Source organism: Plantibacter sp. RU18 (assembly GCF_050613355.1).
GTDB lineage: Bacteria > Actinomycetota > Actinomycetes > Actinomycetales > Microbacteriaceae > Plantibacter.
In genome coordinates, this window is the sequence record NZ_CP159618.1 from 2,605,382 (window position 1) to 2,662,716 (window position 57,335).

Annotated in this window: 52 protein-coding genes; 14 read left to right on the plus strand and 38 right to left on the minus strand. The window is 67.6% G+C overall.

Annotation, left to right across the window (positions count from 1 at the left end; all coding sequences use genetic code 11):
* Positions 1-78 precede the first annotated feature (78 nt).
* The 3 genes from dnaG to dusB all read right to left on the minus strand — a co-directional run bounded on the left by dnaG (position 79) and on the right by dusB (position 4,498).
* A complete protein-coding gene (gene dnaG, locus ABMA10_RS12515; protein ID WP_347869150.1) occupies positions 79-1,947 on the minus strand; it encodes a DNA primase in 1,869 nt (622 codons plus the stop codon).
* A gap of 108 nt (positions 1,948-2,055) precedes the next feature.
* Positions 2,056-3,303 (minus strand): deoxyguanosinetriphosphate triphosphohydrolase, encoded by a 1,248-nt coding sequence (locus ABMA10_RS12520; RefSeq protein ID WP_347869149.1) that lies wholly within the window; start codon positions 3,301-3,303, stop codon positions 2,056-2,058.
* Between the two features lie 34 nt (positions 3,304-3,337).
* Positions 3,338-4,498: a tRNA dihydrouridine synthase DusB gene (dusB, locus tag ABMA10_RS12525; protein ID WP_347869148.1), complete on the minus strand. Its 1,161-nt coding sequence runs from the start codon at positions 4,496-4,498 to the stop codon at positions 3,338-3,340.
* Between the two features lie 64 nt (positions 4,499-4,562).
* Between dusB and ABMA10_RS12530 the strand changes: the two genes are divergently transcribed.
* Positions 4,563-5,081: an aminoacyl-tRNA deacylase gene (locus tag ABMA10_RS12530; RefSeq protein WP_347869147.1), complete on the plus strand. Its 519-nt coding sequence runs from the start codon at positions 4,563-4,565 to the stop codon at positions 5,079-5,081.
* Between the two features lie 121 nt (positions 5,082-5,202).
* Here ABMA10_RS12530 and ABMA10_RS12535 read toward each other — a convergent pair whose 3' ends face one another.
* Genes ABMA10_RS12535 through recO form a run of 3 tightly spaced genes read right to left on the minus strand, consistent with a single transcriptional unit; the run spans position 5,203 to position 7,470 of the window.
* On the minus strand, positions 5,203-5,883 hold the full coding sequence (locus tag ABMA10_RS12535; RefSeq protein WP_347869146.1) for a DsbA family oxidoreductase: 681 nt from the start codon (positions 5,881-5,883) through the stop codon (positions 5,203-5,205).
* A 28-nt stretch (positions 5,884-5,911) separates the two neighbouring features.
* Entirely contained in the window at positions 5,912-6,736 is an 825-nt protein-coding gene (locus ABMA10_RS12540; protein ID WP_347869145.1) for an isoprenyl transferase, read from the minus strand.
* Positions 6,733-7,470, minus strand: a complete 738-nt coding sequence (gene recO, locus ABMA10_RS12545) for a DNA repair protein RecO (RefSeq protein WP_347869144.1) — start codon at positions 7,468-7,470, stop codon at positions 6,733-6,735. The genes ABMA10_RS12540 and recO overlap by 4 nt, the downstream gene beginning before the upstream one ends.
* A gap of 83 nt (positions 7,471-7,553) precedes the next feature.
* On the opposite strand from recO, the gene ABMA10_RS12550 reads away from it, so the two are divergent.
* On the plus strand, positions 7,554-8,222 hold the full coding sequence (locus tag ABMA10_RS12550) for a trimeric intracellular cation channel family protein (protein WP_347869143.1): 669 nt from the start codon (positions 7,554-7,556) through the stop codon (positions 8,220-8,222).
* Between the two features lie 30 nt (positions 8,223-8,252).
* On the opposite strand, the gene ABMA10_RS12555 is transcribed toward ABMA10_RS12550, so the two are convergent.
* The 15 genes from ABMA10_RS12555 to hrcA form a co-directional block, all read right to left on the minus strand.
* Positions 8,253-9,665: an ABC transporter permease gene (locus ABMA10_RS12555; protein ID WP_347869142.1), complete on the minus strand. Its 1,413-nt coding sequence runs from the start codon at positions 9,663-9,665 to the stop codon at positions 8,253-8,255.
* Positions 9,662-10,420, minus strand: a complete 759-nt coding sequence (locus tag ABMA10_RS12560) for an ABC transporter ATP-binding protein (RefSeq protein ID WP_347869141.1) — start codon at positions 10,418-10,420, stop codon at positions 9,662-9,664. Before ABMA10_RS12560 ends, ABMA10_RS12555 begins: the two co-directional genes overlap by 4 nt.
* A gap of 103 nt (positions 10,421-10,523) precedes the next feature.
* Complete coding sequence (locus tag ABMA10_RS12565; RefSeq protein ID WP_347869140.1) at positions 10,524-11,213, minus strand: response regulator transcription factor; 690 nt, start codon at positions 11,211-11,213, stop codon at positions 10,524-10,526.
* A complete protein-coding gene (locus ABMA10_RS12570; RefSeq protein WP_347869139.1) occupies positions 11,210-12,394 on the minus strand; it encodes a sensor histidine kinase in 1,185 nt (394 codons plus the stop codon). Before ABMA10_RS12570 ends, ABMA10_RS12565 begins: the two co-directional genes overlap by 4 nt.
* A 135-nt stretch (positions 12,395-12,529) precedes the next feature.
* The gene (gene leuA / locus ABMA10_RS12575; RefSeq protein ID WP_347869138.1) at positions 12,530-14,290 is read right to left on the minus strand and encodes a 2-isopropylmalate synthase; all 1,761 of its coding nucleotides are present in this window, start codon (positions 14,288-14,290) and stop codon (positions 12,530-12,532) included.
* 142 nt (positions 14,291-14,432) lie between these two features.
* The gene (locus tag ABMA10_RS12580; RefSeq protein ID WP_431030599.1) at positions 14,433-16,961 is read right to left on the minus strand and encodes a bifunctional lysylphosphatidylglycerol flippase/synthetase MprF; all 2,529 of its coding nucleotides are present in this window, start codon (positions 16,959-16,961) and stop codon (positions 14,433-14,435) included.
* Positions 16,961-18,232 (minus strand): alpha/beta hydrolase, encoded by a 1,272-nt coding sequence (locus tag ABMA10_RS12585; RefSeq protein ID WP_347869136.1) that lies wholly within the window; start codon positions 18,230-18,232, stop codon positions 16,961-16,963. Before ABMA10_RS12585 ends, ABMA10_RS12580 begins: the two co-directional genes overlap by 1 nt.
* 123 nt (positions 18,233-18,355) lie before the next feature.
* Positions 18,356-19,264, minus strand: coding sequence for a GTPase Era (gene era / locus ABMA10_RS12590; protein ID WP_347869135.1), 909 nt, complete (start codon positions 19,262-19,264; stop codon positions 18,356-18,358).
* Positions 19,261-20,565 carry a hemolysin family protein gene (locus ABMA10_RS12595; RefSeq protein WP_347869134.1) on the minus strand — a complete coding sequence of 435 codons (1,305 nt, stop codon included), beginning with the start codon at positions 20,563-20,565 and terminating at the stop codon, positions 19,261-19,263. The genes era and ABMA10_RS12595 overlap by 4 nt, the downstream gene beginning before the upstream one ends.
* Positions 20,565-21,032, minus strand: a complete 468-nt coding sequence (gene ybeY, locus ABMA10_RS12600) for an rRNA maturation RNase YbeY (protein ID WP_347869133.1) — start codon at positions 21,030-21,032, stop codon at positions 20,565-20,567. The genes ABMA10_RS12595 and ybeY overlap by 1 nt, the downstream gene beginning before the upstream one ends.
* Positions 21,029-22,042 carry a PhoH family protein gene (locus ABMA10_RS12605; RefSeq protein ID WP_347869179.1) on the minus strand — a complete coding sequence of 338 codons (1,014 nt, stop codon included), beginning with the start codon at positions 22,040-22,042 and terminating at the stop codon, positions 21,029-21,031. Before ABMA10_RS12605 ends, ybeY begins: the two co-directional genes overlap by 4 nt.
* Before the next feature lie 67 nt (positions 22,043-22,109).
* Entirely contained in the window at positions 22,110-22,463 is a 354-nt protein-coding gene (locus ABMA10_RS12610) for an HIT domain-containing protein (protein ID WP_347869132.1), read from the minus strand.
* Positions 22,464-22,519: 56 nt separating this feature from the next.
* Positions 22,520-23,260: a 16S rRNA (uracil(1498)-N(3))-methyltransferase gene (locus tag ABMA10_RS12615; RefSeq protein ID WP_347869131.1), complete on the minus strand. Its 741-nt coding sequence runs from the start codon at positions 23,258-23,260 to the stop codon at positions 22,520-22,522.
* Position 23,261: 1 nt separating this feature from the next.
* On the minus strand, positions 23,262-24,377 hold the full coding sequence (dnaJ, locus tag ABMA10_RS12620; RefSeq protein WP_431030600.1) for a molecular chaperone DnaJ: 1,116 nt from the start codon (positions 24,375-24,377) through the stop codon (positions 23,262-23,264).
* A 54-nt stretch (positions 24,378-24,431) separates the two neighbouring features.
* Positions 24,432-25,454 (minus strand): heat-inducible transcriptional repressor HrcA, encoded by a 1,023-nt coding sequence (gene hrcA / locus ABMA10_RS12625; RefSeq protein WP_347869129.1) that lies wholly within the window; start codon positions 25,452-25,454, stop codon positions 24,432-24,434.
* Between the two features lie 461 nt (positions 25,455-25,915).
* Between hrcA and ABMA10_RS12630 the strand changes: the two genes are divergently transcribed.
* On the plus strand, positions 25,916-26,242 hold the full coding sequence (locus ABMA10_RS12630) for a DUF4870 domain-containing protein (RefSeq protein WP_431030601.1): 327 nt from the start codon (positions 25,916-25,918) through the stop codon (positions 26,240-26,242).
* A gap of 120 nt (positions 26,243-26,362) precedes the next feature.
* Here the strand turns inward: ABMA10_RS12630 and hemW are convergent, their stop codons facing one another.
* Genes hemW through lepA form a run of 3 tightly spaced genes read right to left on the minus strand, consistent with a single transcriptional unit; the run spans position 26,363 to position 30,091 of the window.
* Entirely contained in the window at positions 26,363-27,589 is a 1,227-nt protein-coding gene (hemW, locus tag ABMA10_RS12635) for a radical SAM family heme chaperone HemW (protein WP_347869127.1), read from the minus strand.
* A gap of 10 nt (positions 27,590-27,599) precedes the next feature.
* Positions 27,600-28,244 carry a DUF1990 family protein gene (locus ABMA10_RS12640; protein WP_347869126.1) on the minus strand — a complete coding sequence of 215 codons (645 nt, stop codon included), beginning with the start codon at positions 28,242-28,244 and terminating at the stop codon, positions 27,600-27,602.
* Complete coding sequence (gene lepA / locus ABMA10_RS12645) at positions 28,241-30,091, minus strand: translation elongation factor 4 (protein WP_347869125.1); 1,851 nt, start codon at positions 30,089-30,091, stop codon at positions 28,241-28,243. Before lepA ends, ABMA10_RS12640 begins: the two co-directional genes overlap by 4 nt.
* 218 nt (positions 30,092-30,309) lie before the next feature.
* Here lepA and rpsT point away from each other — a divergent pair, with 218 nt between their 5' ends.
* Entirely contained in the window at positions 30,310-30,570 is a 261-nt protein-coding gene (rpsT, locus tag ABMA10_RS12650; protein WP_347869124.1) for a 30S ribosomal protein S20, read from the plus strand.
* Between the two features lie 160 nt (positions 30,571-30,730).
* Here the strand turns inward: rpsT and holA are convergent, their stop codons facing one another.
* Entirely contained in the window at positions 30,731-31,786 is a 1,056-nt protein-coding gene (gene holA, locus ABMA10_RS12655) for a DNA polymerase III subunit delta (protein ID WP_347869123.1), read from the minus strand.
* A 101-nt stretch (positions 31,787-31,887) separates the two neighbouring features.
* On the opposite strand from holA, the gene ABMA10_RS12660 reads away from it, so the two are divergent.
* The 3 genes from ABMA10_RS12660 to ABMA10_RS12670 are packed head-to-tail and all read left to right on the plus strand — an operon-like array spanning position 31,888 to position 33,787.
* Positions 31,888-32,643 (plus strand): GntR family transcriptional regulator, encoded by a 756-nt coding sequence (locus tag ABMA10_RS12660; protein ID WP_347869122.1) that lies wholly within the window; start codon positions 31,888-31,890, stop codon positions 32,641-32,643.
* A complete protein-coding gene (locus ABMA10_RS12665) occupies positions 32,640-33,482 on the plus strand; it encodes a sulfite exporter TauE/SafE family protein (protein ID WP_347869121.1) in 843 nt (280 codons plus the stop codon). Before ABMA10_RS12660 ends, ABMA10_RS12665 begins: the two co-directional genes overlap by 4 nt.
* Positions 33,479-33,787, plus strand: a complete 309-nt coding sequence (locus tag ABMA10_RS12670; RefSeq protein WP_347869120.1) for a hypothetical protein — start codon at positions 33,479-33,481, stop codon at positions 33,785-33,787. The genes ABMA10_RS12665 and ABMA10_RS12670 overlap by 4 nt, the downstream gene beginning before the upstream one ends.
* A gap of 282 nt (positions 33,788-34,069) precedes the next feature.
* On the opposite strand, the gene ABMA10_RS12675 is transcribed toward ABMA10_RS12670, so the two are convergent.
* Together ABMA10_RS12675 and ABMA10_RS12680 are read right to left on the minus strand one after the other, a co-directional pair.
* Complete coding sequence (locus ABMA10_RS12675) at positions 34,070-35,128, minus strand: alpha/beta fold hydrolase (protein WP_347869119.1); 1,059 nt, start codon at positions 35,126-35,128, stop codon at positions 34,070-34,072.
* Between the two features lies 1 nt (position 35,129).
* Complete coding sequence (locus tag ABMA10_RS12680) at positions 35,130-36,350, minus strand: MFS transporter (RefSeq protein WP_347869118.1); 1,221 nt, start codon at positions 36,348-36,350, stop codon at positions 35,130-35,132.
* A gap of 92 nt (positions 36,351-36,442) precedes the next feature.
* Between ABMA10_RS12680 and ABMA10_RS12685 the strand changes: the two genes are divergently transcribed.
* Positions 36,443-37,009 (plus strand): TetR/AcrR family transcriptional regulator, encoded by a 567-nt coding sequence (locus tag ABMA10_RS12685; protein WP_347869117.1) that lies wholly within the window; start codon positions 36,443-36,445, stop codon positions 37,007-37,009.
* Positions 37,010-37,121: 112 nt separating this feature from the next.
* On the opposite strand, the gene ABMA10_RS12690 is transcribed toward ABMA10_RS12685, so the two are convergent.
* A complete protein-coding gene (locus ABMA10_RS12690) occupies positions 37,122-37,532 on the minus strand; it encodes a winged helix-turn-helix transcriptional regulator (RefSeq protein ID WP_347869116.1) in 411 nt (136 codons plus the stop codon).
* A gap of 106 nt (positions 37,533-37,638) precedes the next feature.
* On the opposite strand from ABMA10_RS12690, the gene ABMA10_RS12695 reads away from it, so the two are divergent.
* The gene (locus tag ABMA10_RS12695; protein WP_347869115.1) at positions 37,639-38,475 is read left to right on the plus strand and encodes an enoyl-CoA hydratase/isomerase family protein; all 837 of its coding nucleotides are present in this window, start codon (positions 37,639-37,641) and stop codon (positions 38,473-38,475) included.
* Between the two features lie 74 nt (positions 38,476-38,549).
* Here ABMA10_RS12695 and ABMA10_RS12700 read toward each other — a convergent pair whose 3' ends face one another.
* Positions 38,550-38,939 (minus strand): hypothetical protein, encoded by a 390-nt coding sequence (locus ABMA10_RS12700; protein WP_347869114.1) that lies wholly within the window; start codon positions 38,937-38,939, stop codon positions 38,550-38,552.
* Positions 38,940-39,018: 79 nt separating this feature from the next.
* Between ABMA10_RS12700 and ABMA10_RS12705 the strand changes: the two genes are divergently transcribed.
* Positions 39,019-39,465 (plus strand): MarR family winged helix-turn-helix transcriptional regulator, encoded by a 447-nt coding sequence (locus ABMA10_RS12705; protein WP_347869113.1) that lies wholly within the window; start codon positions 39,019-39,021, stop codon positions 39,463-39,465.
* A gap of 37 nt (positions 39,466-39,502) precedes the next feature.
* Here ABMA10_RS12705 and ABMA10_RS12710 read toward each other — a convergent pair whose 3' ends face one another.
* A complete protein-coding gene (locus tag ABMA10_RS12710; RefSeq protein WP_431030602.1) occupies positions 39,503-39,976 on the minus strand; it encodes a MarR family winged helix-turn-helix transcriptional regulator in 474 nt (157 codons plus the stop codon).
* Between the two features lie 55 nt (positions 39,977-40,031).
* Between ABMA10_RS12710 and ABMA10_RS12715 the strand changes: the two genes are divergently transcribed.
* Positions 40,032-40,574, plus strand: a complete 543-nt coding sequence (locus ABMA10_RS12715) for a DUF6790 family protein (protein ID WP_347869111.1) — start codon at positions 40,032-40,034, stop codon at positions 40,572-40,574.
* Between the two features lie 583 nt (positions 40,575-41,157).
* Here ABMA10_RS12715 and ABMA10_RS12720 read toward each other — a convergent pair.
* From ABMA10_RS12720 to ABMA10_RS12755, 8 genes are all read right to left on the minus strand, one after another.
* Positions 41,158-43,602, minus strand: coding sequence for a ComEC/Rec2 family competence protein (locus tag ABMA10_RS12720; protein ID WP_347869110.1), 2,445 nt, complete (start codon positions 43,600-43,602; stop codon positions 41,158-41,160).
* Positions 43,599-44,315, minus strand: coding sequence for a helix-hairpin-helix domain-containing protein (locus ABMA10_RS12725; protein ID WP_347869109.1), 717 nt, complete (start codon positions 44,313-44,315; stop codon positions 43,599-43,601). Before ABMA10_RS12725 ends, ABMA10_RS12720 begins: the two co-directional genes overlap by 4 nt.
* Before the next feature lie 122 nt (positions 44,316-44,437).
* Entirely contained in the window at positions 44,438-46,999 is a 2,562-nt protein-coding gene (leuS, locus tag ABMA10_RS12730) for a leucine--tRNA ligase (RefSeq protein ID WP_347869108.1), read from the minus strand.
* 115 nt (positions 47,000-47,114) lie between these two features.
* Positions 47,115-48,467, minus strand: a complete 1,353-nt coding sequence (locus tag ABMA10_RS12735; protein ID WP_347869107.1) for an anthranilate synthase component I family protein — start codon at positions 48,465-48,467, stop codon at positions 47,115-47,117.
* Complete coding sequence (cydC, locus tag ABMA10_RS12740; RefSeq protein WP_347869106.1) at positions 48,464-50,137, minus strand: thiol reductant ABC exporter subunit CydC; 1,674 nt, start codon at positions 50,135-50,137, stop codon at positions 48,464-48,466. Before cydC ends, ABMA10_RS12735 begins: the two co-directional genes overlap by 4 nt.
* Positions 50,130-51,839, minus strand: a complete 1,710-nt coding sequence (gene cydD, locus ABMA10_RS12745) for a thiol reductant ABC exporter subunit CydD (RefSeq protein WP_347869105.1) — start codon at positions 51,837-51,839, stop codon at positions 50,130-50,132. The genes cydC and cydD overlap by 8 nt, the downstream gene beginning before the upstream one ends.
* Positions 51,840-51,848: 9 nt before the next feature.
* A complete protein-coding gene (gene cydB, locus ABMA10_RS12750; RefSeq protein ID WP_347869104.1) occupies positions 51,849-52,853 on the minus strand; it encodes a cytochrome d ubiquinol oxidase subunit II in 1,005 nt (334 codons plus the stop codon).
* Positions 52,854-52,862: 9 nt separating this feature from the next.
* Positions 52,863-54,284 carry a cytochrome ubiquinol oxidase subunit I gene (locus ABMA10_RS12755; protein WP_347869103.1) on the minus strand — a complete coding sequence of 474 codons (1,422 nt, stop codon included), beginning with the start codon at positions 54,282-54,284 and terminating at the stop codon, positions 52,863-52,865.
* Positions 54,285-54,485: 201 nt separating this feature from the next.
* Here ABMA10_RS12755 and ABMA10_RS12760 point away from each other — a divergent pair, with 201 nt between their 5' ends.
* The 3 genes from ABMA10_RS12760 (at position 54,486) to ABMA10_RS12770 (ending at position 57,305) form a co-directional block, all read left to right on the plus strand.
* A complete protein-coding gene (locus ABMA10_RS12760) occupies positions 54,486-55,166 on the plus strand; it encodes a DedA family protein (RefSeq protein WP_347869102.1) in 681 nt (226 codons plus the stop codon).
* A 115-nt stretch (positions 55,167-55,281) separates the two neighbouring features.
* Entirely contained in the window at positions 55,282-56,253 is a 972-nt protein-coding gene (locus ABMA10_RS12765) for an App1 family protein (protein ID WP_347869178.1), read from the plus strand.
* Positions 56,254-56,264: 11 nt separating this feature from the next.
* Positions 56,265-57,305: an FUSC family protein gene (locus ABMA10_RS12770; RefSeq protein WP_347869101.1), complete on the plus strand. Its 1,041-nt coding sequence runs from the start codon at positions 56,265-56,267 to the stop codon at positions 57,303-57,305.
* Positions 57,306-57,335: the final 30 nt, after the last annotated feature.

Here is a 57,335-nt window from a genome sequence, read left to right on the forward strand (position 1 = left end):
GACGGCACCGGATCGCCTTCGAGTGTATCCGGCGGGTCTCCGTGCGAGTCAGCGACGCTCGGAGGCGATGCAAGCGCGTCAGTCCTCCGCTCGCAGTGCGCGCCGCTCCGCTTCGACGTCCGCCAATTGTCTGGTGATCTGTCGGTGCGCTTCGTCTCGCGGATCCGTGCGCCGGAGCGAGCCGAGCAGCGCGGCCTTCCGCCCGAGCAGGTCGCGGTCGATCAGCGCACGCGCGATGTCCTTGACGTAGCTCGGAAGTCTGTCCTCGTTGGTCTCGGGCAGTGGCGAGACACCGAGCTCACGGACCAGTCCGTCGAAGCCCGGAGGTACCTGCGCGATGACGGTCTCGAGCCACGCCGCCGTGCCGAGCTGGTCGAGGCTGACGCTCATGGCATCGCGGACGACGGCGAGTGAGCTGTTCGAGACCGAGCACTGCACAGCACGTTCCATGACCGACCGCTCGACATGCTGCGGCAGTTGGAGGAGCGCTCTGAGAGCGTCCTGCTCGAGGCGGGTGGATGGGTCCTTCGGCAGGTCCGACAACGACGCCTGCCGTTCACGCGGTGCGTCGGCGGGTGACGTCGGCCGGGCCTGCTGTCTCGGGTCTCGTGACGTCGTGCTGCCGCCTGTGCTCGCACCAGCGCTTCGTACGGCTCGCGCGACTTCGTCGAGCTCCATGCCCAACTGCTTCGCGAGGACGCGCGTGTACCCGGGACGAAGTGACGGGTCACGGATGTCGGCGACGACGGGCGCAGCGGCCCGCAGCGCACCGACGCGTCCTTCCACCGTCTCGAGGTCGAATCCGGCGAGCGTTCGACGGATGATGAACTCGTACATCGGTTCGCGTCCGTCGACGAGTTTGCGGATCGCGCTGTCGCCGCGGCTCAGCCTGAGATCGCAGGGGTCCAGACCGTCGGAGGACACCGCGACGTAGGTCTGGGCGGCGAACCGCTTCTCCTCGCCGAATGCGCGGATCGCGGCCTTCTGACCGGCTTCATCGGGGTCGAAGGTGAAGATGACCTCGCCTGTCGCCGAGTCGTCGCCCATGATGCGACGGATCATCTTGATGTGATCGACGCCGAACGAGGTTCCGCAGGTCGCGACGGCGGTCGTCTCCCCCGCCAGGTGGCACGCCATGACATCGGTGTAGCCCTCGACGACCACGACGCGCTTGCCTCGCGAGATGTCCCGCTTTGCAAGATCGAGACCGTAGAGGACCTGTGCCTTGTGGTAGATCGCCGTCTCAGGCGTGTTGAGGTACTTCGGGCCTTTGTCGTCGTCCCGGAGGCGCCTCGCGCCGAAGCCGAGGACCTGGCCGGTGGTGTCGCGGATGGGCCAGATGAGTCTGCCTCTGAAGCGGTCGTACGCACCGCGGTCGCCACTGGAGACCAGTCCGGCAGCGAGCATCTCCTCGTCGGAGAACCCACGGGAGCGCATCGCCTTCATGAGGTGGTCCCAGCCCGCAGGAGCGAATCCGATGCCGAAGTGGTCGGCTGCGGCGGCATCGAAGCCACGTTCGCCGAGGAACCGGCGCCCCAGGTCGGCGTCGCCGTCGTGGAGCTGCGACTGGAAGTATTCGGCAGCGGCCTGGTTCGCGGCGAAGAGACGCGCGCGGTTGCCGTGGTCGACCTGGCCGCCACCCTCTTCGTAGGTGAGCGGATACCCGATCCGCTGTGCCAGACGCTCCACCGATTCCGCGAAGGTGACATGGTCCATCTTCTGCAGGAAGCTGTAGACGTCGCCGCTCTCGCCGCACCCGAAGCAGTGGTACAGGCCGACCGTCGGGCGGACGTGGAAGCTCGGGCTGCGCTCGTCGTGGAACGGGCACAAGCCCTTCAGCGAGCCCACGCCGGCGGATTTCAGGGAGACGTAGTCGCCCACCACGTCGCCGATGTTGGTGCGAGCCTTGACCTCTTCAACATCGCTCTGTCGAATCCGTCCGGCCATGCTTCGATCCTAGTCTCGTGGCTGTGCGGTACCTCCCGGATGCCGTCCCGGAAGACGAGGATCATCGGGCCGCCGCTGTGGAGGAGGCTGGGATCCCTGGAGGGCCCTTCAGACCGTGGTGTGACGCTCGTGCCAGGCGAGTGCGCTCTGATCGGTGAGGCTCGCGATCTGGTCGACGACGACACGACGACGCTCATCGTCCGAACCTGCGGCGCGCCAGTCGGCGGCGAACCCGATGTCGAGCGCCGACTCCCCCGCCGCGAACACGGCGTCGGACAGCTCCATGAGGACCTCGCGCTGGCGCACATAGAGTGGCTGGCGGGAGTCGCTGTACATCACGAAGGCGGCGACGACGCCCTTCAGCAGGGCGATCTCCGCCTGGATGGCATGCGGGACCACGACGTCAGCACCGAACCGGACGAGGCTCGCCTGCGGGAAGGCCTCGCGCGTGGCGGCCGTCGCTGCTCCGGCGAAACGTCCGATCATCTGGCTCGTGAAGTTCTTCAGCCGACCGAGATCGCGGCGCGAACCGTCCCAAGCGGTGATCCAGGTGTGCGACGACTGCAGGCGATCGAACGCCGCTGCGAGGTCGTCATGGCTGAAGTCGTCACCGGCCCAGGACAGCGCGGTGTCGATGAGGCGGTCGTGCCCGGCGCGCGCGTTGAGGAACGCAGGATCGATGTATTCGCCGACCACGGCGTCCTCGAAGTCGTGCACCGAATAGGCGATGTCGTCGGCGAGGTCCATCACCTGGGCTTCGACACAGCGCGCGCGTTCAGGCGCTCCAGCGCGGAGCCAGCGGAATGCGGCGGAGTCCTCGTCGAAGAATCCGAACTTCGCCCGGCCCCCTGGGTCTGCGACGGACTGTGCCGCCGGCCATGGGTACTTGCAGCTGGCGTCGAGGCTCGCGCGCGTGAGGTTGAGACCGTAGGGCTCACCATCGGGCCCGAACACCTTGGACTCGAGCCTCGTGAGGATGCGGAGCGTCTGCGCATTCCCCTCGAAACCACCGATCCCGACCGACCACTCGTTGAGCGCTCGTTCACCGTTGTGTCCGAAGGGCGGGTGGCCGAGATCGTGCGCCAGGCAAGCCGTGTCGACGACGTCGGGAGCGAGGTCCAGGCTCGCCGCGAGCTCCCGACCGACCTGCGCCACTTCGAGCGAATGCGTGAGGCGGTTCCGTGCGAAGTCGACGCCACTCGTCGGGCTGAGCACCTGGGTCTTCGCGGCGAGTCGACGCAATGCGCTGGAATGCAGCAGGCGTGCACGGTCGCGGGCGAAGTCGGACCGTCTCGTCGAGTGGTGTTCGGGAAGCCAGCGCTCCTCGTCGTGCGGGGTGTATCCGCCGGTGTCCATGGACGCTCCCCCGTGTTCGCCGCGTTCGGCGATGCTATCCGCCACTGTGATCCAGTTCTGCTCCCGCGATCTCGCACTGCTCCGATGCTCCGAGAGACTGCGAATCCAGCCATCCGTAGGGCAATGCCGGCCGCTTCGGGGTCCCGGCGCGACCGCGCTGACCCTCGGCAGCCTCTCCCGGGTAGGGCTCGGTCCAGTCGAGGGTCGCGAGCAGTTCGTCCAGCTGTTCGAGCGACTGCACGGTCGCAAGGCTCGCTCGCAGGTCGCCACCGACCGGATAGCCCTTGAAGTACCACGCGACGTGCTTGCGAATGTCGCGGCAGCCGCGCTCCTCGCTCTCGAAGAACTCCGCCAAGAGTTCGGCATGACGGCGGAACGCCTTGGCGACGTCGCCGAGCGAGGGCGCGGCCTTGCCGACCCCACCCGCGAACGCCGAGCTGAGGTCGCCGAACAGCCAGGGGCGACCGAGACAGCCGCGACCGACGACGACGCCGTCGCAGCCGGTCTCCTCGACCATGCGCAGCGCGTCCTCGCCCGACCAGATGTCGCCGTTGCCGAGCACCGGCACCGAGGTGATCGTCTCCTTGAGCTTCGTGATGGCCGACCAGTCGGCGTGACCGGAGTAGAACTCCGCGGCCGTGCGGGCATGGAGGGCGATCGAGGCGACTCCGGCGCCCTCGGCGATCCGGCCCGCTTCGAGGTAGGTGAGGTGGTCGGAGTCGATGCCCTTGCGCATCTTGATCGTCAGCGGCACGTCTCCCGCAGCTCGGACAGCACCCTCGACGATGTCGCGGAACAGTCCGGTCTTCCACGGCAGAGCCGCGCCGCCGCCCTTGCGGGTCACTTTCGGCACCGGACATCCGAAGTTGAGGTCGATGTGGTCTGCTCGGTCCTCTGCGACCAGCATCGTGACTGCTTCAGACACCGTCTTCGGGTCGACACCGTAGAGCTGGATCGAGCGCAGGGTCTCGCTCTCGTGGTGCTGGATGAGACGCATGGTCTCCGGGGTGCGCTCGACGAGCGCCCGCGAGGTGATCATCTCGCTGACGTAGAGGCCGGCGCCGTACTCACGGCAGAGCCTGCGGAACGCCGTGTTCGTGATCCCGGCCATGGGGGCGAGCACGACCGGCGAATCGAGCACGATGGGCCCGATCGCGAGGCTCGGGCGCTGAGGGAGCGTGGTAGGAAGAGACATCACCATCGATTCTCCCAGATGATCACGGCCATCGCGCCCATCCGAGCCCAGTGAGGACCACCGCATGTCAGACACCGCCGATCAGGCCGCCGCCGAACCGACCGGTCATGCGAGAGTGGAGGCCGCCGCCGCGGCGCTCGGGCTCCCGATCGAACTCGTCCGGCGGCCCGCTGCGCGCAGCCTCCACGAGGCCGCAGCACTGCTCGGCATCCAGCCGCAGGAGATCATCAAGACGATCGTCGTGAAGCGGCGCAGTGGTGACTACCTCTTCGCGCTGGTACCTGGTGGACGCAAGATCTCCTGGCCTCCGTTCCGCACGCTGCTCGGGGTCAACAAACTCGCGATGCCCGACGCCGCGACCGCATTCCTGGCGACGGGCTATGCACGCGGCACGATCACGGTGCTCGGCGCGACGGCCCCGCTACCCGTGTACGCCGACGAGCGCATCCTGCAGAACGGTGGTCGGATCGCGATCGGCGCGGGCGAGCACGGCTGGAGCGCATTCGTCGACGCTGCCGACTACCTCACGGCGATCGAAGCGGTCGTCGCCGACCTCACCGAACCGGAGGAAGCTCAGGACTGAGCAGGCTCCTCCGGGAGGACCAGGCAGCTGTCACCCTCGCAGACGACCGCATCCCCGCCGAGCAGACGCAATGGACGCGGAGTGGACCTCGCCTCCGACCCGCTGGCCTGACCGACGTCGCTCATGCCTGCACCGCCTGGGCCGACACGCGCTCGGACCACACCTGCTCGAGCACCTGCGTGAACGAGGCGGCCTCCTGGGCACCCGAGACGCCGTAGGCGCCGTCGATGACGAAGAACGGGACGCCTTGGATGCCGTAGCCCTGTGCCGTCGACTGGTCGTCCCGGACCGCCTGCGTGAACGCACCGGACTCGAGCGACTCGACGACGGCATCGCGGTCGAGTCCCACCTCGGCAGCGAGGTCCGCGAGATCGGTGACACGTCCGACGTGACGCCCCTCGGTGAAGTAGGCGCGCAGGAGACGCTCGGTCATCTCCAGTTGCTTGCCCTCCCGCTTGGCGAAGTGCAGCAGCTCGTGCGCCTTCACCGTGTTGGTGTGCTGCAGGATGCTGAAGTCGTACTCGAGGCCGGCCTGGGCGGCGATTCCGACGACACGGTCGAGCATCTGCTGCACCTGATCGGCCGGCATCCCCTTGTGCTTCACGAGGAAGTCGATCTCGGAGCCGTCGAAGTCCACCGGGGTGTCCGGGGCGAGCTCGAAGGAGTGGTACTCCACCTCGACCCCGCGACCGTCACCCAGCTCTGCGAACTCGGCGGCACCGCGCTCGAACTTGCGCTTACCGATGTAGCACCACGGGCACGCGATGTCGGACCAGACGTCGATCTTGATGGGTTCGCTCATACCGGAGGCAACCGCGGAACCCACCGCGTCATTCCCCGGCGGACCAGGCCGGAGCGTCGGGACGGTCGAGTGCCCCTCCGAACCTGCGGTCGCGCCCGGCGTAGCGCTCGACTGCACGCCACAGTTCACGACGGCCGAAGTCCGGCCAGAGGGTGTCGAGAAAGACCATCTCGGCATACGCGGACTGCCAGAGCTGGAAATTGCTCGTGCGCTGCTCGCCGGAACTCCGCACGAACAGGTCGACGTCGGGGAGGTCGGGCAGGTACAGCCGGCTCTGGATGAGCCGTTCCGACACCGCGGACGGCTTGATCCGACCGGCCGCGATGTCGTCGGCGATCGTCCGGACCGCGTCGACGATCTCGTTGCGCCCGCCGTAGTTGACGCACATCGTCAAGGTCAGACGGTCGTTGTCGCGCGTCAGCTCCTCCGCGACCTGGAGTTCCTTGATGACCGACGCCCACAGCTTCGGACGGCGGCCGGACCATCGCACCCGGACGCCCCACTCGTTGAGCTGGTCGCGGCGACGGTGCAGCACCTCCCGGTTGAACCCCATGAGGAAACGGACCTCGTCTGGCGAGCGTTTCCAGTTCTCGGTGGAGAACGCATAGACGGACAGGTGTTTGATGCCCAGTTGGAGCGCCCCGGCCACGACGTCGAGCAACGCCGCCTCGCCGGCCTTGTGACCCTCGACGCGAGTCAGCCCTCGGCGGTTCGCCCATCGCCCGTTGCCGTCCATCACGATGGCGACATGGGCCGGCACCTCGCCCTTCGTGAACTCGGGCGGATACTCCCCCGTCCAGTCGACGGGCTTGAACGGTGCTGCGTCGCGATGCGTGTACGGCTTCGGGGTCACCCGTTGCTCCGATCCTGTTCGAGGTGCGCGAGTGACCGGAGCCCGCGCTCGAGATGCCATTGGGCGTACGCCGCGGTGAACCCGCTCGCGCGGGCTGCGGTCGGCTCGGCGGCAGCTTCCGCGTACTCCCAGTGGCCGGAGAGCAGTGCGCCGAGAAGCGTGAGGGTGTCGGCGTCCAACCGCGGACTGCCGGACGGCGCGCAGTCGTCACAGACGACGCCGCCGAGCTGCACGACGACGTGCGAGAACTCGCCCTCCGTGCCGCACCTCGAGCAGGCACCGAAGCTCGGCGCCCATCCTGCGAGCGAGAACGCGCGGAGGAGGTACGAATCGAGCGTGAGCCGAGGGCCGTGCTCCCGCTTCGACAACGAGCGGAGGGCACCGACGAGCAGCAGGTACTGCTGCAGCGACCCCTCGGACTCCGTCAGGCGGTCCGCCGTCTCGACCATCGCGCTCGCGGCCGTATAGCAGCCGTAGTCTGCACTGATCTCCGCGCCATACGAGCCGAGCGACTCCGCTTGGGTGATGCTGTCGAGCGTGCGCCCCTCGTAGAACTGGACGTCGGCGACCATGAACGGCTCGAGCCGGGCACCGAACTTGGATCCCGTGCGCCTGACACCCTTCGCGACCGCTCTGATCTTCCCGTGGCTGCGTGAGAGCATGGTGACGATGCGATCGGCTTCGCCGAGCTTGTGGGTGCGCAACACCACCACTTCGTCTCGATATACCGGCACGCATCGATTATCCCGCCTCGGACCGACAACGCGTCCCCGGAACCGCCGTCCGGCATCGAAGGAGCGCCGATCGTGATGACACGATGAACGAGATCCTGTTCGTCGTCCCGCTCTGGGTCGACCTCTCGGCGGTCGGCATCGGTGCCGTTCAGGGGGCGATGTTCGCCGCGCGTTTCCAGGACCGGCAGCTCGACTGGTTGGGTGTCGCGATCATCGGTGTCGTCGTCGGGCTCGGCGGCGGACTCATCCGCGACATCCTGCTCGGGCAGGTGCCCGCATCGCTGCAGAGCAACTGGTACCTCCCGGTCGCTTCCGGCGCTGCGCTGCTCGGCATGTTGCTCCTCAAGGTCGTGACCAGACTCGGGCCGGTGATCATCGGTCTGGACGCCCTGACCATCGGCATGTTCGGTGCGATCGGGTCCACCAAAGCCCTTGCCGCCGGGCTCCCGGTCATCCCCGCCGTCTTCGTCGGCACGGTGTCGGCAGTCGGCGGTTCGGTGCTGCGGGACGTCATGCTCGGCGTCCCGGTGGCGCTCATGCACGTCGGGTCGCTGTATGCCGTGGCGGCCGCGGTCGGCACGGGGCTCCTCGTGTTCGCGGTGAGCGTCGGCGCGCCCCTGACCGTCGCGGCGATCGTCGGCGTGTCCTCGACGGCCGTGATCCGCCTCCTCGCCGTCCGCTTCGGCTGGACGCTGCCGGAACAGCGCCAGATCGGCGGGTGGCGGATCTGGCGCCGTTCGACGCGGGGCTGATGCGGCGACGGAGGCGACGACCTCCGAGGGTCAGTCGACTGCGAGGGCGGCCACGGGGGCGATGCGCGTCGCGCGGCGCGACGGGGCGACGGACGCGGCTGCCGTCAACAGCGCTGCGAGCACCACGATCATGACGATGACGAGCCACGGTATCGCCGGCACGATCAGACCCGGCGACCCGTTGATCGATCCGAGCATCGACTGCGCGCCGGCCCAGCCGTAGAAGATCCCCAGCACCAGGCCGACCGCCACGGACGCGATTGTGAGCTGGGCCGCCTCGATCACGATCATCCGTCGGATCTGCGCGGCGGAGAACCCGAGCGCACGCAACAGGCCGAGCTCGCGGGTCCGCTGCAGGACGCTGAGCGAGAGGTTGTTCACCATACCGACGGCCGCGATGAGTGCGCTCAGACCGATCAGCGCGGAGAACACCGCGACGACGGTGCCGATGACCGTCTGTGTGCCCTCATACAGCTCGGGCTGCGCCGACTGCGCGCTCAGCATGAACGCCTGGAAGTTGCTCGCGGCGACGGCGAACATCGTGACGAGCGTGACGCCGATGACGAGCCCGATGGTCGTCCGTGAGCTGCGCTCCGGATACCGGACGGCGTTCTCGGCGGCAAGCCGAGCGGTTGCGGACCGCCCGAACATCCGGCCGACGAGCCGGAGCGCCGGCGGCATGACGAGGTGCGCGCCGAGCACCAGTCCGGAGAACGAGACGACGCCGCCGACGATCCCGACGAGCACTCCGATCGGTGACACGAGACCGATCCCCACCCCACCGAGCAGGAGGAGTACACCGGTTACGAACAGGCCGATCGCGACGGCGTTGCGGGCCGGCCGTGCGGTGGTCTCCTCACGGCTGAGTTCCTGCGAACCGCCGATCGCCTGCATCGGGGTGACCGAGAGCACACGACGCGCACCGATCCAGGAGGCGAGCCAGGTCGTCAGCACCACGGCGATGACCGGCAGCACGACCATCGGTTCGATCAGCGGGTAGGGCAGGTCGGGGACGACCTGCGTCGCCACACCGAGCCGGACGAGCCCGAACGTCCCGAGCAGGCCGATGACGAGGCCGGCACCGGCACCGATCAGCCCGACGATCACACCCTCCCGTGCTACGGCACGCCGCTGGGCCCGTGCCGTCGAACCGATCAACCGCAGGAGCGCGATCGTCCTCGTGCGACCTGCGACGATCGTCGCGAAGGTGTTTGCCGTCACAATCGCGCCGACATAGACCGCGAGCGAGACGAACACCGCAGCAGCGAGCACGAGCATGATCACCACGGTGCCGCTCGAGCCGGTGACGTCGTCGGCGAGGATGAGCGTCGCGAGCACACTCGTGACCATGAGCAGGAGGACGCCGAAGGCGGCGCTGAGCGTCGCGACGAGCAGGCTGGCCCGATGCTCCCCCGCCTGCGGACGCACCGTCGATCCGCTCATGCCGCACGCTCCATACCGAGCATGAGGGTCGAGATCTGCTCAGCGCTCGATCGAGGTCGATCGTCGACGACCTTGCCGTCCGCGAGGAAAACGATGCGGTCGGCATAGCTCGCTGCCACGGGATCATGCGTCACCATCGCGATGCTCTGGCCGTACTCGGTGCTCGCCGCCGCCAGCAGGGAGAGCACGCTCCGCCCTGTGCGCGAGTCGAGGTTGCCCGTCGGCTCGTCGGCGAACAGCAGTTCCGGACGGGTCGCCAGGGCGCGGGCGATGGCCACTCGCTGTTGCTGCCCGCCGGACAGCTCGTGCGGACGGTGGCCCAGGCGGGAGGCCAGTCCGAGCGTGCTGACGAGCACGTCGATCCAGCTCTGTTCCTCCCCCGTCGGTCGGCGAGCGTCGAGTTCGAACGGCAGGCGGATGTTGGCGGCGACATCGAGGGTCGGGACGAGGTTGAACGCCTGGAAGACGAATCCGACGCGTCGCCTGCGGAGGATCGTCAGCTGGCCGTCGTCGAGGTGGGTGATGTCCTGGTCGCCGAGCCGCACCCGGCCGTCGGTGGCCTGGTCGAGACCGGCCATGATGTGCATGAGCGTCGACTTGCCGGAGCCGCTCGGCCCCATGATCGCGGTGAATCGCCCCCGCTCGATCTCGAGGTCGACGCCGTCGAGCGCCACGACCTGGTTGCCGGTCGGTCCGTAGCTCTTCCGCAGTCCGGTGACGCTGGCGACGACGGGTAGCTGTGCTGAATTGTCCATGCTCCGACGCTACGGAGACCACGACCGTCAGACATCCTGCCTCGGAGCGATCCGGGTACATCGGTCGGATGATCCTCGATCACCCGCAGGCATGGGCGAACCGTCAGACGAGACCGTGCTCGAACGCGAACACCACGAGCTGCACCCGGTCCCGGACGTCGAGCTTCGCGAAGATCCGGCTGATGTGCGTCTTCACCGTCGCTTCGCTGAGGAACTCCGCGGCCGCGATCTCGGCGTTGCTGAGCCCGCGTGCCGCCAGGAGGAAGATCTCGCGTTCGCGAGCAGTGAGCTCCGAGAACCGAGCGGGGGCGACGGGCGCGGCTGGCGTCTGCACGAAGTGCTCGAAGAGCTCTCGGGTGGCGGACGCCGCGATGACCGCGTTGCCCGCGTGCACGGTGCGGATCGCCGCGAGCAGGAACTCCGGCTCCGCGTCCTTCAGCACGAAGCCGCTGGCACCGGCCCGGATCGCGGTCGCAGCCGCCTCGTCGAGGTCGAACGTTGTGAGCACGATGATCCTCGGCCGGTCGACGCCTCGTGCATCGGCCTCTGCGAGGATGGTCTTCGTCGCCTCGATGCCGTCCAGAACCGGCATCCGCACATCCATCAGGATGACCTGCGGCTGGGTCGCGGCTGCGAGTTCGATCGCCTGGCGTCCGTCCGACGCCTCACCGACCACGACGAGGTCGGGCTGCGAACCGATCAGCATCCGGATCCCGCCGCGGAAGAGGGACTGGTCGTCGACGAGCGCGATCCTGATCGCGTCCGTCCGGGGCCCTCCGGTCGTATCGGTCATGCTGACACTCCTGCCGTCGTATAGGGGATGGCGGCGTACACGGTGAACCGGCCGTCCACGAGTGTCGTTCCGAAGCTGCCGCCTGTCAGCGTAGCGCGCTCGTTCATGCCGGCGAGTCCGTGTCCGGTTCCCGCGGAGACCGGTTCGGCCTTCGCCCGGTTCACGACCCAGAGCTGCAACTGCTGACCTGTCCAATCGAAGTGGACATCGATCGGCGCCCGATGGTCGCCGTGTCGAAGGGCGTTCGTCAGCGCCTCCTGGACGATCCGGTAGACCGCGAGCTGTGAGCCGGTCGCGACGGGCTGCGGAGTCCCATGCCCCCGGACCACGACGTCGACTCCGGCACCGCGCAACTGCTCGTAGAGTCGTTCCAGGTCCGCCATGACCGGCTGCGGCCCTGCGCCCTGTCGGAATCGCAATTGACCGAGCAGCACACGGACGTCGGCCAGAGCCTCCCGCGAGATGCTCGAGATGGTGCGCAGCGCCTGGTCCGCCGACGCAGGGTCCGCGGCGAGGGCGTATCGCGCGCCGTCGGCCTGCGCGATCACGACGGCCAGCGAGTGGGCGACGACGTCATGCATGTCGCGTGCGATCCGGTTCCGTTCCTGCTCGACGGCGACGTCGCGCTCTGCGAGCAGCTGAGCCTGCCTGCTCTCGCGCGCACGCCGCCACGTACGCATGAGGACGCCGGCGGTCCAGGCGAGTCCGAAGAACGCAGAGAAGGCCGCGAAGACGAACAATCCTATGGTGAGCTGCGCCACGGGCGACAGATCGCCCGCGAAGGCGGTCGGGTCAAGGCCGGATCCGACGGCCGCGACCCAGCCCGGCACGAGTACGAGGTACCCGGCGATGAGCGCTGCGCCGACGAATGCCGATGCCAGCGAGATCCACCGCAGCAACCGTCCACCGTAGCTCGCGACAGAATACAAGACGACGGGGATCGCGAGGTTCGCCGGGTCGGGCGACAACAAGAGCAGCATCTGGAGGATCGACGTGACCCAGGCGACGGTGAACGAGAGCGTCGGCGACAGCCGCCGGAGCGCGAGCGCCCCGCACATGCCGAGCAGGACCGCGACCGCGCCGAACGACTGGGCACTGTAGAACGCGAAGCCGAGGAGGAACAGCGCCGACGGCACAGCGATGTCGACTGCGAGCTGCGCGGGTCGGAGCGTACGGAACATCCCTCAACGGTACGGTGTCCCGCCACCTCGTACGGAGCAGACACCCGAAGATCATCCTCGGGAGGTACGGCCCCGGGCACAGCACTGCGCCGGGTCATCCCTCAAGGGTGGCCCGGCGCAGTCGATCACGTGCGATCAGATGGCTGCGAGCTCCCGCTCCTCGATGCTCGTCCGCACCGCTCGGTTCACAGCTGACACGACGGCCTTCAGCGACGCCGTTGCGATGTCGCCATCGACGCCGACGCCCCACAGACGCTGGTCGCCCACCTGGAGTTCGACATACGCCGCCGCTTCGGCATCGCCGCCGGCACTCAGTGTGTGCTCGACGTAGTCGTACAGCGTCACGTCGATCCCTCGCTCCGACAGCATGTTGAGGAATGCAGCGATCGGGCCGTTACCGGTCGCCGTGCGCTGCTGTTCCTCTGCTCCGTCGCGAAGCGCGACCTGGAGTTCGAGCGTTCCGGCCAGATCGCTGGAGGTCTTCGTGGACTGCAACTCGAAGCGCCCCCACTTGGCGTCGGCTGCTGCCGCCGGCAGGTACTCGTCCTGGAAGATCGACCAGATCTGGCCACTCGTCACCTCGCCGCCCTCAGCGTCCGTCTTGGTCTGGACGACTCCCGAGAACTCGATCTGGAGACGCCGCGGCAGATCGAGGGCGTGGTCGTTCTTCAACAAGTACGCGACACCGCCCTTGCCGGACTGCGAGTTCACCCGGATGACCGCCTCGTAGCTGCGGCCGAGGTCCTGCGGGTCGACGGGCAGGTACGGGACGGCCCACTCGAGGTCTGCGACGTCCTTACCCTCCGCCTTGGCATCGGCGGCCATGGCCTCGAAGCCCTTCTTGATAGCGTCCTGGTGCGAGCCGCTGAAGGCGGTGAAGACGAGGTCGCCGGCCCACGGGCTGCGCTCATGGACGGTGAGCTGGTTGCAGTGCTCGGCCGTTCGCTTGACCTCGTCGATGTCGCTGAAATCGATCTGCGGATCGACCCCCTGCGTGAACATGTTGATGCCCAGCGCGACCAGGTCGACGTTGCCGGTGCGCTCACCATTGCCGAACAGGCACCCCTCGATGCGGTCGGCCCCCGCCAGATAGCCGAGCTCAGCGGCGGCGATGGCCGTTCCGCGGTCGTTGTGCGGGTGCAGGGAGATGATGATGTTCTCGCGGTTGGCGAGGTTCCGGCCCATCCACTCGATGGAGTCGGCATAGACGTTCGGGGTGGCCATCTCGACGGTCGAGGGGAGGTTGATGATGACCTTGCGCTCCGGAGTGGCCTCGAGCACTTCGACGACCTGGTTGCAGATGTCGACGGCGAACTCGAGCTCGGTCCCGGTGTAGCTCTCGGGCGAGTACTCGTAGTAGATCTGGGTACCCGGGACCGTCGACTCCATCTCGCGGCACTTCCGAGCGCCGTGCAGAGCCAGGTCGATGATGCCCTGCTTGTCGCTCCGGAACACGACGTCGCGCTGCAGCACGCTCGTCGAGTTGTACAGGTGCACGATGGCCTGCTTCGCGCCGCGCAGCGATTCGTAGGTGCGCTCGATGAGGTGGTCTCGTGCCTGCGTCAGCACCTGGATGGTGACGTCCTCGGGAATCGCACCCTCTTCGATGAGGCTCCGGACGAAGTCGAAGTCGGTCTGGCTCGCGCTCGGGAAGCCGACCTCGATCTCCTTGTAGCCCATCTTCACGAGCATGTCGAACATGATGCGCTTGCGTTCGGGACTCATCGGATCGATGAGGGCCTGGTTGCCGTCGCGCAGGTCGACTGCGCACCAACGGGGCGCCTCGGTGATCCGGCGGTCGGGCCAGGTGCGATCAGGCAGCGCGACGCTGAACTGGTCCTGGTAGGCGCGGTAGCGGTGGACCGGCATTCCTGATGGGGTCTGTGTGTTCTTCATGATCCTGGGATCTCCTCGTGGGATTGGGGGTGAGCCAACGACGAACTCCGCGACGAGGGAGGCCTGGAACTAGGACTCGTCGCGGCAGCTAAGGAGGAGCAGACCGGAGAACACGGGTCGAGCATAGCAGCTTGCCGCCGCATCAGCTGCGGAGGAGCCCGGCCAGATCGCGGACGGCGACCTCAGGAAGGTACGCGCGGGCGATCGCGAACCCGATCGCCGGCAGTTGCAGCGGATCTGCGTACCCCAGCACGAGCGGCCGGATCTCCGGGTGGAACTTCCGTTTGAACGCGAAGAGCGAGCGGAAACCGTAGACGGGTTCGAGCACATCACCGAGAAACGTCAGGAACCGCGAAACGGCCTGCTGGTCCTCCGGCTCCGCCGGTGACGATTGCGCGAGCGGCGCACCCGACAGGCTCATCTCGGTGATGCCGTCCTCCTTGAACCGGACGGCGGCCTCCGCTATGAGGAATTCCATGACGCCGTTCATGCCGTCCGACCGACGGCGCATGAAGTCGAGGGTCCAGCCGATGCGCTCGCCGTCACGGAAGACGGGCAGCCAGCTCGTCACGCCGTGGAGGCGCCCCCCGCTATCGACGGCGAGCAGCAGCATGACGTCGTCGTCGAGGAGCTCGTCGAGACCGCCGAGCGTGAAACCCAGCTCCGGGAGCGTTCGGTCGGCGACCCACTCCTCCGAGATCTCGGCGATCTGCGAGGCCAGCCCGATGCCGAGGTCACCGTAACCCGTCCAGAGGGTCGTGATCCCGGCCCGCGAGGCGCGGTTCACAGAGGACCGGATGTCCTGCCAGCTCTTCCCGACCGTGCTCCACTCCTGCGGGTGCAACACGGTCTCCTCGGCGACCTGGACGGTGCGCCAGCCGATCCGCGTCAGCTCGTGGGCTGTGGTCGAGTCGACACTGTAGAGCGCGACGGCCCATCCCTCGTCCTCGCACCAGGCGATGAAGCGTCCGAGGGCCGCTGGCTCGTGCCGATCCTGCCCGAAGAAACCGCCGGTCGTCACGGCGACGCCGGACGCCACACGGAAGGCGATCGCGGCGCGGACATCCGGATCGAACCAGATGCGGTTGCCTGCCCACGTGCTCATATGCCCGATGGTGTCGCTCCCCTCGGCGAGGAGCGCACGTTGGCGCCGCTCGTCCTCCGGCGGCGTCTCGAGGACGGCGCTCCGCAGGGGCCAGACCGCACCGAGGAGCACGATGCTCCACCAGAGCGGGCCGACCGCGTGGAAGAGCGCACCGGCAGCAGGCGTCGTCGGGATGAACCCGGGGATGAGATTGCGCAGGTACGCGGCGGGGATGAACCGCTCCGGGGTGTCGCGGACCACCGCCCAGAGGTCTGGATGTGGCGAGAAGCCCTGGCGGAGGGCCAGGACCCCGCCGACGAAGACCGCGGCGAGCAGCACCCAGGACCCGAGCACCATGGCGAGGTAGCCGAGGATCGAACGACGGGTCGACCGGACGGGGAACCCGCGCCGCAGGACGAGGAGCAAGGCTGCCACCGCAAGCGGGAGGAGTACAGCGGCCCACAGCGCGATCGAGATCTCGATCGAGCGCTGCTGCACGCCGTGTCCCACGCCGATGACGGCGGACGTATGCCCAGCCGCATGCAGGCGCGCGCCGAACCCGAGCGAGACCGCGCCCAAGACCGCGAACACGACCATGATGGATGCGGCGAACCACACGGCGAATCGTCGTCCGCGCAGAAGACCCCAGGCGGCGAAGAGCAGGGCGATCAGCGGCACCAGCGAGAGCAGGACCGCACCGAGCCCGTCCACGCGCACAAGGGTGAGGTCGTGCAGGCATTGCGGGGACACCCCGAGCGCGCGGCACTGCTCGATCGAACGACCCGCGTCCGGGATGTTCTGCTCGAGGAGCAGCACGAGTGGCGCCAGCGGGCCGATGTGTCGCCCGGACAACAGCGTGATGACCGGGCCGACGCCCATCAGGACGGCGATGGCCGAGAGCAGGACACGGGTCTCGTGATGCGAGCTGCGCGCGCGACGGATCCCGGTCGGACGCCCGATGATGACGTTCCCGAGGAGCAGTCCCACGACCGACGCCAGGAACCGCGCGAGATCCTCGGGCGCACCGGAGTACAGCAGGAACACGAGGGTACCGATGAGCGTGAGGGATCTGATCCGCCGGCGCCAGAGCGGTCCGTGGAATGCGCTCGACACGACGAGCGCACCGAGCGCACCGGCCAATGGATCGAAGGAGACGATCCCGGCGACCTGCCCCGTCCAGAATTCGGCGCTGAGCGTCCCGAGCACCTGGACGACGATGGTGATGACGTTCCCGAGGACGGCCGTCGACAGCACCGCGAGGACCATGCGGCCAGCGCTCAGTCGGCGTTCGGCGAGCACGAGTGCCGGGATGCCGATGAGGACGAAGGCGACGAACGGCAGGGGCCTGTCGGCGGCAAGGGAGCCGGTGAGCACCGCCCACCAGTGACCGTCGACGACGATCTCCTCGTACCCGAAACCGGTCGTCGCACGGACAGCCGACCGCCAGCCCTCGGACCCGGGGCCACCGGATTGCCAGACGAGGAATGAGCCGATCAGCACCAGCGCACTGAAACCCAGCGAGACGGGTGAGGCGTGCACCACCCGGACCACCGCGGTCCGGAACGGCGAACGCACCGTCGAAGCCATCAGCGGATGCCGAACCGGTCGAGGACGGACGGGAGCGCGAGCGACAGGACGGCCCGGACCGTGTGCCAATCGTGCGCCGTCCCCTGGGACACGAACGTCTCGGAGCTCATGCCCGCGGCCCCGGCAGCAGCGGCGACCCGAACGACGCCCGGCGCATATCGGCTGTCGTCACTGCCGTATCCGAAGAGCGCGACAGTGTTCGGATACGGCGCCTTCGACGACAGGATCGACAGCGGCCGGGCAGCGGCGTACGCGGCGGCCGAGCCGGAGAACCCGACCGCCACCGTGTTCGGTCCGATCGTCGGCTCGACCTCGCCCGAGATGTCGAGCACACCGCCGAACAGCTCCGGATGAGCCGCACCGAACTGGATGGCGCACGTGCCGCCCTGAGAGAATCCTGCGACGAACCAGTCGGCACGATCCGTCGCCACCGGGAGGTGGGTCCGGATCCAGTCGGGAACGTCCTTCGTCAGATAGGTGGCGGAGTTCCCCAACGGCCCATCCACGCACATCGGGTTGCGGTCGGGTGCGCCCAGCTGATCCGGAACCACGACGATCGGCGCCAGGCCGTGGTGCGTGGCGGCCTCCTGGTCGAGCAGACCAGCCAGGTCACCCGAGCGGAACAGGTCTGCCGGCTGCCCGGGCTGACCGCTGAACGCCTCGATCACGGGCAGTGCCGGCGGGTGGACGGTGAGCGCCGCCGGCGGGAGGTAGACGAGGGCGGCGCGATGCGCGAAGCCCGAGTGCGTGGCCGGGATGTCGACCTGCTCGACCTTCCCCTGCCGCGGCAGCGCTCCGTTCACGCGCCAGTCGGTGATCGTGCCGTGCGCGGACGGTAGCGCCGAGAACGACTCGTAGGGGCTGACGCCGAGCGCGCTGCCGACGGTCGTGAACTCCCCGAAATCCTGGTTGATCCCGACGGCACCGACGAGCAGGAAAGCCGGGATCGCGAGCCCAGCGACGACGATCCGCCATGCCCGTGCACGGACGAGGCTGACGATCGCGAGCGACACTCCCGCGAAAGCGACGGCCGACCACGCGCGCGTCGTCGGCGTGAGGTCGATGCCGAAGACGTTCAACACATCGCCGAGGAGCCAGCACAGCAGATACCCGAGACCGGCTCCGGCCACCACGGCGACCGCGCTCAGAAGACGGCTCCGAGCCGTCCCTCGACGCACCACCAGGACAGTTGTCAATCCAGCCGCGACGAGCGCACAACCGATGAGGAACCCGGCGCTGTCCACCCGAAAAGAGAGCACCCAGTCGAACACGCGGACCACCTCTCAGGACACCGATCATCAGTATCCCTGGCGCCGACCGACGCGGGTCACAGAATCCACACGCCACAGCTGAGACACAGCATGCTCAGAAGCAGCGCTCAGGAACCGGCGAGCTCAGAAGCCGAGCCGGCCGAGCAACTTGGGATCGCGCTGCCAGTCCTTCGCCACCTTGACACGTATCGACAGGAACACGCGGGAACCGACCAGCGGCTCGATGCCGTAGCGTGCCCGGGCGCCGACGTCTCGGAGGCGCGAGCCGCCCTTGCCGATGATGATCGCCTTCTGACTGTCGCGTTCGACGAAGACGTTCGCGTAGATGTCGAGGAGGTCGGTGCCCTCGCGCGGGATCATGTCGTCGATCGTCACCGCGAGCGAGTGCGGCAGTTCGTCCTGCACGCCCTCCAGAGCGGCCTCACGGATGAGCTCGGCGACGCGGTCGATGACCGTCTCATCGGTCGTGGCCTCCGCCGGGTACAGGGCCTCGGACAACGGCATGAGTTTGGTCACCTCGGTGACGAGGATGTCGAGCTGGTCGTCCGTCACGGCGGACAGCGGGATGACCGCGTCCCAGTCGCGGAGTTCCGAGATGGCGAGCAGCTGCTCGGCGATGGTGGCGCGGTTGACGGTGTCGGTCTTCGTCACGATCGCGATCTTCTTCGCGCGCGGGAAACCGTCGAGTGACTCGTTGATGAAGCGGTCACCGGGGCCGAGCTTCTCATTCGCGGGGATGCAGAACCCGATGACGTCGACGTCGGAGAGGGTCGACTGCACGAGGTCGTTGAGGCGCTGCCCGAGCAGTGTCCGGGGCCGGTGGATACCCGGGGTGTCGACGACGATCAGCTGACCGTTCTCGCGGTGCACCACGCCTCGGATGGCGCGGCGCGTGGTCTGCGGCTTCGAACTCGTGATCGCGACCTTCTCCCCCACGAGCGCGTTCGTGAGGGTTGACTTGCCGACGTTCGGGCGTCCCACGAAGGACACGAACCCCGCTCGGAAGTCGGCTGGAGGTGTGGTGTCGCTCATGGGTGCTCCCGGTGGTCGGTGGACGCCTGCTGGGCGTCCTGCAGATGATCGTCGCGCTGGGCGATGACGGTGAGGATGCGACCCCGCCGCCCCTCGACCCGCTCGGCGGTGAGTTCGAGGCCGGCGGTCGACACCGTCGATCCCACGACAGGCAAGCGGCCGAGCGCCTTCGCAATCAGTCCGCCGACGGTGTCCACGTCGTCATCGTCGAGCTCGAGTCCGAACAGCTCCCCCAGCTCGTCGACGGCGAGACGTGCATCGACACGGAAGCGCCCTGCTCCGAGGTCCGTGACCTCAGGGACGTCAGTGTCGTATTCGTCAGAGATGTCACCGACGAGTTCCTCGATGAGGTCCTCGAGCGTCACGAGGCCTGAGATGCCGCCGTACTCGTCGACGACCATCGCGATGTGGTTGGAGTCCTTCTGCATCTGCTGCAGCAGCGAGTCGGCCTTCTTGGATTCGGGCACGAAGCTCGCGGGTCGCAGGAGCGGTTCGATCGAACCGATCTCGGTGACGCCGTCGCCCCCGAACATCGCCTTCACGAGGTCCTTCAAGTAGAGGATCCCGACGAGGTCGTCGATGTCCCCATCGCTCACGGGAGCACGCGAGATCCCGGTCTCGAGGAACACCTCGAGGGCTTCGCGGACGCTGAGGTCGCGCTGCAGTCCCACGAGATCGGTGCGCGGCACCATCACCTCACGGACGAGGGTCTCGTTGAACTCGAAGATCGAGTGGATCAGCTCCCGGTCGTCCTCTTCCAGGACGGAATGCGCGGTCGCCTCATCGACCATGCTGAGGAGCTGTTCCTCGGTCGTGAACGAGACCGAACGCGGCAGCCCGGGCGTCACCCGGTTGCCGAGCGAGACGAGGATGTTCGCGACGGGGCCGAGGACGACCCGGGCTGCGCGGATGGCTGGAGCGCTGAAGCGCAGCACCCCGCTCGCGTGGGTACGCCCGACGCCTCGGGGGCTCGCACCGACGAGCACGAACGAGGTACCCGTCATGATCAGCGTGGCGAGCACGAGGACGATCCACAGTTCGTCGATCGTGAAGGCCAGTGCGAGGGTCACGAGGACCGCCGCCGTCGTCTCCGCGAGGATGCGGATGAAGTTGATGGCGTTCACGTGCGCGCCCGGGTCCTCCGCGATGGCTCGGAGGGAGGACGCGGCACGGGAGCCGTCGGCGAGTTCAAGGATGTCTGCTCGGGACTGCACGCCGATCGCCGCGTCCGCTGCGGCCATGAGGCCCGCGAAGGCGACCAACAGGATCGCCACGATGATGAAGACGGCGACGAAGGACATCAGCTGGTGCGTCGTCTCTCCTGCATCGCGAAGGCGAGGAGGATGTCGCGCTGGATGCCGAACATCTCCTTCTCCTCATCGGGTTCCGCGTGGTCGTAGCCGAGCAGGTGCAGGACTCCGTGGCAGGTGAGAAGCTGCAGCTCCTCCATGGTGGAGTGCTTCGCCGCCGTCGCCTGGGCTTCGGCCACCTGCGGGCACAGCACGATGTCGCCCAGCAGGCCGGGTCCCGTCGGGTTCTCCTCGGTGCCAGGACGCAGCTCGTCCATCGGGAAGCTCAGTACGTCGGTCGGGCCCGGCTCGTCCATCCACTGGACATGGAGCTGCTCCATGGCGCCCTCGTCGACGAGCACGATCGCGAGTTCGGCGTCGGGGCTGACGTGCATGGCGTCGAGCGCGAACGACGCGAGCGCGAGGATGCGCGACTCGTCGACGGCGACGCCGGATTCGTTGTTGATCTCGATGGTCATGAGCGTCCTCGCTTCGGCAGGTGATCTCTGGCAGTGCCGCGTCGCTCCGCCCGGTTTGCGAATTCGGCAGCTTGTTCGCGCTCGAACCGCTGCGCCTGTCGGGCGGCGTCGAACTCGCCGTACGCATCGACGATGCGGCCGACCAGGGAGTGCCTCACGACGTCCTCGCTCGTGAGCTGCGAGAAGTGGATGTCGTCGATGTCCTTCAGGACGCGCGTCACGAGGCGGAGCCCGGACGCACCGGTGGGGAGGTCGATCTGGGTGACGTCACCGGTCACGACGATCTTGGAACCGAACCCGAGCCGCGTCAGGAACATCTTCATCTGTTCCGGCGTCGTGTTCTGCGCCTCGTCGAGGACGATGAAGGAGTCGTTGAGCGTGCGACCGCGCATGTACGCGAGTGGCGCGACTTCGATCGTGCCCGCCGCCAGCAGCTTGGGGACGATCTCTGGATCCATCATCTCGTTGAGCGCGTCGTAGAGCGGCCGGAGGTACGGGTCGATCTTGTCGGTGAGTGTTCCGGGCAGGTACCCGAGGCGCTCGCCCGCTTCGACGGCCGGACGCGTGAGGATGATGCGACTGACCTCCTTGCGTTGCAGCGCCTGGACGGCCTTCGCCATCGCGAGGTAGGTCTTGCCGGTACCGGCGGGGCCGATCCCGAACACGATGGTGTGCTGGTCGATCGCATCGACGTATGCACGCTGCCCGACAGTCTTCGCCTTGATTGTCTTGCCCCGGGAGGTCAGGATGACCTGTCCGAGCAGCTCGGACGGCGATGCGGTACCGTCCTGGCCGAGGATTCGGGCAGAGGTCGTGACCTCGTGCGGACCTGGGTCGTGTCCTTCGCGGACCATGGTGATGAGTTCCTCTACGAGTCGTCTCGCTGCGTCGGCCTGAGTGTTCGGGCCGGTGATGGTGATCTCGTTCCCGCGCACGTGCACGGAGACGCCGGGATGCTCCCGTTCGATGGTGGTCAGGAGGCGGTCCTGCGGGCCGAGCAGCCGGACCATGGCGAGGCCGTCCACATGGAGGACGTGCTCGGCCTCGGGCTGAGCTGTGGGATCGGGCTCCGGGGACTCAGGCGCTGCCAAGGGTGCCCTCCTGCAGTGAGCCACCCAGCAGGTGCGCATGCACATGGAAGACCGTCTGTCCGGCGGACTCCCCCGTGTTGAACACGAGCCGGAACTCGCCATCGGTGCGCTTTGCCGCCAACGAAGCCGCAACCTCGACCATCTCGGCGAGCAGGGAGGGGTCGCCGGCCGCGAGCTCGACGACGTTCCGGTACTCGGCCGTCTTCGGGACGATGAGGAGGTGCACCGGCGCCTGGGGGGCGATGTCGGCGAAGGCGATCACGCGCTCCGTGTCGGCGAGGAGGGTCGCGGGGATCTCCCCCGACACGATGCGGCTGAAAACGGACGGCGCTTCACTCATGGGGTCCATTCTACGGTTCGGCCGGTCGATGTCCCGCTGTCGTCGGACAGGAGTGTTCACCAACGCCCGAGCAGGACGTTGAGAGCTGCGATGGCCGAGGGGCCGGCGGTCGACGTGCGCAGGACGCCAGAACCGATTCTGACCTCGGTCGCACCGGCCGCCTCGAGCCGTTCGCGTTCAGCGGGCGAGATACCGCCCTCCGGCCCCACGACCAGCACCAGTTCCTCTGAGTCATGGAAGACTGCACGGTCGAGTTCGGAGAGGGAGAGCGCCGCGGTCGGTTCGAGCACGAGGACCGTGCGTCCGCTGACGAGGGCCGTCATGCCCTTGGCGTCGACGACCTCCGAGACCTCCGGCACGCGCGAGCGGATCGACTGCTTCGCCGCCTCGCGGACGATGAGCTGCCACCGCTCGCGACCCTTGGCCGCCTTGTCGCCCTGCCACCGCGAGATGCTGCGCTCCGCGCCCCACGGCACGATCCGGTCGACGCCGAGTTCCGTGGCCGCCTGGATCGCGAGTTCGTCCCGGTCGCCCTTCGCAAGGGCCTGCACGAGCACGAGTGACGGGCGGGTCTCGGGGTGCACGACCACCGAGTCGACCCGGATCTCGAGCTCTCCGGGCTCGCTGCGCACCACTGTCCCGGTCGCGATCAAACCTCGACCGTTGCCGATCGACGTGGTCTCCCCGACCCGCAGACGGCTCACCGAGACGGCATGCTTGGCCTCAGGCCCACGCAGGACGACCGAGTCACCGACACCGGTCGACTCGAGGTCCTCGCGGAAGTAGAGCGAGCTCATCTCAACCGTGGAAGCGATCGCGGATCTTCGCGAACAGCCCCTGCTGGAAGGCAGCGAGGCCAGGAGCGCCCTGCCGTCGACCGGAGGCGAAGCTCTTGATGAGCTCGCGTTCCCGGTGGTCGAGCTTCGTCGGGGTGATGACCTGCACGCCGATGCGCAGGTCGCCACGGCTGTTACCGCGCAGGCGCGTCACTCCGCGATCCTTCACGGTGATGATCTCGGAGCTCTGGACGCCGGGCTTGAGGTCGACCTCGACGTCGCCGTCAAGAGCATGCACGGTGACCTGGCGCCCCAGGATCGCGTCCGTCATGGGCACCTCCAGCGTGCACAGGAGGTCGTCGCCGTCGCGGCTGAAGACATCGTGGTGCTTGACCTTCATCTCGAGGTAGAGGTCGCCGTTCGGGCCGCCGGCCGGCCCGACCTCGCCGCTGCCGGGCATCTGGAGACGCAGGCCGGTGTCGACACCCGCGGGGATGTCGACGGAGACGGTGCGACGTGCGCGCAGACGCCCCTGCCCCTGGCAGGTCACGCACGGAGTCGCGATGATCGTGCCGTAGCCGCGGCAGGTGCCGCACGGGGCCGAGGTCATGACGTTGCCGAGGAGCGAGCGGACAGCACGCTGGATGCTGCCCGAACCGCGGCAGATGTCGCAGGTGACGGGCGAGGTGCCCGGCTGGCAGCAGGAACCGTTGCAGGTGCCGCAGAGCACGGCGGTGTCGACCTCGAGGTCCCGATGAGTGCCGAAGATGACCTCGTCGAGGTCGAGTTCGACCCTCAGGAGTGCGTCCTCACCGCGCGAACGGCGCGACTTCGGGCCGCGCTGCTGCCCGCCTCCGCCGAAGAAGGTGTCGAAGATGTCGCCGAAACCGCCGAAGCCCGCATCGCCGCCGCCGAAGCCGCCTGCCTGAGGACCGAGGTCGTACTGCTGGCGCTGCTTCGGGTCGCTGAGGACGTCGTAGGCGTGAGTGACCTCTTTGAACCGCTCGGACGCATCGGAACCGGGGTTCACGTCCGGGTGCAGCTCGCGTGCCAGGCGACGGTAGGCCTTCTTGATCTCCTCAGGCGTCGCCTCCTTGGCGACGCCGAGTGCTGCGTAGTGGTCGGGGTAGTCAGCCACAGAGGGCCTTTCGTTCGAGGTGCGGAAGGTGTGCGGGGACGGGACGAGGGTTCATCACTCGGCGTCGAGGGTGCGGGACAGGTATCTGGCGACGGCGCGGACAGCCGCCATGTTGCTGGCGTAGTCCATTCTCGTCGGGCCGAGGACACCGAGGCGTGCGATTTCGCCACCAGAGGAACGGTAGTCGCCGACGAGCACGCTCGTCGTCTCCAGGCCGAACGAGGCGTTCTCGCGGCCGATGCTGGCGACGACGCTGTCCCGCTCGGCCTCCATCTCGCCGAAGAGCCGGAGCAGGACGACCTGCTGCTCGATCGCGTCGAGCACGGGGTAGATGCTGCCGGGGAAGTCGTCCTCGGTGCGGGCGAGGTTCGCAGCCCCCGCCATGACGAGACGGTCCTGGCGCTGCGCCGAGAGCTGCTCGCGCACGGCATCGACGATGCGCGTCGCGGCCGGGCGGTCGCGTTCGGCGATGAGCTCAGGCACATCGCCGAGGGCGTCGTGCGCTTCCAGCAGTGGCCGACCGGCGACGGCCTCGTTGCACTGCGTGCGGAGGCGACCGATGAGGACGTCGTCGACCGATGCCTCCGTCTCGACGAGCCGCTGTTCCACGCGGCCGTTGTCGAGGATGATGACGGCGAGCACACGGGTCGGGGTGACGCTCACCAGCTCGAGGTGACGGACCCGAGCGCGGGAGAACATCGGGTACTGGACGAGTGCCACCTGGTTCGTCAGCTGTGACAGCAGACGGACCGTGCGGTGCAACACTTCGTCGAGGTCGCCGGAGGCGCCGAGGAAGGTCTCGATCGCGGTACGCTGCGCGTTGCTGAGGGGGCGACGGTCGGCGAGATGGTCGACGAACATCCGGTAGCCCTTGTCCGTCGGGACCCGACCGGACGAGGTGTGGGGCGCTGCGATGAGTTCCTCGTCCTCGAGCTGCGCCATGTCGTTTCGGATGGTCGCGGCCGAGACGCCGAACGAGTGTCGATCGACGATGGTCTTCGACCCGACGGGTTCGCGGGAGGCGACGTAGTCCTGGACGATGACACGCAGCACTTCGAGACCGCGATCCGACACCATGTCGATCCCCTCTCCTGCCGCGTCTGCGCACCGACCATCAGCACTCGAACACCCTGACTGCCAATCATATCCTTGCCTGTCGGACGCCATCCCTTGCGCGCCGCACAACAGCGGGAATACCGTTGGCCGCAGGCGAGGGGCCCGATCAACCGACCAATGGTGCGCTACGCTCTGCTGGACCAATTGAATATCCCAATCCGTGAAAGGTGCGAAGATGTCTGATCCGAATGCTCAGCCGCCCGTCGACCCAGCCGCCGGCGGTTCGGTTCCGCCGGCCGGAGATGGCTCGACGCCGCCGCCAGCAACCCCGCACACCCCACCAGCTGCTCCCCAGGAGCCCCCCGGCAGGCGCCTACCCACCGCCGCCCGCCGGTGGTTATGCACCACCGCCGCCCGGTGCCGGTGGCTACCCGCCCCCGCCAGGAGCTCCCCAGTACCAGCAGCCCGTCGCGGCCCAGCCCATGAGCCCGTCGGATGAGAAGCTCTGGTCGACGCTGATCCACATCGGCGGGATCTTCTTCTCGTTCCTCCCCGCGCTCATCGGCTACCTGGTCCTCAAGGACCGCGGCCCCTTCGTGAAGGCGCACACGCTGACGGCGCTGAACTTCCAGCTCACCATGCTGATCGCCTCGGTCGTCGGCTCGATCCTGACGTTCATCATCATCGGCATCTTCATCCTGATCGCCGTCGGTGTCGTCGTGGTCGTGTTCAGCATTATCGCCGCCATCAAGGCGAACAAGGGGGAGCTGTACAGCTACCCGCTGTCGATCCAGTTCATCAAGGCCTGATCAGCGGAACGGCTCAGCCGTCACGCAACAGCCCCGTCCGGTTCGCCCGGGCGGGGCTGTCTCGTTTCCGATCAAGCGCCGGAGCGGATCAGTGCAGGTCTCAGGGTGTCCTGGCGCGGCTCAGTCGCCGACGAGGCGGCGGACGACGGCATCAGCGAGCAACCGCCCCCGGCGAGTCAGTTCCAACCGGCCGAGGAGCGCCTGTCGGGCATCGACGAGCTCTTCGGCGATCAAGCCTGCGACGGCCGTCCGCGCCTCCGGTGCCAGCGTCCGGATCGCGATCCCATCACGTGTGCGCGTCAGCAGCAGGATGCGCTCCAGCTCCCGGGTCTCGTCGTCGAGCGTCTCTCGACCGGCAGCGGGAGACTCCCCCGCCGCGATGCGCTGAGCGTACGCGGCCGGGTGCTTGACGTTCCACCAGCGGACACCGCCGACATGACTGTGGGCTCCCGGCCCGACGCCCCACCAGTCCTCCCCCGTCCAATAGGACAGGTTGTGACGCGAGCGGTGCGCGTCGTCCCTCGCCCAGTTGCTCACCTCGTACCAGCCGTAGCCCGCCTCCGTGAGGAGGTCGTCGGCCAGCTCGTACATGTCTGCTTGGAGGTCCTCGTCGGGGGTGCCGACCGCGCCGGAACGGATCTGACGCGCGAGTTTCGTGCCGGGCTCGACGATGAGCGAGTAGGCGGAGACATGGTCAGGTGCGCAGGCGATCGCGGTCTCGAGCGACACGCGCCAGTCGGCCAATGTCTCGCCCGGAGTGCCGTAGATGAGGTCGAGGCTGACCTCGAGGCCAGCCTCCCGCGCCCAGCGCACGACGAGCGGGACCCGCGCCGGATCGTGGGTGCGCTCGAGAGTCGCGAGCACACTCGGCACCGCGGACTGCATCCCGAAGGACACCCGGGTGAAGCCGGCGTGCTTGAGCGTCTGCAGGTAGTCGGCGTCGACGGAATCGGGGTTCGCCTCCGTCGTCACCTCGGCGCCCGGCGCCAGTTCGAAGTTGCCGGTCACACCGGCGAGCATGCGCACGAGGTCGGCTGCCGGAAGCAGCGTGGGCGTCCCGCCGCCGAAGAAGACCGTCGACACGGGCCTCGGCGGCACGTCCGACGCATCCAGCGCGGCGCGCCCGAAATCAAGCTCGCGCACCGCTTCGTCCGCATAGTCGGACTGTTTTGCGCCACGGAGTTCCGTCGCAGTGTAGGTGTTGAAGTCGCAGTAGCCACAGCGCACCCGGCAGAACGGGACGTGCAGGTAGACCCCGAACGCCCGCTCATCGGATCCGATCGCGGCGGACGCCGGCAGGAGTCCGTCGACCGGCGCCGGATCGGCGAGCGGGAGTGCGCTGGGCACGGGCCCTCGCTCAGACGCCGCGCGACGGCAGCAGCGCGCGCAGGTAGGCGTCGTTCATCGTCTTGCGTCGACGCTTCGCTCCGACGAGCTTCGCCGCACCCTTGGTCGGGCGGAAGAAGGAGCGGACGACGATCCAGACGGAGTCGTCCTCGCGCTGTTCGATCGTGAACGCCTGCTCCCCGCTCTCCGGGTCGCCCGCCATCGTGCCGAGCGCAAGGCTGACCTGGCTGGGCTCCTCGGTCACCGAGATGACACGGTGCGGGCCGACGAGCGGCTCACCGCCGACCGACCCCGCGAAGACGACGGTCGTGCCAGGCGTGATGAACGGCGTGCCGTCCTCCGCGAAGCGCTGCTCCTCGTGCGTCTCGATGGCCTCGATTGCCGACCCGTCTTCGGCGAAGGCGATGCCGCCGTACTGCACACCCGTCCCGGGGTGCACCTCGACGATCTCGACACCGCACGCACGGTGGAGACCCCAGGTGAGGAGCGCACTCGTCGCCAGGGCGAACCGCTCGTCGCCGCTGCCGAGCCGGAACTCGTCCTCCGACGGCACATAGCCCTCCGGCGGATACTGCAACAGGTCTGTCCGCTGCGTCGCGCCGACAGCCGCGTAGTCGACGGCCTCGTCCTCGAACGAACTGCGACGCCCGGTCACTTCTTGTCCTTGGTCTCGACGTCCCCCGAGAGAGCGGCGATGAACGCCTCCTGCGGGACCTCGACCTTGCCGACCATCTTCATGCGCTTCTTGCCCTCCTTCTGCTTCTCGAGGAGCTTCCGCTTGCGGGTGATGTCACCGCCGTAGCACTTCGCGAGGACATCCTTGCGCATCGCGCGAACCGACTCGCGGGCGATGATACGCGCACCGATCGCGGCCTGGATCGGCACCTCGAACTGCTGACGCGGGATGAGCTTCTTCAAGCGCTCCGTCATCAGCACCCCGTAGGCGTAGGCCTTCTCGCGGTGGACGATGGCACTGAACGCGTCGACCTGGTCACCCTGGAGGAGGATGTCGACCTTCACGAGGTCGGCGGCCTGCTGGCCGGAGGGCTCGTAATCGAGCGAGGCATAGCCCTGCGTGCGGCTCTTGAGGTGGTCGAAGAAGTCGAACACGATCTCGCCGAGCGGCATCGTGTACCGGAGTTCCACACGGTCTTCACCGAGGTACTCCATCCCGAGCAGCGCGCCGCGCCGACTCTGGCAGAGCTCCATGATCGTTCCGACGTAGTCCTTCGGCGCGAGGATGCCGACCTTCACCATCGGTTCTGTGACCTCGAGGATCTTGCCGGACGGGAACTCGCTCGGGTTCGTGACGACGACCGTCTGCTTGTCCTCGGTCTTCACCTCGTACGTCACCGACGGTGCCGTGGCGATGAGGTCGAGGTCGAACTCGCGTTGCAGTCGCTCGGTGACGATCTCGAGGTGCAGCAGACCGAGGAAGCCGACCCGGAACCCGAAACCGAGCGCGACCGAGGTCTCCGGTTCGTAGTTCAGGGAGGCGTCCGACAACTTCAGTTTGTCCAGGGCGTCGCGCAGGATCGGGTAGTCGCTGCCGTCGATCGGGTACAGACCGGAGAACACCATGGGCTTCGGGTCCGTGTAGCCGGGCAGCGCGTCGGTGGCCGGCTTCATCGCGGTCGTGACCGTGTCGCCCACCTTCGACTGACGGACATCCTTCACGCCGGTGATCAGGTACCCGACCTCGCCCACTCCGAGACCCTTCGTGGGCGTCGGCTCCGGCGAGCTCACACCGATCTCGAGGAGATCGTGCACCGCGCGCGTCGACATCATCTGGATTCGTTCGCGCGGGCTCAGCTGACCATCGATCATTCGGACGTAGGTGACGACACCGCGGTACGTGTCGTAGACGGAGTCGAAGATCATCGCGCGAGTGGGCGCGTTCGGGTCGCCGACGGGGTTCGGGATGCGGCCGACGACACGGTCGAGGAGGTCCTCGACGCCCATGCCCGTCTTCCCGGACACGCGCAGGACGTCCTCGGGCTTGCCGCCGATGAGACTCGCGAGCTCCTTCGCGTACTTGTCGGGGTCTGCGGCGGGCAGGTCGATCTTGTTGAGCACCGGGATGATCTCGAGGTCGTTCTCGAGGGCCAGGTACAGGTTGGCGAGGGTCTGCGCCTCGATACCCTGCGCCGCGTCGACCAGGAGGATCGCGCCCTCACACGCGGCGAGGGAACGCGACACCTCGTAGGTGAAGTCGACGTGGCCCGGCGTGTCGATCATGTTCAGGGCGAAGGTCTCGCCGTTGAGTGACCACGGCATGCGCACTGCCTGGCTCTTGATCGTGATGCCGCGCTCGCGCTCGATGTCCATGCGGTCGAGGTACTGGGCCCGCATGTCGCGGTCGGAGACGACTCCGGTGATCTGCAGCATGCGATCGGCCAGCGTCGACTTGCCATGGTCGATGTGGGCGATGATGCAGAAATTGCGGATGAACGCTGGGTCGGTCGATGCCGGCTCGAGGGCCTTCACTGCTTGGGGGCTCACGCGTTCCTCGGGGTCAGGGGTTGAATCGGGCAACTTCCATTGTCCCACGGCGACGAGCGCGCGCGCTGCGCTCGCCTGGATTGCCAGAACTCCACTCGACTGGTAATGTTGCCTGTTGGCTTGCGTGTGAGTTGAGACCACACGAGAACTCGCTTGAAGACGCCCTCTTCGTCCGATGGCACCGAACACTATTTCCTCGAATCGAAAGTTGACCCAACGTGGCAAACATCAAGTCGCAGATCAAGCGCATCGGCACCAACAAGAAGGCGAACGAGCGCAACAAGGCCGTCAAGAGCGAGCTGAAGACCGCGATCCGCGCCACGCGCGACGCCGTCGTCTCCGGCGACAAGGCGCAGGCGGAGTCGGCCCTCAAGGTCGCCACCAAGAAGCTCGACAAGGCCGTGAGCAAGGGTGTCATCCACGAGAACCAGGCAGCGAACCGCAAGTCGGCCATCGCCAAGCAGGTCGGCGCTCTCTGAGCCAGCCCCTGTAGCTGCAAGGCCCCGGCGTTCTTCGGAACGTGCGGGGCCTTTCGCGTTGCGCCCGTCGCCAGGCTCAGGGAACGATTCGCCGACAGGCCAACACGTCGACCGCGATTCGCCGGAGACCCCGTCCCCGGGGCGTGTCGAATGGCCGCGTTCAGCGAGCTGAGAGATCCACGCCGCGGGCTGCGACGACGCCGACGAGGCGTTCCAGGGCGAACACCGGGTCGCGGCTTGCGCCTTTGACTCCGGCATCCGTCTCTGCGAGCATCTGCATGACCCGGCCGATGCCGTCGTCAGTCCAACCCGAGAGGTCGCGGCGCGCGCGGTCCACTTGCCAGGGTGCCAGACCGAACTGCTGCGCCAGCTGCCCGGAGGCTCCGCGCGCTGAGCTCACCTTGGCCATCGTGCGGATCTTCATCGCGAAGGCCGCGACGATCGGGACCGGGTCCGCGCCTGAGTCGAGCGCCTGCCGGAGCGCGAGGAGCGCCTCTCCGTGACGACCGGCGATCGCTGCATCGGCGACGTCGAAGGCACTTGTCTCGACCCGGCCGCCGTAGTACTTGTCGACGGTCTGCTCGGTGATCTCCTCTGAAGCGTCGGCCATGAGCTGGCTGCAGGCCGCCGCGAGTTCCGCGAGGTCGTCCGAGAACGCACCGACGAGCGCACGAAGCGCCTGCGGAGTGATCCGGCGCCGTGCGGCCTTGAACTCGGCAGCCGCGAAGTCGGCCTTGTCGCTGTCGCGCTTGAGCTCGGTGCAGATGATCTCGACGCCGCCGCCTGTTCCGGATCGGATGGCATCGAGGAGCTTCTTGCCCCGGACTCCGCCGTTGTGCCGGAGCACGACGTAGGCGCCCTCCGCCGGCGATTCGAGATACCGGAGTGCCTCCGTCAAGAACTGGTCCGAGCACTTCTCCACCTGAGAGACACGGACGAGTCGTGGTTCGCCGAACAGGGATGGGCTCGCGACGGTGATGAGTTCTCCCGGCGCATAGCTGTCCGCTGCGATGTCGTTCACCTCGAGCGACGGATCCTCGGCCGCGAGGAAATCACGGAGCCGCCGGATCGCCCGATCGGCGAGGAACGACTCGGTGCCGGACACGAGAACGATGGGAGCCGGACGGATCTCGGACCAGCCGAGCTGCGGGATCGCGGCGGCCGCCTTGGCCGGGGCCTTACCTTTGCCGCGACCGGCGGAACGTGGTGCAGCCACAGCGGCTCCTCTCGACCGTCCGAGTCTACCGACGCGCACCGACGTCGACGGCTTTGCCCGCTCTGACGAGTTATTATGACAACATGATACAAGCTAGGAACATGGCATCGAATGGACCTCTCTACGCGCAGATCGAGACGGCCCTGACCTCTCGACTCGGGGTCGATCTGCACCCTGGCGATCGTCTCCCCACTGAGGACGACCTGATCGCGGAGCACGGCGTGAGCCGGATCACCGTGCGCCGTGCGATCCAGAACCTCGCGGCACGGAACCTCGTGGTCACCAAGCGCGGCATAGGCAGTTTCGTCGCAGCCCCGGCGTTCAGCCAGCCGTTGACCGCACTGACCGGATTCGTCGAAGACATGGACGCACACGGCTTGACCTCCACCGCCAACGTGCTCCTCGTCGAGGAGATCGCGGCACCAGCCCACGTACGTGAAGCCCTGGAGCTGCCGCTCGGAGCGCAGGTCGTGCACATCGACCGCGTGCGCCTCGCCGCCGGGCATCCGATCTCGTTCGACGAGACCTACCTCCCCCTCGAGTTGGGGCGTCTGGTTGCCAAGGACGACCTGGAGAACGAGCCCATCTTCACGCTCCTCGAAGCGAGCCACGCTACTCCCCTGATCGAAGCCGCATATGCCCTGCGCGCCAGCACCGCCGACGAGGCTGTTGCCGAGGCGCTCGCGGTCGCTGAGGGCAGCGCTATCTTCCGCATCGAGCGGACCAGTTTCACCACGGGCCAGAAGCCCGTCGACTACGAGATTCTGCACTACCGCGGTGACGCGATGACCTTCACACTGCGGCTACCGCGAACGGGCGCGGGCGCGAGCGCTGGGGCTGGGAACACGCCGCAGTGAGCCTCGAGCTCTTCGCGATCCTGCTCGTCGGGTCGCTCGCCGCCGGCGCTCTCGGCAGCGCCCTCGGCATGGCCGGCGGCATCTTCGTCGTACCGCTGCTGACCCTGGTCGCGCACGTCCCGTTCCCCGCCGCGGTCGCCGTGAGCCTCGTATCGGTCATCGCCTGCTCGTGCGCGAGCGCACCCGGGTTCCTCGCGGCGGGGCTCACCAACCTGCGCTTGGCGCTGGTTCTCGAGGTGTTCACCGCTCTTGGCGCGCTGGTCGGCATGCTGATGATCGGCCTGGTTCCGAGCACGATGCTCTTCGGCATCTTCGCCGCGGTGCTCCTCGTCTCCGCGATCCAGATGATCGCCGGACGACGCGAACCAGTCGTCACCGATACCGGTGCGTCCCGGCATCCCCGTCTCGACGGAGTGTTCCGGGAACGCGATGGGCTGGCCGTCCCCTACCGCGTGACGCGGTTGTCGCTCGGGATGACGTTCATGTTCGGGGCAGGCACCCTGTCTGCACTGCTCGGCATCGGCAGCGGGGTGTTGAAGATCCCGGCGATGGATGCTGCGATGCGGCTGCCGATCAAGGTCTCGAGCGCGACGGCGAACCTGATGATCGGCGTCACGGCCTGTGGCGCCGCTGCGGCTTACCTTCTCGCCGGGACGCTCGATCTCGAGCTCGCCGCACCCGTCGTCCTCGGCTCCCTCGCGGGTTCTCTCCTCGGAGCGCAGGTACTCATCCGCCTCGCCGGTCCTGTCCTGCGCGTCGTCTTCACCGTGGTGCTCGTCGCTCTCGCGATCCCGATGACCGCCAACGCATTCGACCTCGGATGGGGCGTCGTCGCATGAACGAGCGCTCGACAGCACACGAAGACGAGCGAGCACTCGCACGACGAATCGCCGTGCTCATGCGCATCGGCACCTCAATGGCGGCGGTGCTGCTGACGATCGGAGTGACTCTGCTGGGCGCTGGAGCGCAGACTCCCGGCCGGGGACTCATCACCGCCGGTTGCGCGGTACTCGTTCTGCTCCCCGTCGCACGACTCGTGCAGATGGCCTCGCACTACGCGCACACCGACAAGGTGTTCATGCTGGTCAGTCTGCTCGTGCTCGCGCTCGTCGTGACGGGTGCGGTGACCGGGCTCGGAGCCTGATCGTCGGTCCAACTCGGCTCCGCAGGCCCGTTCCTCGAACGCGCTTATCGTGACGTGAGATCACCGGGGACCGCTGAAGCGACCAAGCCGGCGATGAACTGCGGAAGGTCCGAGACCGCGATTGCGAAGACCGGATCATTCGCGTCTCTCACGAAGATCTCGATCGTCTCGACCTCGCCTGTATCGGAGCCCTCCCCGATCACGCTGACGATGGTCCAACGCTCGTGCCGTGTATTGCGGAAATGGTCAAACTCCGGGTTCGTCATTGCACCCTCCGATGCGTTATTCAGCTCTGGTCAGTCCGGATGCACTCAACCACGCTCGAATCGCCCCGACAAGCTCGTCGCTTCGCTCCTGCGGGAGCCAGTGGCCCGCGGGCAGACTGGTCAGGGTGAGACTCGTGCACGTCTGGCGCATGGGATCCCCCTGCGCGTTCCCCTCGATGCTGCAGATGAGATCCCAGTCCCCGTTGACGAACAGCACCGGCATGGAGAGTCGCCCGCCGTCGCGCGCCGCCCTCGCGAAGACGATGTTCGCCTCGTCGTTGGCGTACCACGCACAGGGGCCATGGAAGCCCCCCGCTTCGAAGGCGCAGACCAGCGCGTCGAAGTCCTCATCAGACCAGATCGACCGGTCAGGTTCCACGGCTGGCGCGCGGCGGGCGGATCCGAAGCGTCCGCCATTCCTGCTGACCGCGGCCGAGGGTGACGGCGAACCGACCGCCTGCGGATCCCCCGCTCGGAAGATTGACGCAAGAGACGCGGGTACATCGGCGTTGAGATCGGTGACCGCCTCGTCGAAGTGCGTCGTGTACTGGCGGTAGTAGTCCCACTGCCCATCAGGATATTCGTCGTACGGGTAGACGTTCCGGTCGACCAGGCGGACGAGGTTGGTTAGTGCGTTCGAGCCTGGGAAATATGCCCAGGAGACCAAGACGACGCCGCGTACTCGGTCTGGTTCGTGAGACGCGAGTGCGCCGGCGACGATGCTGCCCCAGTCGTGGCCGACCAAGACCGCCGGTTCCCCGCCAAGGTGGTCCTGAAGCTCGACCATGTCCGCGACGATCTCCTCGATCCGGTACGCGTCGGTCGCGTCGGGAGCGGAGGAGCCGCCGTACCCGCGCATGTCCGGGGCGACGCAGTGCCACCCGTCGGCCGAGAACGCCTCCAGTTGGGCGCGCCACATGAGACCGATGCCCGGCCAGCCGTGCAGGAACAGCATGAGGGGGCCGTCTGACGGTCCGGCGCTCAGGAAGCGTGTGCGGTTGCGCTCGGACGCGAACGTATGGAACGTCATGACTGCTGATCGCGGGTCCACGATCGGATCGACGGATTCTGTCATCTCAGGTCCTCTCATCGGGGTGGTCGGTGCGCGTAGGGTGCACCGTGCGTCGTCTCCCGTGTGCGGCGCTCGCGGAGGCGATGCCGATCAGGGCGAGTTCGAACGCGCCGTATGCGACGGTCGTCGTCCGAAGACCGACGACCTCGACAGCGAGCCCCGCTATGAGCGCGGGGATGCTGAATGCGAGGTAGCTGACGATGTACATGGTCGCGAAGACGCGCCCCCGCTCGGCAGCGGGGGCAGCGTCGGCCAGCGTGCCGACGGCGACACGGAAGGTCGCTCCGAAGCCGAAGCCCGCGATCACAGATCCGGCAGCGTACAGCGGAAGCACTTCGAGCGCCGTCGCGGGGATCGTCACGAGCACGCCCGTCGCGAGCGCCCCGTACCCGGACCACCGCTGCGCCCACGCGGGCAAGGCCGTCTGAACGGCGGAACCGAGGATGCCCGCTGCGAAGAACGCGCCGAGCACGAGACTGACGGTGAAATGGCTCCGCACGCCGAGCACGGTCCTGATGACCGACGCACCGAGGGACAGGTACAGCCCCGCCAGTGCCCAGGTCGCCGCGATCGAGGGGAGCAAGGACCGGAACACAGGGCGGAGGTCTCGAGGAAGCCCCACGCTCGGGACGACTGACCGCCGGACCGAAGCCCACGTCGGGGGCTGACGGTGCGTGGGCTCGGGCACGGCCCACACGAGCGCGGCCAGCAGCGCATAGGCGGCCCCGAAGACCCAAAAGACGAGCTGGCGCGGGTGCGGCGCGAACTCGACGAGGGTGCCGGACAGGACAGCGCCGATCGCGATGCCGAGCGGTGCCGCCGTGCCGCTCATCACCGAACCCGTCCGCGCGTTCGGCGCGGCGTCGGTGATCATCGCCGTCGTCGTCCCTGTCGCGGCGCCCACGGCGAAACCTTGGATGACTCGGGCGGCGATCAGTCCGCCGGTTCCGTCGGCGACCGCGAAGAGGACCATCCCGCAGCACAGCAGCAGCAGGGACGCTGTGGCCACAGGCCGACGACCGACGACGTCGGACAAGGATCCGACGGTGAGCAACGCGCCGAGGAGAGCGAAAACGTAGACGGCGAACACCAGCGTCAGCGTCGCGGACGAGAAGCCCCACAGCCGTTGGTACACGGGGTAGAGGGGCGACGGCGCAGATGCCGCAGTGAGAGTCGCGACACCAGCCGAGGACGCGATGAGGAATCGCGACGAGCGATAGGGCACGAAACCTCCCCTGGGAAAGCCAATATTTTTGCGTTAGTGACGATAGTCAGGTACGGCTGTAAAAGCAATGAGTTTTGCTTAGAATGGTGATCGTGCAGGAGCGAATGATCGGACAGCGGCCCGGCGGCCGAAGCAGTCGGGTCCTGGCCGCGATCCACACTGCGGTCGGCGAGCTGGTCGGGGCGGGAGTGGACCGGATCACGTTCCCGGTCATCGCCGAGCGAGCTGGCGTGAACCCGACGACGCTCTACAGGCGGTGGAATGATGTCAACGCACTGCTCGAGGAGGTCACGGTCGGCGCACTGACACGCGACGGTGAAGCGGCGCCCGACGTCGGCACTCTGGAGGGCGATCTGGCCGCCTGGGCCGACGCCATCGTCACGGATATCGCTCGCCCGGAACGCGCCCGATATCTCCGCGCGATGGTCGGGGCGCGAACCGAACTCGTGTCGCACTGCGCGGTCACCGATCGTCGGCGCGAGCAGGCACGCGACGTGATCGACCGCGCACACGACCGAGGGGAGGCCGCCCCGACCGAAGGGCAGGTGATCGACCATCTCATCTCACCGCTCTACTACCGCGTCATCTTCGCGCTGCCCGTTGACGAGGAGTACGGGCATCGGCTCGTGCGCGATGTCCTGGCTATGATCCGCGGATGACGACGATCGTCGTCGGCCTGGACCCGCGGCCTGCCAAGTCCGAGTAGGGGTAGCGGTCGGCTCGGCTCCGGCTGAAATTGTTTGACCCCTGGCAGCGGGGACGCCTTCATGCTCAGGCGACGTCGTCTGTTGCGTGTGCATCATCGCCGTCATAGCTGAACTGGGCGGCACGGACCTCGGCCGAATGCTCCACGGTCCAGTCATAGAGTTGCCCGAAGGGGCCCTGCAGAGACGCGCCCAACGGCGTCAATGAATACTCGACGCCGACGGGCGAGGTCGGGAGTACCCGTCGCTCGACCATGCCGTTCCGCTCCAGGCGGCGCAGGGTCTGCGTGAGGACGCGCTGGGTGACGCCGTCGAGGCGACGTCTGATCTCATTGAACCGGGTCGGCTTCTCCAAGACGGCCATGGTCATCATGGACCACTTGTCTGCGATCTGATCGAGGATCGGACGGCTCGGGCAGTCGGCGGCAAAGACGATCGACGACCTGGCGTGAGCATCGTACGAGCTGGTGTCACTCATGTGCCTTGGTATCTCCAAAGTGCGTTGTTGACGGTTCTCGCGGGGAAGAGCGAGCATGGGTATGCAAAGAATACCCACACGCCTTGCGCATACGGATGGAGCATCGATGGACATGGACAAGTACTCCACACTGCGGGTCACGGTCGCGGATCGCATTGCCAAGGTGGCATTCGACAACCCACCTGTGAACGTGATCGGCGCTGTGATGATGCGCGAGCTCGCCGACCTCATGAGCGCCCTCGACGAAGACCGGCGAGCGAGGGTGGTCGTGTTCTCGTCGGCGAATCCGGACTTCTTCCTCGCACACGTGGACATGCACATCCTCGACGAAGCGGAGGTCTTGCGCGAGCTGACGGAAGCTGCTGCCACCCAAGGGAACAACGCCTTCCAAGCCATCGGAGAGATGCTCCGAAACCACCGCCTCGTCACGATCGTCAAGCTGGTGGGAAAAGCCCGTGGCGGCGGCGCGGAATTCGTGGCGGCGGCCGATATGGCCTTCGCGGCGCGGGAGACAGCGGGGATTGGCCAGATCGAATCCCTCATGGGGATCGTGCCCAGCGGAGGCGGAATGCAGTATCTGTGGGAACGCGTCGGACGCAATCGCGCATTGGAAGCGATTCTGACGGGAGATCTCTTCGATGCTGACACCGCAGCCTCCTACGGCTGGATCAACCGCTCGGTGCCGGCGGAAGAGCTCGACGCGTTCGTCGACCGAATCGCACACGTCATCGCCCATCTTCCCGATGGCGTCGTCGACGCGGCGAAGGCGGTGCTCCCGCCTTCGGATCTGCACGCCGGGTACGCGCGTGAGGAGGCCGAATGGTCAGCGCTTATAGCTGGACCGCTTGCCATTCCGCTGATGAACGCGGCGCTCGCTGCAGGCGCCCAGACGCCCGAGGGTGAAGCGGATCTCGAGACGCTGATGCGGTCCTTGGCAGCCTGAGGGGCATTGTCGTCGCGAAAGCCACCTCAGGCACGGTGGCGGGCCAAGCGCCGACTTCAGCGGCCTCGCCGCTCTCAGTAACGTGCCCTTCCGATGCCGCGATCCGCTTCGGTTCCACTGATCATGTGCGTGACTTCGTGCACCTCGGAGAAGCGACCGTCTGCGGCGAGGGCACCGAAGAGGTACACCTCCTGCACGACCGCTGCCCCGTCGGTCTTCGTGATGCGTGCTTCGTGACGGTCCGAGTAGGCGTGGTCGCGCTCGATCTCGTCGAGCACCCTCAGTTCTGCATGATCGACGATGTGACGGAGATGCGCGATATGTTCCGCGAAGCTGGCTCGGTCGCTCCAAACGCCATCGGTTCGTTGCCGATAGTCGTCGGAGAAGTGACGCGCGATCGCCTCTTCGACGGAGATTTCGCGGTTGTTGATGAGGTCGTTCAATGCTGCAGCGATGCTTGCCATGGTCACGTTCCATTCTGTGCTATCTGCACAGATCTGAGAGTAGCGCTTTCCGTGCAAACCGCACAAGTATGCTCGAGGCATGCAACCTGCACCCTCGATAGCGGCTTCCCTCGGTCTCATCCTCAATCGGAGCTTTCGCAAGGACCTGCACCGAGAGCTCACGGTTGACGTCGCCGACGGGCTCTCAGAGGCAACGTACCCCGTGCTCAGCGCCCTTGAGCGAGCGAACGGACCGGTCTCGGCCGCGACGCTCGCGCCACTGCTCGGCTTGGACAGGTCCGTCGTCAGCAGGCGCGCGGCCAGGCTGATCGACACTGGACTCATCACTTCGACCGCCGGTGAAGGCGACCGGCGGCAGGCGCTGCTGACACTCACGGTCGAGGGTGCGCTCGCGGTCCAGGAAACGCGTCGGCGCCTCGATGTGGCAGTCGCGCGTCACATCGAGGGCTGGACAAGCTCCGAACGGGAGGATTTCGCAGTGCTCCTCGAGCGCTTCGCGGGTACGCCACTCGGCGATGCAGGGTGAGGTCTCGACCGCTTCTCAGCGCCGTCAGGCCCCGTCCTCATGCGGGAGACTCCAGCACCGTGCGCCCCTTCACGCCCGGCGAAGACCGCCGATCTGAGCTCAGCAGTGCGGCGAGGTGCTGCGAGTCGGAGAGGTAACGCTCGTACGGGAAGTCCTGCCGGATGAGCCAGTCCCGCAGTTCGGTGGCCATGGAGACACCGGTGGCATGGAACACGTCCTTGCCAGCCTGCGTCGCGGACACCAGCCGCCGCCGTGCGTGCGCCGGATCCGTCACGATCTCGACGTAGCCGGCTTCCTGGAGCCCGCGCAGCGCGCGCGACGCCGCCGCATCCGAGAGACCAAGGGACTCGGCGAGGCGGTGCTGCGTGGTACCCGGCGCCTCCTCGAGCGTCCCGATGAACCGCAGTTGGGTGTACGTCAGCTGCGGTTGATCGGCAGCCATCCGGTCGCGCGCGAGGTCCCCGAGGATCGCGACGATTCGGTGCAGTAGGTCAGCCAGTCCGTCATCCATGGAAGAAGCATACACAGTGTTGCGCGCGCAATGTTGCGCGTGCAAGACTGCGTGCATGTCCACTTCAATGTTCATCTTCCAAACGTCCGTACCGGCCCTGTGGCTGCTGATCGCCGTCATCGGGGCGAGCATCCACTCGTCGCGGTCAACAATGCTCACGCGACTGGAGGTCTGGCAACGTTGGTGGGCTGCCGCGGCCCTCGGCTGCGGCAGCGCCTGGATGACTGTGTCGTTCCTCCTCATCCCAGGCGTGATGACCACGGCGATCGGGTTCCAGGAGACACCGTTCGTGACCGAGATCGCGTTCGCCAACCTGGGGCTCGCGATCGGCGGCTTCCGGGCCATCCACGCCGGTCGACGTGAACGGATCACCATCGCGCTGATGGCCGGCATGTTCCTGTGGGGCGCCACGATTGGCCACCTCTACCAGTCGTTCGCACACGGGAACTGGGCCCCCGGCAACACGGGCGGCGTCCTCCTCTACGACCTGGTCATTCCTGCCGTGATGCTCGTTCTGGCGCTGCTCAGCCGTCCCGCACTGGCCAGTGCCGTTGAAGGGAGCGATCACGTGCAGCCAGCGGAGCTGAGAGCACGCTGATCGCGACGGCGCGGAGGCGGTGGCGGTGGCGCCGAGAGCTGGGCCACCGTCACTGCCACGGGCCTGGCGGGGGCTGGCCCCGCTCTCTCATCACATTCGCCGCACCCTCTTTTCACGGCGATTGCAGGTCACGTTGAAATACCTTGTGGATACGTGCGCGGATCGCTGCAAGTCGAAACGCGAGGGAGAGACTTGGGTCGAAGCGGCCGTGTGCAGTCGAGATGACCGTCTGGCGCGATAGTCCGGTGGCCGTCGCGCGAGCCTCTTGCGTGAGTCCAACTGCGGCCCGTCGCTCTGGAAGATTGTTGTTCATCGGACGGCGTTGAGGTGGCGCTTGAGAGAGGCGCTCCGAGCGAAGAAGCTCAAAGACGGCCGCGTGACGCACCGGCCAACCCTCATCAACGATCAGACGCGCGATGCGCAATCGTTGGCGTGGCATCAGAGCAGCACTAGCGTGCGACATCGAAGATTTCCTCGTTCGGAACGAACCTGAGCAGCTCCACTCCAACGCAGGAGGTCCTCTTCATCTCTCAACGACTACAGCGAGTCGTCACAACTCAACCAACGTCCCCGGGCAGTACATCTACCGGCGCGCACCGACGTCGACGTCGGGCGCAGCGGGCGAACGCGGCGACCAGACACGGAATCCATCATCTCCACTCGGCGCGATCAGGATCGTACCCAACTGGTCCGTTCGGACCACGCTTCCTCCGGTCGACTCGTACAGCTCGAGCGCCGAACGCGTCGGGTGTCCGTACCCGTTGTCGGCGCCGACGGACACCACCGCAACCGTCGCGCCGATACGGCGCGCCAGGCGCTCGCTCTGATCTGCAGAGCCGTGATGCGACACCTTGACGATGTCCACGGCACTTCCGATCCGGTGGCGAGCGAGCAGACGGTCCTGGGCCTCCTCACCGAGATCGCCGAGGAGCAGCACAGCCGCCTCGGGGAGTTCGAACCGCACCACGACGCTGGCGTCGTTCCCCGGCGCGACGCGGCCGGCTGCCGGGTCCGGCCACAGCACGCGCCACCGGAGACCATCCGCTGCGTCTCCCGATACACCTTCGTCCCCTGCCGCGGCGGCATACACAACCGCACCCGTCTCCTGCAGCGCTCGGACGATCCGCTCGTCCGTGGGATCGTCGAACGGGCCGACCAGCACGTCGACGACATCGCCGAGGACCGCCTCGAGCCCGCCGACGTGATCGGCGTCGTAGTGGGACAGCACGAGGAGGTCGATACGACGGATCCCGAGGTCGTCGAGACAGGCGCGCAGCGGTGCAGGGTCCGGGCCGACGTCGACCAGGGCGACGGCTCCACCGCCTCGGACGAGCACCGCATCACCCTGTCCGACGTCGCAGGCCGCCACGACCCAGTCGTTCGGGCGATGCAACGCCGTCCCGAGGACCGCGCCGACCGAGCCGGCGCCGACGATCACCGCGAACAGCAGCAGACCGATGCCGAGCGCGCGGGACACCACTCGCGGCAAGTCCTGTCGGAAGAGCAGGAGGGTCGCGATCGCCACGGTCGGGATGGCCAGCAGCGCGACCCCGGGCGGCCCCTCTGGCCACGGGAGACGCGCTGCCGACGCGGACGCGAACGACTGCGCGACCGCGGCGATCCACGTCGCCGGAAGCCACCCGAGCCATGCGACCCCGATCGCGATCGGCGTCGAGACGAGGGCGACCAGACAGGCGACGAGACCGAGGAGCGTCGCCGGCGCCGCGGCGGGCCCGGCAAGCAGGTTGGCCGGAACGCCCGCGAGCTGGATCGCGGGGTCGAGCAGGACGAGCATGGGCTGGCAAGCGAGCTGAGCTGCCGTCGGCACCGCGATCAGGATCGCGAGACGACGAGGTATCCAGCGCGACAGCACGTCGGTGAGCGGTCGGCTCAGCAGCAGGAGGCCCGCCGTTGCGAGCACCGAGAGACCGAACCCGTACTGCCCGGCGAGCCACGGGTCTGTGACCAGGAGCACGATGACCGCGATCGACAACGCCGCGAGCCCTCTGGCCGGCCGTCCGAAGCCGCCCATGACCAGGACCAACGTCGCCATGAGCGCCGCACGCTGGACACTCGGCTGCGGTGTGACGATCACCACGAACGCGGCCAGAGCGGCAAGCGCTAAGACGAGACGCAGGACACGTCCCGCACCGAGCCGCGTCGCCGCTGCGGTGACCAGCCAGACGATCAGTGCGCAGTTCGCTCCGGACACCGCCGTCAGGTGGGAGAGGGAACTCAGCTGCATGGCCGTTCCGATCGTCTCCCCGACGCGGCTGACGTCGCCGATGGCCAGGCCGGGAAGCAGCTCACCGCCCGCACCAGGCAGGCGCTCCGCCACGGCGACAAGCCCTGCACGGAGGGCGCCCGCCCACGCGATCAGGTCCGGAGGCCCGGCCACGCGTTCCGCCGATACCGACGCGAACATCAGCGCCGCTCGGGCATCGGCAGGTTCGTTCCAACGCAGGGACCCGCTCACCACCCAGTGTTCGCCGATCCGAGGGACGCGGTCGTCGATGGTCGGCGCGAACACCATGATCGGGACGGCGAACCCGTCGCGGCGGTGTGCGCCCTCGGTCGAAGCCACCAGGTCCGCTGAGAACCGCATGGAGGGCTCGCTGCTCCCCGACCCCGAGCGGAGTCCGTCGGCGGTGACGACGAGCTCGGCGATGAGCGTGGAACCGTCCTGCGCTCGGAGCTCGAAAGGTTGACGACCCGGCGCGTGTGTGGAGACCGATGCGGCGACGAGCCCGACCGCTGCGAGACAGCAGGCACCCAGCAGGATCGGCGTATGGCCGCTGGCCATCGCACCGGTTGCTCCGCGCCGCACGACCAGCACCCATCCGACGCTCAGGGCGGCCAGCGCGAAGGTGAGCACAGCGACGAGCGGCGCCGTGCTCGGTGTACCGATGCAGAGCGCTCCCCCGATCCACGCGCAGGCTGCGGGGACGAGCAGCCGCGGGAACACCGGTGACGCCGGCGTCGTGAGGTCGGGCGCGGACCCGGGGTCGGGCCGCGTCTGATCCCTCACACCGTCGCCGAGTCGCGAAGCCCGTCGAGTGTCTTCGCGCCGATCCCCTCGACCGCGCTCAGATCGTCGACAGCGGTGAATCGTCCGTTCGCGTCGCGCCAGGCGATGATGCGCGCGGCGAGCGCCTCCCCGATCCTCGGCAGCGACGCCAGCTCGGCAGCTGTCGCCGTGTTCAGGTTCACGAGTTGTGCGCCGTCGGCCGCTTGTCCGGGCGAACCGCTGGCATCCGCGCCAGCGACCGGCTCACCGGTGAGCGGCACGAACAATTGCTCGCCATCACTCACGAATCGTGCAAGGTTCACGCCGGCCGGATCGGCGTCGGGTGACATCCCACCCGCCGCCGCGATCGCATCGAAGGCTCTCGAGCCGTCGGGGACTCGATAGAGGCCGGGTGCAGCCACCGCACCCAGCACGTGGATGTACAGTTCGTTGCCCGCGGATGTGGACCGCGGAGCAGTTGTCGGCCCCTCGTCGTCCGGCGCGGCAGGCTCGAGCGGGCCATCCTCGCCGACCAGTTCGGTGCCGCCGATCGTCTGCACCGTCCCGCCCGAACCGGACAGGGAGACGAGGACCGCGACGACCATCGCGGAGATCACGAGGACGACCACCGCCCCGGCCCGGAACTGCGACCGCGGCAGCCGCCGCCCGACTCGGGATGTGATGGACGACGTGGATCTCGCGGCACCGTCTGCTGGTTCGTGATCGAGGCTCATGCTCGAACGGTATGGCGTCGTCGTTCCGAGCCAACGAATCAGGCGCGCCCGTCCGTCGTGATGATCAGGATGGCGGCCTGTGGAGGACGTTCGGGGCGCGCGTCTGCCCGCCCCGAACGGCGTCAGCCCTTCGTGGAGATGCTCACCACCCGCGGCGCACGGACGACGACGTTCACGATCTCGCGGTCTCCCACAGATCGCAGCACGGCGGCGCTCGCGCGAGCGAGCTTCTCGAGTTCCTCGCTGGAGATCTTCGGAGACACCTCGAGTCGGTCGCGCACCTTGCCGTCGACCTGCACGACCGCGGTCACCTCATCCTCGACGAGGAGCGAGCGGTCGGCCTTCCGCCACGGCACGAGGGAGATGGAGGGCTCATACCCGAGCTTCGCCCACATGTCCTCCGCGGTGAACGGCGCGAACAGGTCGAGTGCCATCGCGGTGACCTCGGCGGACTCACGGACCGCCGCATCCCCCGCTCCGGCGCCGCTGTCGATCACCTTACGCGTCGCGTTGACGAGTTCCATCAGACGAGCGACGACGACGTTGAACTTGCCGGCCTCGATCAGACCGGGAGCCTCGGCCAGGAAGTGGTGCGTGGCCTTACGGAGCTTCTCGTCGCCGTTCTTCCAAGCGATGTCAGGCGAGGAGGTGACGTCGTGCGCGATGCGCCACGCACGGGCCAGGAACTTCGCCGAACCGGCCGGCGAGACATCGTTCCAGTCGATGTCGTCCTCCGGTGGCCCGGCGAACGCCATCGTGACCCGGAGCGCGTCGGCACCGTACGAGCGCAGCTCCTGGGCGAACTCGACGAGGTTGCCCTTGCTCTTGCTCATCTTGGAGCCGTCGAGGATGACCATCCCCTGGTTGAGGAGGGCGCTGAACGGCTCCGTGAAGCCGACCTTGCCGAGATCGAAGAGGACCTTGGTGATGAAGCGCGAGTACAGCAGGTGCAGGATCGCGTGTTCCACACCGCCGACGTACTGGTCGACCGGCGCCCACTTGTCCGCCTCCTTCGGGTCGAACGCGATCTCATCGGAGGTCGGGTTCAGGAACCGCAGGAAGTACCACGAGCTGTCGACGAAGGTGTCCATCGTGTCGGAGTCACGCTTGGCGGGGATACCGCACCTCGGGCAGGCGACATTGATCCAGTCCTCGGCGGCGGCGAGGGGGCTCATACCCTTCGGACGCAGATCGAGGCCGGCGGCGTCTGGCAGCCGCACGGGCAGCTGATCTTCGGGCACGGGGACTTCACCGCAGACATCGCAGTGGATGATCGGAATCGGGGTACCCCAGTAGCGCTGGCGGGAGATGAGCCAGTCGCGCAGACGGTAGTTCTTCGTCTTCTCGCCGAGACCACTCGACGCGAGCGCCGCGGTGACCTTGGCGATCGCGTTGGATTTGCTCAGGCCGTCGAACGGACCGGAGTTCGTCAGTCGGCCCTCGCCGGTGAGCGCGACGCCGGTCTTCGCTGGATCGATCGACGGGAGGTCGTCCGGGAGTTCACCGTCCACGATGATCGGGATGGCTCCGGTCACGGGCTGCGTCGTGTCGACGACGACCCGGACGGGCAGGTCGAACGCGCGTGCGAAGTCGAGGTCGCGCTGGTCGTGTGCCGGAACGGCCATGATCGCGCCGTGACCGTAGTCGGCCAACACGTAGTCGGCAGCCCAGATCGGCAGACGCTCACCGTTCAGCGGGTTGACCGCGTACCGCTCGAGGAAGACCCCGGTCTTCTCCCGATCGGTCGCGAGTCGTGCGATCTCGCTCTCGCCCTTCACCGAGTCGAGATAGGCCTGGAACCGGCCGCGCACCTCATCGGAGCCGTCGGCGACGAGTTCTGCCGCGAGCTCGGAGTCGGGCGCGACCACCATGAAGGTGACGCCGTACAGGGTGTCGGGGCGCGTGGTGTACACCGAGACGACCTCGTCGCGACCCTCGATGCTGAACGAGACGTCCGCACCGGAGGATCGTCCGATCCAGTTGCGCTGCATGCTGAGGACCTTGGTCGGCCAGGTGCCCTCGAGCTGGTTGAGATCATCGATCAGGCGGTCAGCGTAGTCGGTGATGCGGAAGTACCACTGCGTCAGCTTCTTCTTCGTGACCTCGGCGCCGCACCGCTCACAGTGGCCGTCGACGACCTGCTCGTTCGCGAGCACGGTCTGGTCGTTCGGGCACCAGTTCACCGGGCTCGCCTTGCGGTACGCGAGCCCCTTCTCGAACAGCTGCAGGAACAACCACTGGTTCCAGCGGTAGTACTCGGGGTCGCTCGTGTGGAGTTCACGGTCCCAGTCGAACGAGGGGCCGTACTGACGGAAGCTCGCCTTCTGCTGGGCGATGTTCGCGTAGGTCCACTCGCGGGGGTCGACACCGCGCTGGATGGCGGCGTTCTCGGCGGGGAGTCCGAAGGAGTCCCAGCCGATCGGGTGCAGGACGTTGAACCCCTGGTGGCGCCAGTACCGAGCGACGATGTCGCCGAAGCCGAATGCCTCCGCATGCCCCATGTGGAGGTCGCCGGACGGGTACGGGAACATGTCGAGCACGTATTTGCGCGGACGCTTGTCGGCAGGGTCGTCCGTCGCGAACGGCTTCAGCTCGTCCCAGACGGGAAGCCACTTCTCCTGGATCGCCTGGAAGTCGTACCGCTCGCCGTCGCGGCGTTCGTCGGGGTTGCGCTCGTCTGACACGTCACTCTCAATCACTGCAGGTGCGGGGGTGGACGCCCGTGGGCTGCTCGCACGGCGCTGGCCGGGAGGATGGACGGGCTGGAGTGCTCGACGGCACTCCGTCCAACGGCCAAGCCTACCGGGATTCCTGGTCGGGGCGACCGACGCCGAGAGCTGCGAGCGGGGCTGCCGCCTTCGTCCACGCCTCCTCCAGCTCCTCCTCGGGCACGGACATCGCGGTGATGCCGCCGCCCGCGCCGATCGAGGCGCCGGTCGAATCGATGACGATGGTTCGGATGACCATGGCGAGATCGACCGAGCCGTCCGCTCTGAGCACACCGAAGGCACCGGCGTACGGACCGCGCGGGCCCCCTTCCAACTCGTACAGGATGTCCATCGCCCGTCGCTTGGGTGCGCCGGTCATCGAACCGGCCGGGAAGCAGGCCTCGATGACGTCCAGACCGTCCGACCCGGGGCGCAGCCGTCCTTCCACGGTGCTGACGAGCTGGTGGACCTGCGGATAGCTCTCCACCCGGTGCAGCGCGGTGACGGCCACGGATCCGAGGACGGACACCCGCGCGAGGTCGTTGCGCATGAGGTCGACGATCATGAGGTTCTCCGCGCGCTCCTTCTCGCTGGCGAGCAACTCGGCACGCAAGCGGGCATCGTCTTCACGATCGAGCCCGCGCGGACGGGTCCCCTTGATCGGTTTCGTCCGCACCGTCCCCTCGACTGTGACCTCGAGGAACTGTTCGGGTGATGAACTCACCAGACTGACGTCACCGAGTCGCAGGAACCCGCCGTGGTGGCTCGGGCTGGCTGCACGGAGACGCCGATAGGTGGACAGCGCGTCGTGGACACCGTCGACCCGGAGCTGGTTCGTCAGGCACAGCTGGTACGCGTCGCCACGCGTGATGTGCTCCTGGCACCGCTCGACGAGTCGGACATAGTCGGAATCGGTGTGTCGAGGTGTGCACTCGACACCGCGTCGCGGAGCGAGCAGGCGCGGCTCCCGCTCCTCGGCGAGCCGAGCCGACGCCCAGCGGATCCAGTCGGGATCGCCCGAGGAGAGGGTCACCGTCCGTGTGCCGTGGTCGAAGACCACTCGATCGGTCACCCGCAGGAGGACTGCGTCGGGCAGGCTCCCTGGCGCCACCGGCGCGCCGACGAGTGTCGCTCCGTACTCATAGCCGAGCCAGCCCACCCAATCGTCGCTGTGTCCGGAGCGGACGAAGCGCAGCGCGTCGAGGATCGAGCCGGGGAGGACCGCCACGGACAGATCCTCGCGGACGTGCTCGACGGTTCCGTTCGGCACATGCGCCACCAGCCGTTCCGTCCCGGCACCGAGCATGCTCGTGCCGGTCGTGGCGGACTGGCCGGAATCCAGCCACACCGCCCACGGTTCCGTTGCGAAGAGCCGAAGGAACACCTCCTCCGGATCATGCCACCCTGCGAGCACCAGCTCTCGTCCCCCAGCAATCCGGTTCATGGGCCCGAGACGGTGGACATCGGCGCCGTGATGCGAAGACGACCCGTCACCAGATCGGCTGGAACCGGCGTGTGCGAGATGACGATCACCGCGCGGTCGTCCGCGCCCGCGAGGCCGAGCAGGTCCTCGAGCAGGGCCGCCGCACGATCGGGGTCGACGTTGGCGGTCGGTTCGTCCAGCACGAGGACGGGGACCTTGCGCAGCAGGGCGCGGGCAAGCGCGATCCGCTGCGCCTGTCCGCCCGACACGAGAGCACCGTGCTCCCCCACCGGACGATCGAGCCCACCGCGCTCGGCGAGCCAGGAGGTCAGACCGACCCGGTCGATCACCGCTTCGAGCTCGGCATCGTCTGCCGTCTCCCGGGCGAAGAGGAGGTTCTGACGGATGTCCGCATCGAACAGGAACGGACGCTGCTCGACGAGCCCGACGAGGTCGCGGACCACGTCCGGACGGAGCTCGCGCGCTTCGACCCCTCCGAGACGGTAGGTGCCGTCGTACTCGAGGAAGCGCACGAGTGCGTGTGCGAGCGTCGTCTTCCCTGCCCCGCTGTCGCCCTCGACGAGCAGACGGTCCCCGGCGCCGAGCCGGAAACTGATCGGGGCCAAGGCCGGCCGTGCGTCGCCCGGCCAGCGGGCGGACAGACTCTCGACCTCGATGAGGACGCCGTGCATGCTCGGCACGCGGTCGTCGCCCGCCGCGTCGTCTGGGATCTCGGACGGGCGCTCGGTAGGGATCGCGCGGGCGACGCGTTCGGCGCTCGCGACAGCCTCGCGCCAGGCGCCGAAGGCGAGAGGAACCATCCCGCACACCTCGAACACGGCCATCGGCACGAGCACGATCACCGTGAGGGCCGGGCCACCGATCGAGCCGAGCGCCGGCAGGCCAGCCCAGAGTGCGGCGACGACCGCGACCCCTGCGGCGAGGGACAGCACCGCTCCGGCGACGCCAGCACCGGCGGCTCTGCGAACCATCGCCCTGGTCAGGGAGACGTCGGCACGCTCGATCCTCTGCCGAGCAGCGGTGACCGCACCGTACGCCGTCAGGACGTCCAATCCCGTGACGAGTTCGAGCACTGCTTCGGTGAGGGTGCCGCGCATCGGCGCGAGCGCTCGTTCCGCTCGCGCGGCGACCCGGCTCACGAGGAACCAGGAGACGAGGAAGGCGAGGACCAGACAGATACCGAGTGCGATACCGGCGGCCGGGAGGAGCAACGCGGTGAGGAAGACTGAGCCTGCGGCGATGATCACCGACACCACGAGCGGTTGGACGACGCGGAGCGGCACGTTCTGCAGCTCGTCGACATCCGTCACGAGCCGGGACAGGAGGTCCCCTCGGCCAGTCGTCTGGAGGCCGTCCGGCGCCACGGGGATCACGCGCTCGATCATGCCGGCCCTGAGCTCGCCGAGTTGTCTGAACGCCGCGTCGTGGCTCAGCAGCCGCTCGAGGTACCGGAATGAGGCGCGAGCGAGCGCGAACGCCCGGACACCGACGACGGCGACGCCGAGTTCCACGATCGACGGCTGCTCTGCAGCCTTCGTGATGAGGAACGCGCTGGAAGCGAGCAGCGCGACAGCCGCTCCCGCCGACATGATCCCCGCGAGCAGCCCGGGCATGAAGCGCCGCATCGGCGGCTGCGCGAGACCGATGATCTCCCTGACCCGGCTATCCATGCAGAACCACGCCATCCCGTGTCGCGTCCGCCGGTGCCGTCTCGAGCCGGAGCACGGCGTCCGCCCGTTCCACGATCTGTGGGCGGTGCGTGATGACGATGACCGCAGCGCCGGACGAAGCGGCTTGGCGGAGAGCGCGGATGACCAGCGCCTCCGACGCGGTGTCGAGGGCTGAGCTCGGCTCGTCGAGCAGGAGGACCGGCGTCCCTGCGTCGGCAGGAGCCGTCCTGAGTCGGTAGAGCGCCCGCGCGATCGCGATACGCTGCGCTTGTCCGCCGCTCACGCCGTCGCCGACCGCACCGATGGGATGGCCCAGCGAGAGCGCGGCGAGTCCGACCACGTCCAGTACGGCCTCGATCTGTCCGGCATCGGGCGATTCGTCGCCGAGGGCGACGTTGCTACTGATCGTCCCAGCCACCAGCAGTGGTCGCTGCCCCGCCCATGCGAGCCAGCGTCGCTCCCCCGGGCCTGCTTCGACCGCCACGCCGTCGTGGAGGATCGCACCGCTCGACGGGACGAATCCGAGCATCGCCGAGGCGAGACTGGTCTTTCCGGCACCGCTCGCACCGACCACCGCGGTGATGGATCCCGCGCGGAAGGCGGTGTCCAGCCCCGCGATCACGCGGTGCTCGTCGTACGCGACGCCGAAGCCCTCGAGCACGACGCCCGCGACGGATGGTTTCTCGCGCGACGACCCGCTCGTACGATCGGCCTGTGGGCCTCCCGGTTTCGCGACCGGTGAAGCCGTCTTCGCTTCGTCGAGGATCTCGAACACCTCCTCCGCCGCCGTCACACCCTCAGCGGCAGCGTGGTAGTTCGCGCCGACGTTCCGGAGCGGAAGGAACGCCTCAGGAGCGAGGATCAGCACGAAGAGCCCAGTGCCGAGCAGTAGTGACCCGTCGAGGAGTCGCAGCCCGATGCCGACCGCCACGATCGCGACGGCGAGGCTCGACAGCAGCTCGAGTGCGAAGCCGCTCAGGAAGGAGAACCGCAACACCTTCATCGTCTCGTTGCGGTAGTCCTCGGTGACCGCGCGGATGCGGCGCACCTGCCGATGTTGACGCCCGAAGAGCTTGAGCGTCGACATCCCCGCCACGAGTTCGAGGAAGCCTCTCGAGAGGTGGGCGAGGGTGTCCCACTGTTTCCGCTGCACCGACTGCGTCGCGATCCCGATCAGCACCATGAAGATCGGGATGAGCGGCAGCGTCACCAGGACGGTGATCCCACTCAGCGGGTCCTGCAGGAAGATCACGAGCGTGATGATCGGCATCGCGACGGCCGTGAGGATGAGCTGCGGCACATACCGGCCGAAGTAGGCGTCGAGGGAGTCGAGACCGCGCCCGGCGACGGTCGTCAGGCGGGCGGTGCTCCGGCGCGAGACCCAACCCGGACCGAGCGTCTCGAACGCCCCGACCAGAGCCTGTCGCAATTGGCTGCGGACGATCGCCGAGCCACGCGCGTTGACCGAGTCGGACGCGAGCACCATCGCTGCCCGCAGCACGACGATGCCGAGCAGCGGCCAGAGTATCGGCAGGAGTTCCGCGAGCGGGTCCCCCGCGATGGAGCGCGAGACGAGCAGCGAGACGAACCAGGCGAAGCCCAGCGTGCAGCCCGTCTGGACGAGTGCGATGACCCCGCCGAGGGCGAGGACCGCCCGGGCTCCGCTGGCATAGCGGAGCAGTCGAGGATCGAGGGGGCGCACGTTGACAGGTTAGTGCGCGGCGGCTTCGATGTGCTTCCGCGTGATGCGCTTGCGGAACACCCAGTAGGTCCATCCCTGATAGGCGAGGATGAGCGGCAGGAAGATCAGTGCCGTCCAGGACATGACGGTCAACGTGTACTCCGTGGAGGATGCGTTCGCGATCGTCAGGCTGTTCGCCGGGTCGTTGCTCGCCGGCATGACCGCCGGGAACAGCGCGGTGAACAGGGTCAGAACAGCAGCCGCGACTGTCACCGCCATGAGCGCGAACGCGCGTCCTTCGAGACCGCGGCTGTTCGCGAACCAGGAGCTGATGAGCGAGAGGGCAGCGATTGCGGCGAGGATCAGCACCGGGACCGAGAAGTGCGCAACGACCGTCCAGACGAGGAAGGTCGCTGCGACGATGATCGCGACGAGCCCGGCCCGGCTCGCCAGCCGTCGTGCCCGTTCCCTGATGTCCCCTTCGGTCTTCAGGGAGGCGAACACCGCACCGTGGGTGAAGAACAGCACGAGCGTGGTGAGGCCGCCGAGGATTCCGTACGGGTTGAGGAGCGTGAACAGCGTCCCCGTGAAGTTGTGGCCCGCGTCGAGCGGCACCCCCTGGATGATGTTCGCGAAGGCGACGCCCCAGAGGAAGGCGGGGACGGCGGATCCGACGATGATCATGAGGTCGAAGCGCCGCTTCCAGGAGGCTTCCGGACGCTGGTGCCGGTATTCGAACGACACCCCTCGGATGATCAGAGCCAGCAGGATGAGCAACAGCGGGAGGTAGAACCCGCTGAACAGGGTCGCGTACCACTCCGGGAACGCCGCGAACAGGCTGGCACCCGCGACGATCAGCCAGGTCTCGTTGAGGTCCCAGACCGGCCCGATGGTGTTGATGAGCATGCGGCGGTCGGTCTCGTCGCGGCCGAGGAAGGGGATCGTCATGCCCACGCCGAAGTCGAAGCCGTCGAGGACGAAGTAGCCGACGAAGAGCGCGGCGATGATCCAGAACCAGAGGATGGTGAGGTCCATGATGGGCTCCTAGTAGACCGTGGTGGCTGGGGCGGCGGGCTTCTGCACACCGTCGTCGTCCGGCGGCGACATCTCGATGGGATCGGGACCCGCCTTGATGGTCTTCTTGAGGAGCCCGAACTCGACGACGAGCAGGGCGCCGTAGACGACCGTGAATGCGACCAGGGAGATCAGGACGTCGAGCCCTGTGGTGTTCGGTGAGACCGCGTCCTCGGTCTTCAGCAGGCTGAAGACGATCCACGGCTGGCGGCCCATCTCGGTGAAGACCCATCCCATCGTCATGGCGAGGAACGGCATCGGCACGGCCCAGACGGCCACGCGCCACATCCAGCGCTTCGGCTCGCGCCCCTTCCGGGTGAACCACAAACCGGCGGCCGCGACGAGCATCGATGCGAGGCCGAGACCGATCATCCAGCGGAACGCCCAGTAGGTGACCCAGATCACGGGTGAGTAGTCGCCCGGGCCGTACAGCTGCGTGTACTGAGCCTGCAGGTCGTTGATGCCCTCGACGGTGCCGTCGAAGGTGTGCGTCGAGAGGAATGACAGGAGGTAGGGGATGCGGATGGAGAACAGTTCGTGGACGCCGTCGGGTGTGCCGAGCGTGAAGATCGAGAACGACGCGTCCGCACCCGATGCGGTGTTGTACATCGCTTCGGCTGCCGCCATCTTCATGGGCTGGGTCTCGACCATCGCGAGGCTGAGCTGGTCGCCGGCGAGCATCGTGGCGCCGCCGGAGATGAGCATGCTCCACGCACCGACCTTGAGCGCCGGGCGCATGGCTTCGACGTGCTGACCACGAGCGAGGTGCCAGGCGGCTGCCGTGATGATGACCGCTGCGGAGACCATGAAGCACGCGAGGATCGTGTGCGGGAACGCTGCGAGGGCCACCTTGTTCGTGAGCAGCTCCCAGATGTTCGTCAGCTCGGCTCGGCCGCGCTCCTCGTTGATCCTGAAGGCGACGGGGTTCTGCATGAAGGCGTTGGCGGCGATGATGAAGTAAGCCGAGAGCACGGTGCCGAGGGCGACGATCCAGATGGTGGCGAGGTGGAGCTTCGGGGCGAGTTTGTCCCAACCGAAGATCCACAGGCCGATGAACGTGGCTTCCAGGAAGAACGCGAGCAGACCTTCGAGCGCCAGTGGTGCACCGAAGACGTCCCCGACGAAGCGCGAGTAGGTGGACCAGTTCATGCCGAACTGGAATTCCTGCACGATCCCCGTCACGACGCCCATGGCGAAGTTGATGAGGAAGATCTTGCCGAAGAACCGCGTGAGCTGCAGGTAGTGCAGCTTGCCGGTGCGCACCCAGGCGGTCTGGAAGCCCGCCACCGTGACCGCCATGCCGATGGTGAGCGGCACGAAGATGAAGTGGTAGACGGTGGTGAGGCCGAACTGCCAACGAGAGAGCAGTAGCGGGTCAAGAAGATCGTTCACGATGAACACTCCATATTCGCGGCATCCAGGGGCGGAAGGCGATCGGTGCGGCCCGATCGGGGTGGTCATCCCCGTGGCTTCGATCCGTGTCGTCGAGACCCATGGTACACCAGAAACGGGCTGTGGTCAGACCACAGGTCACGATACTTCTCCCCGGAGGTTCCAAGCCGACGCGGGGCCACGCCGACTAGGCTCGCAGCCGTGAACGACGTCCTCGGCTGGCTCCTCGATCTGGTGCAGAGCGTCGACCCCGTGACCCGGACCGTCCTCGCGGGCGTCGGCATCATGCTCGAGACCTCGGTCCTCATCGGCCTCGTCGTCCCGGGTGACACCGTCGTGATCGTGGCGAGCACTGCAGTCGTCGGTCCGGTCGAATGGATCTCGATGATCGTCGCGGTGATCATCGGAGCGCTGATCGGTGAATCCATCGGATTCGCACTCGGCCGCTGGTTCGGCCCTCGCATCCGCGCGAGCCGCCTGGGCCGACGGATCGGCGAGCAGCACTGGTCGCGCGCGGAGCGCTACCTCGCGCGTCGCGGCGGGTTCGCCGTCTTCATCTCCCGCTTCCTCCCGGTACTCCATTCGCTCATCCCGCTGACCGTCGGTATGAGTGCGATGAGCTATCGGCGCTTCATCTCCTGGACGCTCCCCGCGTGCGTCATCTGGTCGTCCGCCTATGTCTCGGTGGGTGCGCTCGCCGCGGGAAGCTACCGCGAACTCTCGGACAGCCTGCATTGGGCGGGATACGTGTTCGTCGGGATCATCGTGCTCTTCGGCGTCGCCGTCCTCCTCGTGAAACGCCTCCTGCAGCGGAACGAGGAGCGTCACATGACGTCGTCGACCGACGGCGAGACGCCCGACGCTGCGGCGCAGCAGGATTGAGAACGACGCCTGCCCTCTCGCGTCGGCATGACAGACTGGACGTGTGAAGGCACCCGACGATCGTTCAACGCCGTCCTCTGACGCCGCCTTGCAGATCCGTCACTTCGCCGCCCGCATGGAGGATGCCGTGCAACTGCGCCGGCAACGGCGCGCCCGCCGACGCGGACGCGAGGCCGCGGTCATTCCGTTCACGGGGTACGGATCGACGACCTGGATCCGCGTCCTCGCCAGAGTCGTGCTCGCAGAGCCCGACCGGACGCTCGCGAAGCCGCAGCAGAAGGCCCGCGGATGGCGGAGCTTCTTCGCGTTGAGCATCGCCGATCCGACGGTCGAAGTCGACGTCGACGTCGACGGCCACCGCCACACGGTCACCGGCGATCGCGGTGGCGTGGTTGACGCCGTCGTCGAGGTCCAGCTCTCCCCCGGCTGGCACACCATCCGCCTGAGTTCCGAGAGCAGCGAGCCCGTCGAGGCACCCGTCTTCATCGTCGGCGACGACATCGACTTCGGCATCGTCTCCGACATCGACGACACCGTCATGGTCACCGCGTTGCCGCGCCCGCTGGTCGCCGCCTGGAACACCTTCGTCCTCGACGAACACGCCAGGACCCCTGTGCCGGGAATGGCCGTGTTCCTCGAGCGCACCGCGCGAGACCACCCCGGCTCACCGGTCATCTACCTCTCCACCGGCGCCTGGAACGTGGCCCCGACCCTCACCCGCTTCCTCTCGCGCAACCTCTACCCGGCAGGCGCGCTGCTGCTCACCGACTGGGGCCCGACCCACGACCGGCTCTTCCGCAGCGGACGCGAGCACAAGCGGAACAACCTCGACCGGTTCGCCGAGGACTTCCCGCGGCTGCGGTGGTTGCTCGTCGGTGACGACGGCCAACACGACGAATCCCTCTACCGGGGATTCGAGGAGCGTCACCCCGATCGCGTCGCCGCGGTGGCGATCCGTCAGCTGTCCCCCGGCGAGGCGGTCCTCGCCGGAGGCCGCTCCAAACTCGGCGCCGAACATGAGGGCGCAGCCTGGGTGTATGCCGGCAATGGCGCCGAGCTGCTCGACCAGCTCCACGGCAAGCTCTGATCGACGCCCACATGTCCGTCGTGCCCACACTCAGGATCCGATCGAGACTCCCCCTCGTCCAGGTGCTGAAGACGGCGATCGCCGCCATCGCGGCGTGGGTCATCGCGATCACGATCATCCCGGGGCAGCTTCCGGTGTTCGCTGCCATCGCAGCGATCCTCGTCGTACAGCCGAGCGTCAACCAGTCCTTCGGCAAAGCACTCGAGCGCAGCTTCGGCGTCATCACCGGCGTGGTCCTCGCGACGATCATCGGCATCGTCTTCGGTCACTCGGCCTGGATCGTCCTGCTCGCGATCGTGCTGGCGATCCTGCTGGGTTGGGTACTCCGTCTCGGTCCGGGGTCGGCGAACCAGATCCCGATCAGCGCGATGCTCGTCCTGTCCATCGGCGCCGCCACTCCGGACTACGCGCTCGCCCGCATCATCGAGACGGTTCTCGGCGCGGGCATCGGTCTGCTCGTCAACGTCGTCCTCGTCGCGCCGGTACTGCTCGCCCCGGCACGAGCGGCGGTGACGTCGCTTGCGCTCAGCTGCGCGGATGCTCTGGAGCACCTCGCGACCGCGCTGTCGCGTGCGAACACCGATACGGACCTCGAGTCGCTGCTCAACGAGGCGCGAGCGCTCAAACCACTCCGGGAAGCGGCAATCGCCGCCGTCAAACAAGGGGACGACAGTCTGCTCCTGAACCCCCGGCGATCGAAGCACCGTGACGAGCTGGAACGGCAACGGGTGCTGCTGCGGCGTCTGGAGCCGGTCGTCACCCGCACGCTCGGCATGGCTCGTTCCGTGCACGATCACGACGACCCGACCCTGCACGAAGAGCCGACCGTGGCCGACATCGCCGTCGAGCTGGGCCGCGCGGCCCATGATCTGCGCCTCCTCGTGACCAACCCGCCTGCACCGGGCGAGCCGGAACCGACGACGGCGGAGATCCCCGCGCTCACGGCTCCCCTGGTCATCTTCCGTCCGCATCCGGAACATTGGATCCTCATCGGTTCGCTGATGGAGGATCTGCGGCGTGTTCGCGAGGAGATCGTCGGCGAGACGACCTGACGAGGGAGTCACTGGAACCACGATGGGCCG

Excerpts from the sequence above, each read along its gene's own strand:
- ABMA10_RS12570 (WP_347869139.1), bottom strand. The coding sequence starts at position 12,394 with ATGTTCCGTACGCTCCGACCCGCGCAGCTCGCAGTCGACATCGCTGTG.
- ABMA10_RS12770 (WP_347869101.1), top strand. The coding sequence starts at position 56,265 with ATGTCCGTCGTGCCCACACTCAGGATCCGATCGAGACTCCCCCTCGTC.
- ABMA10_RS12605 (WP_347869179.1), bottom strand. The coding sequence starts at position 22,042 with ATGGTCCGGCTGCTCGGCCCGCAGGACCGCCTCCTGACCACCATCGAA.
- cydC (WP_347869106.1), bottom strand. The coding sequence starts at position 50,137 with ATGGATAGCCGGGTCAGGGAGATCATCGGTCTCGCGCAGCCGCCGATG.
- ABMA10_RS12765 (WP_347869178.1), top strand. The coding sequence starts at position 55,282 with ATGGAGGATGCCGTGCAACTGCGCCGGCAACGGCGCGCCCGCCGACGC.
- ABMA10_RS12530 (WP_347869147.1), top strand. The coding sequence starts at position 4,563 with ATGTCAGACACCGCCGATCAGGCCGCCGCCGAACCGACCGGTCATGCG.
- ABMA10_RS12610 (WP_347869132.1), bottom strand. The coding sequence starts at position 22,463 with ATGAGTGAAGCGCCGTCCGTTTTCAGCCGCATCGTGTCGGGGGAGATC.
- dnaG (WP_347869150.1), bottom strand. The coding sequence starts at position 1,947 with ATGGCCGGACGGATTCGACAGAGCGATGTTGAAGAGGTCAAGGCTCGC.
- leuA (WP_347869138.1), bottom strand. The coding sequence starts at position 14,290 with ATGAAGAACACACAGACCCCATCAGGAATGCCGGTCCACCGCTACCGC.
- ABMA10_RS12670 (WP_347869120.1), top strand. The coding sequence starts at position 33,479 with ATGAACGAGCGCTCGACAGCACACGAAGACGAGCGAGCACTCGCACGA.
- ABMA10_RS12710 (WP_431030602.1), bottom strand. The coding sequence starts at position 39,976 with ATGGATGACGGACTGGCTGACCTACTGCACCGAATCGTCGCGATCCTC.
- ABMA10_RS12700 (WP_347869114.1), bottom strand. The coding sequence starts at position 38,939 with ATGGCAAGCATCGCTGCAGCATTGAACGACCTCATCAACAACCGCGAA.
- ABMA10_RS12555 (WP_347869142.1), bottom strand. The coding sequence starts at position 9,665 with ATGAGCGGATCGACGGTGCGTCCGCAGGCGGGGGAGCATCGGGCCAGC.
- ABMA10_RS12695 (WP_347869115.1), top strand. The coding sequence starts at position 37,639 with ATGGACATGGACAAGTACTCCACACTGCGGGTCACGGTCGCGGATCGC.
- ABMA10_RS12595 (WP_347869134.1), bottom strand. The coding sequence starts at position 20,565 with ATGTCCTTCGTCGCCGTCTTCATCATCGTGGCGATCCTGTTGGTCGCC.
- ABMA10_RS12630 (WP_431030601.1), top strand. The coding sequence starts at position 25,916 with ATGAGCCCGTCGGATGAGAAGCTCTGGTCGACGCTGATCCACATCGGC.
- ybeY (WP_347869133.1), bottom strand. The coding sequence starts at position 21,032 with ATGACCATCGAGATCAACAACGAATCCGGCGTCGCCGTCGACGAGTCG.
- ABMA10_RS12715 (WP_347869111.1), top strand. The coding sequence starts at position 40,032 with ATGTCCACTTCAATGTTCATCTTCCAAACGTCCGTACCGGCCCTGTGG.
- ABMA10_RS12660 (WP_347869122.1), top strand. The coding sequence starts at position 31,888 with ATGGCATCGAATGGACCTCTCTACGCGCAGATCGAGACGGCCCTGACC.
- ABMA10_RS12520 (WP_347869149.1), bottom strand. The coding sequence starts at position 3,303 with ATGGACACCGGCGGATACACCCCGCACGACGAGGAGCGCTGGCTTCCC.
- ABMA10_RS12560 (WP_347869141.1), bottom strand. The coding sequence starts at position 10,420 with ATGGACAATTCAGCACAGCTACCCGTCGTCGCCAGCGTCACCGGACTG.
- ABMA10_RS12690 (WP_347869116.1), bottom strand. The coding sequence starts at position 37,532 with ATGAGTGACACCAGCTCGTACGATGCTCACGCCAGGTCGTCGATCGTC.
- cydB (WP_347869104.1), bottom strand. The coding sequence starts at position 52,853 with ATGGACCTCACCATCCTCTGGTTCTGGATCATCGCCGCGCTCTTCGTC.
- hrcA (WP_347869129.1), bottom strand. The coding sequence starts at position 25,454 with ATGGTGTCGGATCGCGGTCTCGAAGTGCTGCGTGTCATCGTCCAGGAC.
- ABMA10_RS12705 (WP_347869113.1), top strand. The coding sequence starts at position 39,019 with ATGCAACCTGCACCCTCGATAGCGGCTTCCCTCGGTCTCATCCTCAAT.
- ABMA10_RS12615 (WP_347869131.1), bottom strand. The coding sequence starts at position 23,260 with ATGAGCTCGCTCTACTTCCGCGAGGACCTCGAGTCGACCGGTGTCGGT.
- ABMA10_RS12565 (WP_347869140.1), bottom strand. The coding sequence starts at position 11,213 with ATGACCGATACGACCGGAGGGCCCCGGACGGACGCGATCAGGATCGCG.
- ABMA10_RS12675 (WP_347869119.1), bottom strand. The coding sequence starts at position 35,128 with ATGACAGAATCCGTCGATCCGATCGTGGACCCGCGATCAGCAGTCATG.
- dusB (WP_347869148.1), bottom strand. The coding sequence starts at position 4,498 with ATGTCTCTTCCTACCACGCTCCCTCAGCGCCCGAGCCTCGCGATCGGG.
- ABMA10_RS12735 (WP_347869107.1), bottom strand. The coding sequence starts at position 48,467 with ATGAACCGGATTGCTGGGGGACGAGAGCTGGTGCTCGCAGGGTGGCAT.
- ABMA10_RS12535 (WP_347869146.1), bottom strand. The coding sequence starts at position 5,883 with ATGAGCGAACCCATCAAGATCGACGTCTGGTCCGACATCGCGTGCCCG.
- ABMA10_RS12550 (WP_347869143.1), top strand. The coding sequence starts at position 7,554 with ATGAACGAGATCCTGTTCGTCGTCCCGCTCTGGGTCGACCTCTCGGCG.
- ABMA10_RS12725 (WP_347869109.1), bottom strand. The coding sequence starts at position 44,315 with ATGAGCCTCGATCACGAACCAGCAGACGGTGCCGCGAGATCCACGTCG.
- era (WP_347869135.1), bottom strand. The coding sequence starts at position 19,264 with ATGAGCGACACCACACCTCCAGCCGACTTCCGAGCGGGGTTCGTGTCC.
- ABMA10_RS12580 (WP_431030599.1), bottom strand. The coding sequence starts at position 16,961 with ATGGCTTCGACGGTGCGTTCGCCGTTCCGGACCGCGGTGGTCCGGGTG.